The organism is Streptomyces sp. NPDC058812 (genome assembly GCF_042744565.1).
Taxonomy (GTDB): domain Bacteria; phylum Actinomycetota; class Actinomycetes; order Streptomycetales; family Streptomycetaceae; genus Streptomyces; species Streptomyces thinghirensis.
Genome location: NZ_JBHYOB010000023.1, coordinates 54,913 through 111,658 on the forward strand (window position 1 = coordinate 54,913; position 56,746 = coordinate 111,658).

The following is a 56,746-nucleotide window of genomic DNA, read 5'->3' on the forward strand; positions in this document are numbered from 1 at the left end:
TGAGTTGGCGGCGGCCCACAGGTACGGATGGGCCTTCGTGCTGCGCTTGCAGTCGCCGCTGGAGGCGATGTAGCTGCCCGCTCCGACCCCGGAGGAGTAGGAGTCACCGAGCGCCACATAGCCCCCGGCAGCGGCGTGTTGGGCCGCCTGAGCGGTCGCGGCCCCGGTGAGGGCGGCGCCGGCGGCGAGGAGGAGTGAACTCAGGAAGCCGACAAGTCGGGAACGTCTCATGGAACCTCCTTTAGCAGGATCTCCGCTACAACCGTGGTAACGGCTACGCGCGTCGACAGGAAGTGTCCATGCCAAGAAATGGCTGACAGTCATTCAATATCGGACGAAAGTCAGCGCGAACACCAGTGCGCCCTTGACGCTCCCCTGCGGGCCGGGTCACATTGAGGCCCGGCATCTTGGGCTTCGGGGGGCAAAGCGGAACGATCCGGGGGACCGGCGCCGCGTGAAAACGCCCCGCAAGAAGAACGGATGACGGCAAACCAACAAAAACGTGATACCTGGTTCCAGGTCTTGCCATATGGGTTCAATCGTCAATACCGTCATACATCTCCCGCATCGGTACGTCGGCAAGCGGCTCAGGGGAGGGCTCGAGGCCGCGGCGGACCGGGGCGGGACGCGCGGTAGGGGGGTGCCGTGCTCGGTGACCGCATCGGTGACCGGGCCGTGCCGCGCAGTCGGCTGCCGTTTCTTTCCGGCGTCGACAGGCTTTGCCAGCTCACCTGGCACGCACGGAGATCCATGCCGTCGCGCCGTGGGTGATAACCCCCCTTTCGAACCGGATACAGAGCCGGACCGCCCCTGGGGCGGGCGGTCCGCCGGACGAGAGGGAACAGACTCATGAGCTCAGTCCTGCAGCCGGCGTCGACGGGCAACGATCCGTCTTCCGATCCGACATCCGATCCGTCACCGGCCGAGAAGTACCGGCCCGTCTCCTCGCATCTGGCGATAGCTCCGCCGGTGAGCGTGGTGATACCCGCCATGAACGAGGCGGAGAACCTTCCCTACGTCTTCAAGACACTGCCCGACTGGGTCCACGAGGTCGTCCTCGTGGACGGCAACTCCACCGACGACACCATCGAGGTCGCCCGGGAGCTGTGGCCGGACGTCAAGGTCGTCGAGCAGCGCGGCAAGGGCAAGGGGGACGCGCTGATCACCGGCTTCAAGGCGTGCACCGGCGACATCATCGTGATGGTCGACGCCGACGGTTCGGCCGACGGCCAGGAGATCGTGTCCTACGTCTCCGCCCTCGTCTCCGGCGCCGACTTCGCCAAGGGTTCCCGCTTCGCCAACGGCGGCGGCACCGACGACATGACCTTCATCCGCAAGCTCGGCAACCGCGCCCTGTGCGCGGTGGTCAACCGGAAGTTCGGCGCCCGCTACACCGACCTCTGCTACGGCTACAACGCCTTCTGGCGGCACTGCCTGGACAAGATCGACCTCGACTGCACCGGCTTCGAGGTCGAGACCCTGATGAACATCCGGGTCGTCAAGGCCGGCCTGAAGGTCCAGGAGATACCCAGCCACGAGTACCTGCGCATCCACGGCGTCAGCAACCTGCGCGCCGTGCGGGACGGGCTGCGGGTGCTCAGAGTCATCCTCGACGAGCGCTCCAACCGGCGCGCGCTGCACAGCCGTACCCACTCGCCGACGCTCGGCCCGGCCGGCCCGGTCACTCCGGCCCGGCCGGTCACTCCGATCGTCCCGGTCCGGAGGAAGGCGTCTTGAGCGGTTCCGACGCCTCGCCCACGGTCTCCGTCGTGATCTGCGTCTACACCGAGGACCGCTGGGAGGACATCCTCGCGGCGGTCTCCTCGGTGCGGGCGCAGTCCCACCCGGCCCGGGAGACACTGCTGGTCGTCGACCACAACGAGGCGCTCCGGGACCGGCTGCTGAAGGAGTACAAGGAGGCACGGGACGTGCGGGTGCTCGCCAACGCGGGCCCCCGCGGCCTGTCCGCCGGACGCAACACCGGCATCGCCGCCTCGCGCGGGGAGGTGATCGCCTTCCTCGACGACGACGCCGTGGCCGAGCGCGACTGGCTGCGGCACTTCGCCGAGGGGTACGCCGACCCGGCGGTCGTCGCCGTCGGCGGGCGCACGGTGCCCGTCTGGGCGTCGGGGCGCCGGCCCGACTGGTTCCCGGCGGAGTTCGACTGGGTGGTGGGCTGCACGTACCGGGGTCTGCCGCCCGGCCGGGTCCGGGTGCGCAACGTGCTGGGCGGCAACGCCTCCTTCCGGCGCGAGGCGTTCGACGCGGCGGGCGGCTTCGCCACCGGCATCGGACGCGACGGCGACAAGCGCCCGCTGGGCTGCGAGGAGACCGAACTGTGCATCCGGCTCACCCGCGCCCGGCCCGACGCGGTGCTGCTGATCGACGACCGGGCGGTGATCCACCACCGGGTGCCCGAGGTGCGCGAGCACTTCGGCTACTTCCGCACCCGCACCTACGCCGAGGGTCTGTCCAAGGCCCTGGTGGCGCGCAGCGTCGGCGCCGCCAAGGGCCTGGAGTCCGAACGCCGGTACGCCACCCGGGTCCTGCCGGCCGGTGTGGTGCGCGGACTGCGCGACGCCGTGCTGGCCCGGCCGGGCGGCGCGGGACGGGCGGGCGCGATCGTCGCCGGGGTGCTCACCGCGGCGGGCGGCTACGTGGTGGGGAGCGTACGGGCGCGGCGTGGCGGGGCGACGTTCTCCGTGGCACCGGTCGAGGGGGGCGCGCATGGCTGAGGAGGCCGAGGAGTACGACGCGCGGGTGCCGATCCTCATGTACCACGCGGTCGCGGCCGACCCGAGCGACGCGACCCGCGTGCTGTCGGTGACCCCGGAGGCGTTCGCCGAGCAGATGGCGGCGATCGCCGACCGGGGCATCACCCCGATCGGCACCGCGGAGCTGGCCGCCGCATGGCGCTCCGGCCGGCCGCTGCCGAAGCGGCCCGTCCTCATCACCTTCGACGACGGCTACGAGGGGGTGCACCGGCACGCCCTGCCCGTCCTCGCCAAGCTCGGCTTCCCGGCCACCCTGTTCGTCACGACCGGCTGGCTGCGCGGCCCGTACGTCACCGGGGGCGCCCTGGACACCATGCTCGACTGGGACCAGGTCCGTGAACTGGCCGCCGCCGGCGTGGAGATCGGCGGGCACAGCCACACCCACCCGCAGCTCGACCAACTCGGCGAACAGCGGTTGCGGTTCGAGCTGATCCACTGCAAGGAGATCGTCGCCGACCAACTGGGCTCCGTACCGGCCTCGTTCGCCTACCCCTACGGGTACTCCGACCGCCGGGTGCGGCGGGCGGTGCGCGAGACGGGGTACGCGCAGGCGCTCGCCGTCGGCAACGACCTGGCGCGCCGCGCCCAGGGGCCGTACGCCCTGCGGCGGGTCACCGTGCGCAGGAGCACGGGGCCCGACGAGTTCGCCCGGCTGGTCGAGGGCCGCGCGATCGCCCGTACCTTCGCCCGGGACCGGGCCCTCACCAAGGGGTACGCCGTACTCCGCGGGACACGGCGGGCGCAAAGGCGGGCGTCGGGGGCCGGTGCCTGAACCGCCGGCCGCCCGACCGCCGACCGCCGCGTGCCGTCCTTGCCGCGTGTGCCCGGGAAACCGGGTGCACGCGGCGGCCGTGTGCCGGATCATGGCGGCATGTCCGTGAACCCGCACGAGGCCCTGCCGATCCGGCTCAACGTCGACGACAGCGACTCCCCGTCAGATGTCATCGACGCGCTGTTCCTCGGCCGTTTCGCCACGGGCGAGCAGCCGTACTCGCACGCGGCGAACATCGACCGCGTACGGTCCGGTGCGACGCTGCTGCCGCCCGGCGCGCGCGTGCTGCGGAACGCCCGCGACGACGACCGCAGCGCGACGCTGGCGGAGGGCGACGGCTGGACGCTGCTGATCTCGCGCTGGAACCGGGGCGCCGACGTCACGGTGACGGCGACCAGCGCCGACCTGGCCGAGAAGGTGCTCGCGGACGCGACGGACGGCGCGGCGGACGAGCCCGAGCCGCAGCCGGAGAACGTGACGATGGGCTTCTGGTACGTCTCCCCGCGGCGCGGCCCGCACCGCACCACCCGGCAGATCTCCGCGGGCACCTGGGACGAGGTCCGGGCCAACTACACGGCGCCGGTCGCGGACGCGATGGACGGTCTGATGAAGACGACCCCCGAGGACATCGCGGGCCGGCTGCTGCTCCTGCACGGGCCGCCCGGCACCGGCAAGACGTCGGCGCTGCGCACGCTCGCCCGGTCCTGGCGGGACTGGTGCCAGGTGGACTGCGTCCTCGACCCCGAGCGCCTCTTCTCCGACGTGGGCTACCTGATGGACATCGCCATCGGCGAGGAGGACGCGGCGGGCAAGGGCCGCTGGCGGCTGCTGTTGCTGGAGGACTGCGACGAGCTGATCCGCGGCGAGGCCAAGCACACCGCCGGCCAGGCGCTCTCCCGGCTGCTGAACCTGACCGACGGCCTGCTCGGCCAGGGCCGCAACGTCCTGGTCGGCGTCACGACCAACGAGGATCTGGAGCGCCTCCACCCCGCCGTCGTCCGCCCCGGCCGCTGCCTGGCCCGCATCGAGGTCGGCCCGCTGACCCGCCGGGAGGCGGTGGACTGGCTCGGCACCGAGGAGGGGGTGGGCCGCGAGGGCGCGACGCTGGCGGAGCTGTACGCGCTGCGCCGGGGCACCTCGCCCACCGCGCTGCCGGAGCCGCGGGACGGCGCGGAGGCCGGACTGTACCTGTAGTGGGGGCGGTCGGGTGTTTTGATGGGGGTATGACCCTGTTCGTCGGCACGTCGGGCTGGCAGTACCGGGACTGGCGGGACGTCCTGTACCCGCCCGGCCTGCCCGTACGGCTGTGGCTGGAGCGGTACGCGGCCGGCTTCGCGACGGTCGAGATCAACAACGCGTTCTACCGGCTGCCCACCCGGGAGACGTTCGAGGCGTGGCGCGATCGGGTACCGGCGGACTTCGTGGTCGCGGTCAAGGCGAGTCGCTACCTGACCCACATCAAACGGCTGCGGGACCCCGAGGAACCGGTCGACCGCCTGATGACCCACACGGCGGGCCTGGGCGACCGCCTCGGTCCCGTCCTGCTGCAACTCCCGCCGACGCTACGGAGCGACCCGCCCCTCCTGGACGCCTGCCTCGCCTGCTTCCCGCCCGGGACTCGGGTCGCGGTCGAGCCCCGGCACGAGTCCTGGTGGACACCCGAGGTGCGCGGAGTCCTGGAGTCGCGGGGCGCGGCCCTGTGCTGGGCCGACGTCCGGGCCCGCCCGGCCACCCCGCTGTGGCGCACCACCGACTGGGGCTACGTCCGCTTCCACCAGGGGCGTGCCGCGCCGTGGCCGCACTACGGACGCCGGTCGCTCATGACATGGGTCGACCGCATCACGACGACGTGGCCGGAAGGTTGCGACGTGTACGCGTACTTCAACAACGACCCGACGGGGGCGGCGGTCCGGGACGCGACGGCGTTCGCCAGGCTGGCGCAGGCAGCGCGGCTGACGGTCACCCGCACGCCCCCCAGGGGCGCGGGGCTGAGACATTGTGCGGCTCCGCCGCGCGGGCGCGACCAGCCACCACGCACCCGCGGATAGAAGAGCGCCTCAGTCCCCGTAGGCCGCCCGCAGGGCGTCCCGCGCCGCGCCCAGCGCGTCCGCCTCCCCGAGCCCCAGCCGCCGTGCCCGCGCGGCGTACTCCTGCGCGGCGGACGCCAACTCCCGCTCGGCGGCAGAGCCCGCGGCAGCGACAAACGTTCCGTTGCGCCCCCGCGTCTCGATCACCCCGTCCCCCTCCAGCGCCCGGTACGCCTTGGCGACCGTGTTCGCGGCGAGCCCCAGGGACTCCGCCAGTCCGCGCACGGTCGGCAGCCGGTACCCGACCGGCAGCGCCCCCGACCGCGCCTGTTCGGAGATCTGCGCGCGCACCTGCTCGTAGGGCGGGGCGCCGTCGTCGATGTGGATCTTCAAGGTCACGGGGCGATTGTCCCGCATCCCCGGGAAAATGAGAGGCATCCGACCGCCCGTCCGCCGTAGCGTGCGCCGACATGACCGTTCTTGTGCGGGACCTGCGTCCCGACGATCCGGCCGACGTCGCGGCCTTCGCCCATGTCCGCCATGTCGCCCTGCCGTTCATCCTGTGGACGCCCGAGGCCGTCGTCCATCACCTCCTCCACACCCACCCGGACGCCCGGAGCCGGTCCCTGGTCGCGGAGGAGGGCGGGGAGATGATCGGGACGGCCCAGGTGGGGCTGGTGCACGACAGCCCGGAGCCCGGTCAGGCGTACCTCAACATCTACGTCCACCCGGACAGGGTCGGGCGCGGTGCCGGCGGGCTGCTGGTGCGTACGGCCGAGGAGTACCTGGCCACCGAGGGGGCGACGAGGCTGTTCGCCTGGGTGCTGGACGAGCCCGCCAGCCTGGCCTTCGCCGAGCGGCACGGCTACGAGCGGCGGCGCTCCGCCCACTTCCTCCGCTTCGACCTGGCGAACGGCACGCTGCCGCCCCTGCCGTCCCCTCCCCCGGGTGTCGAACTGCGCACCGCCGCCGACTTCGCCGACGATCCCCGCCCGATGTTCGAGCTGGACGCGGAGACGCTGGAGGACGAACCGAGCGATGTCGACATCGAGTTCACGGACTACGAGGCCTGGCTCGCGGAGACCTGGCGGCATCCGCTGCTGAACCGTGAACTGACCACGGTCGCGGTCGTCGACGGCCGTCCCGTCGCCTTCAGCGTCGCCTACACCGACGGCGGCACCCGCTATTCGACCGCGATGACCGGCACGGTCCGTGCCCACCGCGGCCGGGGTCTCGCCAAACTCGCCAAGACCGACTCCCTGTACCGGGCCCGTGCCGCCGGATACACGGAGGCGTTCACGGGCAACGACACCGACAACGGCCCGATGCTCGCCATCAACAAGTGGCTCGGGTACGAGGTCTGCGGGACGGAGGTGCGTCATGTCCGCGAACTCGGCTGAGCCGCCGGCCGGGGTGGATGTCGTCCTGGTCAAGGCGGGCCGCACGAAGATCCGGTACGCGGGCGAGTTGCTGCACGACGACGGCACCCGCGTGGCGGTCCGCGCCCCCTGGGCCGGTGCCGGCGTCCGCGACTTCGGCTTCGTGCGCTTCGAGGCAGGCGACGTCTTCACCGAGTACTACTGGCGCGACCGGTGGTACTCGGTGAAAGAGGTCCGGACGGCGGCCGGCCTGCTCAAGGGCTGGTACTGCGACATCACCCGTCCCGCCGTACTGACCGGCACGGAACTGGTCGTGGAGGACCTCGACCTGGACCTGTGGCGCTCCGCGGACGGCACGGAGGTACTGCGGCTGGACGAGGACGAGTTCGCCGAGAGCGGTCTGGCGGAGCGGGATCCCGCGGCCGCTGCCGCCGCCGTGGCCGCGCTGGACGAACTGGAGCGGCTGGCCCGCGGGGGCGGATTCACGAACTTGTTGGTCTAGGGCCTGTCTGACAATTCGCGTCGTCGCCCGAAGGGCGGCCTCGCGGCGTCAGGTGCGTGCTCTGGGGGTCCCCCCGGCCGAAGGCTGGGGGAGTGCCGGGCGTAGAGCCTCGTACTGGATGTACTTGGCTCTGCGCCCGGTGCGGCGAGAGTGCGTGCATGGCGCCGCGAGGCAGGCGGGAACTGTCAGACAGGCCCTAGGGGGACCAGGAGGACCAGGGCCTGGCTCACTCGGGCATCGCGACCACCGCGTACCGCTCGTCCGCCACCTGTCTCCCCCACAGCGACGGGTCGTCCGACAGCCGCTCCACGCGCACCTCGCCGGCGAGCGGGGCGAGGAGGGAGGTGAGCCGGTGGGCAGCCATGCCGACCGGGGCGACGGACCCCCACACGCCCTCGACCAGGACCAGCCGCCCGCCGGGACGCAGCAACTCCCGCCAGTGCCGCAGGACCCGGCCGGGGTCGGGCAGCGTCCACAGCACGTGCCGGACCAGCACGGTGTCGAAGCGCTGCTCGCCCACCGGCGGTGCCACCGCGTCACCGGTGAGAAACACCGCGTCACGGCCGGCGAGTTTGGCTCTGGCCAGCGCCACCATCGCCGGGGACAGGTCGACGCCGGTGACGCGGTGTCCCTGTTCGGCCGCGAGGAGCGACAGGCTGCCGGTGCCGCACCCCAGGTCGAGGACGTCGCCGGGGAGCGCGGGCAGCCATGACGCCAGCCGGGCCGCCCAGGCCCGGCGCACGTCCGCGTCGCGCAGACCGTGGTCCGGCTCGTCGTCGAAGGCGGCGGCCTCCGCGTCCCAGTCGATACTCGGCGCGGTCGTCCCGTCACTGTTGTTCGCCATGCCGCCAAGAGTGACACCCGCCACTGACAACGGGATCGGGACGCCGGATCGTGACAACCGCCACTGACAGTCATGCATCGATGAGTAAGTCTCGGGGAAAGGGTCTACCTCCGTGAGAACGCGGAACCCGGTGGATCCGTAAGGAGGCAGCCATGCGCCGTCTGACCGTGCAGAAGCCCCTGAAGAAGACCGACGCCCGCCGAGTCCGTGAGGAGGCCGACGAGCGCCCCTCGGGACGCCCGGAGGTCCGCAAGGACATCGCGCGCACGTGGTGGCCGGACAACTGACCGGGCCGGTCACGTCATGAGACGCGTCAGAGCAGCCGCTTACGGTAGTGGACGCGGTCGTAGGGCCCGTCCACACGGCGTTCCACGACCTCGTACCCGTACTTCGGGTAGATCTCCTGGTTCTCCCACATCAACGCGTTCGTGTAGAGCCTGACCTCGGGCAGGCCCAACGCACGCGCGCGTGCGTCCACGAACCGCAGCAGCCGCCGCCCCACGCCCCTGCCGTGCGCGTCGGGGTGGACGGCGACGCTGTCGAGGAAGAGGTGGTCGGGGAACACGTCCAGGACCACGACGCCCACGACTCCCGCGAGGCCCGCCGCGGGCTCGCCCGAGGCTTCCGTGACGAACACCTTCCCCGCGGCCACGTTCGCCGCGTGATCGGCCTCCATCGGCTGCGGCACCACCCCGATGCGCTCGATGTAGGGGCGGTAGGCGGCGTCGGTGACGGCCTTCACCGCCGGTAGGTCGGCGGGGGCCGCCGGCCGGATCTGCTCTTCTGTCATGGCTCGAACGGTAGCTACCTCAGCGCAGCCTGAGCACTCCCTTAACGCGACCATAAGGATCTCCATCACCCGTCGCCAGCAGGCGATTCCACGGTTTCTTGGGGCTAGTTTGCTGATCACCCCCACGGGTCCACGGCCCAAGGCCCACGCCCCCAGCGACCGTTCAAGGAGTTCCCCATGCCCGCATCGTCCGCGTCCCGCAAGGTCGCCGCCGTCGCCGGCCTCGCCCCGCTCGCCCTGACCACACTGGCCGCCGCACCCGCGGCCGCGCACGGTTCGATGGGCGACCCGGTCAGCCGGGTGTCGCAGTGTCACGCCGAGGGCCCGGAGAGCCCGAAGTCGGACGCCTGCAAGGCGGCGGTCGCGGCGGGCGGCACGCAGGCGCTCTACGACTGGAACGGCATCCGCATCGGCAACGCCGCCGGGAAGCACCAGGAGCTGATCCCGGACGGCAAGCTGTGCAGCGCCAACGACCCGGCCTTCAAGGGGATGGACCTGGCCCGCGCGGACTGGCCCGCGACCAGCGTGAGCAGCGGCTCGTACACCTTCAAGTACCGCGTGACAGCCCCGCACAAGGGCACCTTCAAGGTGTACATCACCAAGCCCGGTTACGACCCGGCGGGGCCGCTGGGCTGGGGCGACCTGGACCTGTCCGCCCCGGTAGCCACGGTCACCGACCCGGCCGCCTCCGGCGGTTTCTACACCTTCTCCGGGACCCTCCCCGAGCGTTCCGGCAAGCACCTGCTGTACGCGGTGTGGCAGCGCTCGGACAGCCCGGAGGCGTTCTACTCCTGCTCCGACATCTCCTTCGGCGGCGGCGACAACGGCGGCGCCGAGAGCGGCGACTCCGCGAGCGGTGCCGCCCCGGCCCCGGCCGCCTCCGCTCCGTCCGAGGAGCAGATCGCGGCCGCGGCCGACAAGTCGACGATCGAGCACAACGGCCACGGCGACCAGGACGCCGGGACGACGGCGGACCCGACGGACCCGGCCGCCCCGGACAAGGCGTCGGCCGAGGCGTCCGGCGGGACACCGGAGGACGCCGCGACGCCGACCGCCGGTGGCGAGCCCAACCAGGTCAAGGCCGCCGGCGCGGGCACCGAGAACCTCGCCGAGACCGGCGGGGACAGCACCACGCCCTACATCGCCGTCGGTGGCGCCGCCGCCCTGGCGGTCGGCGCGGCCGTGCTGTTCGCGTCGGTCCGCCGGCGGGCCACGACCGGGGGCCGGCACAGCGGCTGACCCGGGACACGGGGGAACGCGGGGCCTGTCCGGCGGCTCAGACCGGACAGGCCCCGCTCGGCGCGCCGTGCGCCTCGTCAGTCGAAGTCAGTCGAAGTCAGTGAAGACCGCGGGTGGTGGGGGCTCACCAGGCGGGCCGCACAGGCCCGTCGGGCGCTACTCGCAGCAGACGGTCGCGCAGCGCCTGGACCTCGCCCTCGCCCAGCACGTCGACCCATGCGCGCACGGCCTCCGCCGCCGCCTCCTCCGCGGCCCGCGTGCAGGCCCACCCCGACTCGGTCAGCACGACCAGCCGGGCCCGCGCGTCGGCGGGGTGCGGCCGACGTTCGGCGTACCCCTTGCGGACCAGCTCGTCGACGAGCTGACTGGCGGCCTGCTTGGTCATCCCGAGATGCGCGGCGAGGTCGGTGACCGTCGCGCCGTCCGGGGCCAGCCGGGCGAAGGCGAAGCCGTGCGCGGGCCGCAGCCCTTCGAAGCCACGGGCGACGACACCCTCGTGGATGCGCTGCGTGAGCCCACCCGCGGCGGCGAGCACGGCGGCGGACAGGGCCATGGCGTCAAAGTTCTGCACGTGGGCATTGAAACACCCTTGACGCATTGGTCAAGCAGCTTGACCATGGAGCCCGACAAGGTAGTCAAGCACCTTGACCAACAGGCCCCTCGCCGACAGGAGTCCGCCATGCCCGTCGTCCGCTCGTCCGAAGCCGTGACCCACGAGATCCACGGCGCCCGTTTCGTCTCGTACGCCACCCCGCGCAGCGGCAGCAAGGAGCTGTGCGCCTGGCGGGGCGAGATCCCGGCGGGCACGAAGGCGCCCGCGCACACCGTCAGCCGGGAGGAGATCTTCCACCTGCTCACCGGCGAACTGCTGATCACCCTCGACGGCCGCACCGAGCGCGTCACCGCGGGCGACACGGTGATCATCAACCCGGGGGCGACCCTCGCCGTCGAGAACCCCACCGAGCGGACCGCGACGTCCTGGGTCACCACCTCCGTCGGCCTGGAGGCCGAACTGGCCGACGGCACCCGGATCACTCCCCCGTGGGCCAATTGACCCACGGGGGCCTCACGCCGCCAGCGACCCCGGCATCACCGCCTTCGGCCCGAACTTCGCCCGCGCGCGGTCCGCGACCTCCTCGATCCGGCGGACCTTCTCGTCCACGGGGTCGAAGGTGAGCTGGTGGGAAGCCTGCTCGGCGGGGGCGAGGCCCTCGGCGCGCAGGGCGATCGAGCGGACCCGGGCGCGCTGGAGGCCGAGCGCCTCGTACATGTCGTACGCGGCCCGCGTCAGCGCCGCCGAGTGCGCGGTCGGCTCCTTCAGGGTGCGGCTGCGGGTCGTGGCGGAGCGGTCGGCGTAGCGCACGGTGAGGGTGAGGGAGCGGCACACCTTGTCCACGGCGCGCAGCCGGGCACCCAGTTCCTCGGCGGCCGAGAGCAGGGCACGGCGGTGCCGGTCGGGGTCCAGTTCGTCGCGGTCGAAGGGGCGGTCGGCGGCCAGTGAGCGGGAGACGCCGTTGGGGACGACCCGGCCGCGGTCGACGCCGTTCGCCTTCTCGTGCAGCTCGCGGCCGGTCCTCGCGCCGACCAGGCGCTGGAGCGTGGACAGGGGCGCGGCGGCGACCCGGCCGAGGGTGTCGAGGCCGTACTCGCACAGCGTGCGGGCGGTCGCGGTGCCGACGCCGGGCAGCGCGGCGACGGGCTTCCCGGCGAGGAACTCCGCCACGGCGCCCTCCGGTACCGCGCGGGTCAGCCCTGGCCGGGCGTCCCGCAGCGCCATGCGGGCCGGCATCGGGCTCGGTCCGGCGCCGATCACGCAGTCGACGCCGTACAGCGCGAGGGCGCGGACGCGGATCACCGAGGCCAGTTCCACGGCGTCGCGCCCGAAGTACCGCTCGGCGCCCCGCAGATCGGCCAGCGCCCCGTCCGGCGGCAGCGCCTCGACGACCGGCGTGAACTCCTCCAGCAGCCCCAGCAGCTGGGGCAGGGCCGCCTCGTACATCGGCGGCAGCTGGAAACGTACGCAGAGAATGGTCATCCCGCACTCCCCGGACTCTGGTGCCACAACTTCCTTCCCACCGCGGGCCCTTCGCCCGCGGGGCGCAGATCGGCCCATGGATGCATCTCATACCCCGTGGGCATGCGGATGCGCCGTTGTTCCATCGGGTCCTGGGCCGCGGAACCCGTCGGCGCCGGCTGCCCGTCCGAACCGGCGAGGCGTCTGCGCGCCGGGCCGCCCTCGGGATCGTCGCCCTGACTTCCGCCCGTACCGGCCAGCCGGGCCGCGACGCCCTCCAGCCCCTCCTCCCGGCGCACCTCCAGCAGGTCGGCGAGGTTCCAGGCGGCGGAGCCCACGACGCTGAGGCTGCGCGGGCCGCGCCGCTGCACCACCCCGCGCACCAGCAGCAGCCAGGAGTGGAAGACGGTGTGCGCGCAGGCGTCGTGCGAGTCGTCGAAGAAGGCGAGGTCGACCAGGCCTGTGCCGTCGTCGAGGGTGGAGAAGATGACCCGGCGGCCGGAGCGGATCGGCGGCGTCTGGGTGGCCGCCTTGGCGCCCGCGACCAGCACCGTCTCCCCGTGCCGGGCCTCGCGCAGCCGCTTGGCCGACATGACGCCCAGCTCGTTCAGGAAGGTGCGGTGGTCGTCCATCAGGTTGCGCGAGGCGTCCATGGAGAGCACGCCCAGCTCGGCGCTGAGCTTCTCCGCCGAGGTGAGGTCGGGCAGTCCGGCGGAGGCCGTCTTCCGGCCGCCGGACAGGGGGAGCTGGTCGCCGCGTCCGCCCCGGGCGCCGCGGTGCAGCTCGGTCAAATGCAGTTGCAGGTCGCGTCGGTTGGCGCCGAACGCGTCCAGCGCGCCGACCTGGGCGAGCCGTCCGGCCAGCGGCCTGCTGGGGCGGGCCCGTTCCCAGAAGTCGAGCAGGGAGGCGTACGGCTGCCCCTCGGCGATCCGCTCCGCCTCGGCCTCGCTGATGCCGTGCACGTCCAGGAGGGCGAGACGGAGGCCCCACACCTTCGGCCGACGCGGGGATTCAGACACCAGTTCGATCCTGTGTGCGACCCCCGACTTGTTCACGTCCAACGGCAGGATCGGCACCCCGCGCCGCCGCGCGTCCGCCAGCAGCAGCCGCTTGGGATACATGCCGGGGTCGTGCGTGAGCAGACCGGCGTAGAAGGCGGCCGGGTGATGGGCCTTCAGCCACGCCGACTGATAGGTGGGGACGGCGAAGGCGACCGCGTGCGCCTTGCAGAAGCCGTAACTGCCGAAGGCCTCGACGATCTCCCAGGTCCGCTGAATCGTTTCCGCGTCATACCCGTTCGCCGTCGCGTGCTGCGCGAACCACACCTTGATCCGCCCCTGCGACTCGGGGTCGGACAGCCCGCGCCGCACGCGGTCCGCCTCGCCGCGTCCGCAGCCGGTCATGATGTCCACGATGTCGATGATCTGCTCGTGGAAGACGACGACCCCGTACGTGCCTTTCAGGGGCTCCGACAGGTCCTCGTGCGGGTAGCGCACCGGCGCCCGCCCGTGCCGGGCCTCGATGAACGGCCGCACCATGTCGGCGGCGACCGGACCGGGCCGGAAGAGCGAGATGTCGACGACGAGATCGTGGAAGGTGGCCGGCTGGAGCCTCCCGACCAGGTCCCGCTGCCCCGGCGACTCGATCTGGAAGCAGCCCAGCGTCTCGGCGGAGCGGATCATCCGGTACGTCGCCGGATCGCCCTCCGGCACCGCGTCCAGGTCGACCTCGGTGCCCGTCGCCCGCTTCACCTCGGCGACCGCGTGCGCCATCGCCGACTGCATCCGCACGCCGAGCACGTCCAGCTTGAGCAGCCCGAGGTCCTCGACGTCGTCCTTGTCGAACTGCGCCATGGGAAAGCCCTCGCCGCTGGTCGGCATGACCGGCGTACGGGAGAGCAGGGAGGCGTCGGAGAGGAGCACTCCGCAGGGGTGCATGGCGACGCCGCGCGGGAGGGCGTCGAGGCCCTCCACCAGCTCCCACAGCCTGCCGTACCGTTCCTTCTCCCCCGCCAGTTCCTTGAGTTCGGGCAGTTCCTCCAGCGCCGCGCGGGCGTCGCGGGCACGGATGTGCGGGAAGGACTTGGCGACGCGGTCGATCTCGGCCGGGTCCATGGACAGGGCGGCACCGACGTCGCGGATGGCGTGGCGCACCCGGTACGTCTCCGGCATGGCGACCGTGGCGACCCGCTCGGTGCCGAAGCGGCCGATGATCGCCCGGTAGACCTCCAGGCGGCGGGCGGACTCCACGTCGATGTCGATGTCGGGCAGCACGACCCGCTCCCTGGACAGGAAGCGCTCCATCAGCAGCCCGTGCTCGACCGGGTCGGCGTGCGCGATGCCGAGGAGGTGGTTGACGAGCGAGCCCGCGCCGGAGCCGCGCGCCGCGACCCGGATGCCCATGTCCCGTACGTCGTCCACGACCTGGGCGACGGTGAGGAAGTACGAGGCGAAGCCGTGGTGGGCGATGATGTCCAGCTCGTGGTGCATCCGCTCCCAGTAGTGCCGCGCGCCGGAGGAGCGGTCGTAGCCGCGCAGCACCATGCCCGCCGCCGCCCGGGAGGCGAGCGCGCGCTGGGCGGTGCGGCGGCCGGCGCCCACGAGGTGCGGTTCGGGGAAGTGGACGGCGCCCATGCCGAGGTCGTCCTCCGGGTCGACCAGGCATTCCGCGGCCGTCGCCCGCGTCTGCTCCAGCAGGCGGTGGGCCGTGTCGCGCCGGAAGCCCGCGGCCTCCACGACGCGCTCGGCGGCGTGCCGCATGGCGCCCGGGTCCTTGAGCCAGGCCTCGCCGGAGTCCAGTTCCTTGGTGGCGTCGATGGGGACCAGGCGGCGGGCGGCGTCCAGGACGTCGGCGACCGGACCCTGGCCGGGGTCCGCGTAGCGGACGGCGTTGGCGAGCACCGGCCGGACGCCCTGCTCGGCGGCGAAGCCGACGGTGCGGGCGGCCAGGCGCAGGGAACCGGGGCCGGTCCCTTCACGACCGTGCCAGACGGCCTCCAGACGCAGGGCGTCGCCGTAGACCTCCCGCCAGGGGGCGAGGAGCCGCGCCGCACGGTCGGGGCGGCCGGCGGCGAGGGCGCGGCCGACGTCGGAGTCGGGGCCGAGCAGGACGGTCAGGCCGTCGGCGTGGTTGTCGGCCCAGGAGAGCAGGGGCGTGTCCGGCGCGGTGTGGGCGGCGGACACCAGTCGGCACAGGTCGGCCCAACCGCGTGCGCCGTCCCGGGCGAGGAAGGTCACCCGCGGGGCCGACTCGTCGACGAAGGCGCCTCCGCGCACGGGGGCGCGGCGACGGTCCCGGCGTACGGAGGTCTCCGCGCGGTCCGCTTCGGGCTGGGGGGCGGCCACCGCCAGGTCCGCGCCGAACAGCGGACGGACGCCCGCCTTCGCGCAGGCCTTGGCGAAGCGGACCGTGCCCGCGAGGGTGTCGCGGTCGGTGAGGGCGAGGGCGTCCATGCCCCGCTCGACAGCACGCTCGGCCAGCCGCTCCGGGTGGGAGGCGCCGTAGCGGGCGGAGAACCCGGAGACGGTGTGCAGATGCGTGAAACCCGGCACACGCACCTCCCGATCTCATGAACCCGACGCGCTTATCGAACGTCTGTTCCCAACTACCTCACCCCCACCATAGACCAATTTTCGAATGCGTGTGCGACACCCGTTCGGCCCTGCCCCACCTGCGCAAACGCCCGCCGACCCGGACCGTGGGGACATGTCGCACACCCCGGTCACCGACCGTCGCAGCGGCTCCTTCCTCGGTGAGGTGAAGGACGCCGTCACCCCGCGGGCCACCCTGCTCGTGCTCGGCGTGATCGCGCTCCAGCTGCTGTTCATCGCCTCCTACGTGGGGGCGCTGCACGACCCGAAACCGAAGGACGTGCCCTTCGGGGTGGTCGCGCCCCCGGCGGCCGCCGAGCAGACGGTGGGCAGGCTGGAGCGGCTGCCCGGGTCGCCGCTGGATCCGCGCACGGTGGCCGACGCGGCGAGCGCCCGGAAGCAGATCATGAACCGGGAGATCGACGGCGCCCTGGTCGTCGACCCCTCCAGCCGCACCGACACCCTGCTGGTCGCCTCCGGCGGCGGGACCGTTCTCGCCACCACCCTGGAGGGCCTGGTCGCCAAGGTGGAGAAGGCCGAGGGCCGCACGGTGCGGACCGTCGACGTGGCCCCGGCCTCACCCCAGGACTTCGACGGGCTGTCGTCCTTCTACCTGGTCGTGGGCTGGTGCGTCGGCGGCTATCTGTGCGCCTCGATCCTGGCGATCAGCACCGGCGCCCGGCCCGCCAATCCGCGTCGCGCGGCGATCCGGCTGATCGTGATGGCCCTGGTGTCGATCGTCGGCGGACTCGGCGGCGCGGTGATCATCGGGCCCATCCTGGGCGCGCTGCCCGGCAGCGTGGTGGACCTGTGGGGGCTCGGCGCGCTGATCACCTTCGCGGTGGGCGCCGCCACGCTCGCCCTCCAGGGCGTCTTCGGGATCGTCGGCATCGGGCTGGCGATCCTGCTGGTGGTGATCGCGGGCAACCCGAGCGCGGGCGGCGCCTTCCCGCTGCCGATGCTGCCGCCGTTCTGGAAGGAGATCGGCCCGTGGCTACCACCGGGCGCGGGCACCTGGGCGGCCCGCTCGATCGCCTACTTCAAGGGCAACGACACGACCGTCTCCCTGCTGGTGCTGTGGGCGTGGGCGGTCGCGGGGACGGTGATCACGGTGCTGGCGTCCGTGCTGCGCGTCAGGCGGCAGGAGGCGGAGCTGCCGACGCAGGCCGGCTGACCCGCGGGCCGGCCGAACCGTTGTCCGCGCGCGAGCACACGGAAGTCCCGCCCCTCGCGCGCGGGACGGGACTTCAGCGGTACCTCAGAGGCACTCCACAGGTGCGGGTGCTGCTCAGCCGATCCGCGTACCGGTGGCCGACAGGGCCTCCGTCACCGGCTGGAAGAAGGTCTCGCCGCCCGAGGTGCAGTCACCGCTGCCGCCGGAGGTGAGACCGACGGCCTTGTCGCCCGAGAAGAGCGAGCCGCCGCTGTCGCCGGGCTCGGCGCAGACGTCGGTCTGGATCAGGCCGTTGACGATGTCGCCGTTGCCGTAGTTCACGGTGGCGTCCAGGCCGGTGACCGCGCCCGAGTGCACCTGGGTGGTGGAGCCGCTGCGGGTCACCTCCATGCCGACGGTGGCGTCGGCGGCACCCGAGATGGCCTGGGCGGAGCCGTCGTAGAGGTTCACCTCGCTCGGGTGGTCCACCTCGGCGGTGTACTTGACCAGGCCGTAGTCGTTGTCCGGGAAGCTGGACGCCTCGTTCTCGCCGATCACGTTCCCGGAGGAGTCCGACCAGCTCGTGATGGACTCGGTGCAGTGGCCGGCGGTGAGGAAGTACGGCACCCCGCCCTTGGTCACGTTGAAGCCCAGGGAACAGCGCCCGCCGTTGCCGGTGATGGCGTCGCCGCCCGAGCCGAAGGGCCGGTACTCGCCCTTGGTCCGCTTGAGCTCGGCCTTGGCGCCGAGCCCGTCGACCACCTTGGTCAGCTTGGCCCACTCGGCCTTGGAGACCGTGCGGTCGGCGGTGACGACGACCTTGTTGGTGGTCGGGTCGGTCGCCCAGGAGGTGCCCGGGATGGTGGCGTCCTCGGTGAGGGTGGTGCGCGCGCTCTTCAGCTCGGCGAGCGAGTTCTCGACGACTCTCGCCTCGGCGCCGGCCTCCTCGACGATCTGCGCGGCGGCTTCGTCGAGCACGTTGACGACGAGGCTCTTCGCCTGCGCGTCGTAGTACGTGCCCACCGCGTCGGTGCCGAGGTCGCCGAGCAGCGTGGAGGCGAGCTTTCCGGCCGCCGTGACCGACAGGGTCTCGGGGGCGGAGGCCTGCGGGGCCTCACTGGCGTTCGCACTCTGGAAGGTGACTCCCGCGGCGACCAGTGCGGTGATACCCGCGCCTATGACTGCGGCACGCCGCCTGGGTATGCGTCGGTGCTTCAACTCACGTCCTCCTGTGGGGGGTCGACCCGGGAGGTTGTGGGGACCTCACGGGCCGGAAGGCTGGTTGACGAGCGCTAACTCTTCCAACCGCACAGGGGGCACACAAGGTCGACTTCAGGACGTGCGCACGACAACTTCAGCGCGCGCACACGCCCTTCACCATTCATGCCCCTTCCAGCAGGATTCGCGCGGCGAACACTCCAGCAAACACTACGAGCGAGTAACCGGGAGCCGGCGACAAGGTCTGGCCATGTCTCGAATTCACCCCTTGCGCCGCCGCCTCCGAGTGTGCGTCTACACGCGATGGCGGCACCGGTCCCGGCAAAGAGGAAGGGCGAAGGGGACGGGCAAAGGAGAGCCCCCGCACACCGGTTGGTGTGCGGGGGCTCGTCGTGCTGCTGGCTGCGTTTCGGTGTACGGACCGATACGGACTGATACAGACGGATACGGACCGATACGGACCGACGGACTAGTAGACGCTGACGCCGTAGGCGCTCAGGGCCTCCGTGACCGGCTGGAAGAACGTCGTACCGCCGGAACGGCAGTTGCCGCTGCCGCCGGAGGTGAGACCGTACGCGGTGCCGTTGCTGCCGTAGAGCGGGCCACCCGAGTCGCCGGGCTCGGCGCAGACCGTGGTCTGGATCAGCCCGCCGACGACGTCGCCGCCGCCGTAGTTGACGGTGGCGTTCAGGGCGGTGACCCGGCCGCTGTGGGTGCCGGTGGTGGAACCGTCACGGATGACGGTGGTGCCCACGCTCGGGGTGGCCGCACGGGTGATGTCCACGCCGTTCGCGGTGCCGGGCCGGCTGACCGACCCCGAGTACCGCACGATGCCGTAGTCGTTGCCCGGGAAGCTGGAGCCGGCCGTGGAGCCGATGACCGAGGTGCGCCCGGAGTTGGAGTACCAGGTGCCCGCGCCGTCGGTGCAGTGACCGGCGGTCAGGAAGTACTCGGTGCCGTTGCTGCTGCGGACGTTGAAGCCCAGGGAGCAGCGCCAGCTGCTCGCGTAGATGGCGTCGCCGCCCTGGATGAGCTTGTTGAACGTGCCGGGGGTGCGCTTGATCGTGAACGCGCCGGCCTTGTCGCCGGCCTGCTCCTTGATCTTCGCGATCTCGGCCTGGGAGACCGTGCTGTCGACCGTGAGAAGCACCCGGCCGGTCTTGCTGTCGACGGCCCAGGCGGTGCCCGGGACATCGGCCTTGAGCACCGCGCCACTTGCGCTGTTCAGCTCGGCGGCGCTGAAGGTGGCCGGGGTGGGTGCGGCGTTCGCGCTGGGGATCGCGATCGCGGCCGCGGCCACGAGGCCGGTGGATACGGCGATCAGCCGGGTCCGTCTCGTGATGCCGCTGCGGGGGGTGGTGCGCTTGATCCTCACTTTTCGTTCCTCCACAAAGGAAGTCGGGGGCCCTCTTGTGGGGTTGGGGCCCGTGAGGCGCAGCCAGGGCTGGACATCCGGGTTCCGGATGCGTCGTGACCCTGACAAGCGCTGAGGTTGGAGTATTCGGCCGAACGACCGGTCGGCGCAAGAGTGCCTTTCGGCCGTCAATCTTTGAACCACCTTTGGAAGACCTTTCAACGGCCTTCACCAACCCCGGCGGACCTCAGCGCAGTTCGCGCTCCCCCGCCTCGACGCGGACGTCCAGGGTGTTCCCCGGCGGCGGGAGAGGACAGACGAAGTGGTCCGCGAACGCGCACGGCGGCAGCAGCGCGCGGTTGAGGTCGACCACCGTACGGCCCTCTGCGTCCGGCGCGGCCGGACGCAGAAACCGGAAGCGGTAACTGGTGCTCCCACTGGTGGCGTCGGCGAAGACGGCCCACAGCGAGCCGTCCGCCTCGACGCTCACCTGGAGCGTGAGGTGCTGCCCGCCCAGGGTGAAGGCCAGCTCACCGCCGAGACCGAGCCCGCGCTCCCGCCCGTCCGCGTTCGGCACCCGCACGCTGCGCCGCCCGGTGCCGTACGGCGTGAAGCGCCCCGGCACCGACCAGCGCGGGTCGTAGGGCGTGGCCGCGATGCCCCGGAACGCCCGGCGCGCCCCGGCGGCCGGATCGAAGTCGCGCACGCCCCAGGCGCCCTCGCGCAGCAGGACGACGATCCGCCGCTCGCCGCAGGCCACCCGGGCCGCGCTCGCCGGTCCCGGGTCGGCCGCGAGCCGCACCTCGCCGTCGAGGGGCCGCCCGTCCACGGTGAGCCCGTCCGCCCCGGTGGCCGTCAGCAGTACCGCGTCGCCGCCCGCCACCCAGTTCCCGGGGATGTCCGGAAGTTGCCCTTCCGGATAGTCCTCCAGCCAGTACGTGCCGGTCAGCGCGAGGGGCCCGTAGGGCGCCGACACCGCCGCGATGCGCTGCTCGTGCCACCGCTTCCACTCGTCGGATGCGTCCGTCGTCATGGAGGCAACCCTCGCACAACGGACCGCCTCAGCAGCTGCAGCCGCAGTCGCAGCCGTCGCAGCCACACCCGTCGTCACCGCAGCAGTTGCCGCAGCACTCGCAGCAACTGCAGCAGTCACCGCACCCGCCGCAGTCGCAGTTGGCGCACGATCCTTCCTTGGGCTCCCCGCTCCAGGGGTCGTGGTACGTGCCGCAGCACAGCTGGCACGTGCAGGCCAGCCCCAGCCACACGGCGCACCCCGCGAGCAGCCCGCGCCGGTCGCGGCGGGGCGGCTCCGGGGGCGTCGGCCCACCCGGGGCGCCCGGCGGGGCGTACGGGTGACCGCCGTGGGCGCAGGAGACGGTGCCGAAGGCGCGGTCGACGGAGTTGCCCAGCTCGTGCACGAGCAGCCGGTGCACCAGCCGGCCGTCACCGAACTCGGCCTCGCGCAGTGCGAGCCGTACCCCGCGCACGGCGTCGTCCGCCAGCCGCCGGGCCTCCGTGAGCGGGGTCCCGGTGGCGGTGAGGGGGTTCCAGGCGCCCGACGCGGCGTCAGCTTCCTTGTCCTCCACGGCGTCGAGGAGATGGGCGAGCCGGCCGAAGAGACGTCCGGCCTCGGCGAGCGGCTCCGCGTTGTGCGGCCGTCCGGCGAGGTGGGCGGTGTGTGCGAACGCGGCGGCGGTCGCGGTCTCGGTCGGCTCGGTGACGGTGAGCAGGGGCGTGCCGGGCCCGGCGAGCGCCTCGATGCCGCCCTGCCGGTCCACGGCGTCGACCAGGACGGCGGTGTCGAACCCGACGGCACCGCCGCCGCGGGCGCCGGCCGCGTCCCAGCCCGTGGCGACCCGGCGGGCGGCGAGGGTCACCGGCCGGCGGGCCAGCAGCCCGTCCCCGTCTGCGACGTGGTCACGCACCTTGGCCGAGGCCAGCACCAGGGAGACGGCCGCCGCGAGCCGGGCACCCTCACCGTGCGCGACGGACGCGGTGCGCATCCCGCGCAGCGGACACGGCCCGGCCTTGCGCCGCCCGGCACCCCTGCCGGTCCCGGCCCCGTCGTGGGCCTGAGCCTCCGTCAAAACCGATATGAGCAGCCCGTCATAGTTCGTCACGATCCGCGCGAACTGTCCGTGGTCCTTGCGCAGCGCGAGGCACAACCCGCACAAATGCGCCATCCACTGGCTCGTGAGACTTTCGCCGAGCCGGTGCCTGCAAGGCCTGACGATTCCGAACACGACATTCCCCCGTGGTGCGTACGACGTTGAGCTGCGGCATCGTATCGATCGCCGCGTTCACCCGTACGCACCCCGCCTCACCCGTGTGCCGGGAAGAATCATATTTCACTCACAGTCAGCATCCGTTTGGGAAAGGACCCTTGGGACACAAGGACTCTCGACGGATTCGCTGTGCACCAGTACCGTCACAAACCCCCCGGGCGGCGTCTATCCACTTGGCGCGACGTCCGCATCATGGATGACCATAGGGATGCGGAAGCACGAAAGACCGCTGTGAGAGGAGGCGTCCATGGGATCGGTACGCAAGGCGAGTGCGTGGCTCGGCCTCGTCGACGACAACGATGACGAGCGTTACTACGACGACGACTACACCGAGGGCTCCGAGTCCGGGGACGCCTGGGTCACGGACCCGCGGGTGAAGGTGGCCTCGGACGTGGCCGAGGAGAAGGGCCGCCGCATCGCAACCGTCACCCCGGACAGCTTCCGGGACGCACGGTCCATCGGCGAGCTGTTCCGGGACGGGGTCCCGGTCATCATGAACCTGACGGCCATGGAGGCCACCGACGCCAAGCGCGTGGTCGACTTCGCGGCCGGACTGATCTTCGGTCTGCGCGGTTCGATCGAGCGGGTGTCCACCCGGGTGTTCCTGCTGAGCCCGGCCGACACCCAGGTCATCAGCGGCGAGCCGGCCGCGCACCGTTCCGACGGCTTCTTCAACCAGAGCTGAGGCGGGGCCGCACACCACGGCCCCGCCCCGCCGGACTCCTTCGCGCTCCCTCGGGCTCCTACCGGAAGGCGTCGAGTCCGGTGAGCGCCTTGCCCAGCACCAGCTGGTGCATCTCGACGGTGCCCTCGTAGGTGAGCACCGATTCCAGGTTCGTCGCGTGCCGCATCACGGGGTACTCGAGGGAGATCCCGTTGGCGCCGAGGATCGTGCGGGCCGTACGGCAGATGTCGATGGCCTCGCGGACGTTGTTGAGCTTGCCGAAGCTGACCTGCTCGGGACGCAGGCGGCCGGCGTCCATGCGCCGCCCGAGGTGGTGGGCGAGCAGAATCCCCTTGTGCAGTTCGACCGCCATGTCGGCGAGCTTGGCCTGGGTGAGCTGGAAGCCGCCGATGGGCCGCCCGAACTGCTCCCGCGACTTCGCGTACTCCACGGCCGCCTCGAAGGAGCTGCGGGCCGCGCCCATCGCGCCCCAGACGATGCCGTAGCGGGCGTGGGAGAGGCAGCTGAGCGGTCCGCGCAGGCCGGTCACCTCCGGCAGTACGGCGTCGGCGGGCAGCCGTACGTCGTCCAGGACCAGCTCGCTGGTGACACTGGCCCGCAGCGACCACTTGTGCTTGATCTCGGGCGCGGAGAAGCCGGCGCTGTCGGTCGGCACGACGAAGCCGCGGATCCCGTCCTCGGTCTGCGCCCAGACGACGGCGACACCGGCCACCGACCCGTTGGTGATCCACATCTTGCGCCCGTTGAGCACCCAGTCCCCACCGCCCTCGCGCTTGGCGTGGGTGCGCATGTTGGCGGGGTCGGAGCCGTGGTCCGGCTCGGTCAGCCCGAAGCAGCCGATGACCTCGCCGGCGGCCATGCGCGGCAGCCAGGTCTGCTTCTGCTCCTCGCTGCCGAAGCGGTGGATGGCGTACATGGCGAGGGAGCCCTGCACGGATACCAGGGAGCGGATGCCGGAGTCGGCCGCCTCCAGCTCCAGGCAGGCGAGCCCGTACTGCACGGCACTCGCGCCGGCACAGCCGTAGCCGTCGAGCGACATGCCTAGGGCGCCGAGGGAGCCGAGTTCGCGAGCGAGGTCCCGGATGCCGGGCAGCTCACCGTCCTCGTACCACTCCGCGATGTGCGGCAGCACGCGGTCCGTGGCCCAGGTGCGAACGGTGTCCCGGATCGCCAGGTCCTCCGGTTCGAGGAGGTCGTCGACGCCGAGGGGGTCGGCGGGGTCGAACGCGGGCAGCTTGGGGGACGAGGCCATGGGACACCCTCCGGGACTGTGAAAACTAGCGCTGCTAGTTACGGTTCTCGTGCCGACGTTACGATGCGACGCCCCGCACGTCCACCATGCGGCTCCCACCCCCGCACCACCCGTTCACCGCCCACCGGGAGGTGGACGTGGCCCGTGGGTGGCTGAGGAGCGTCGGCGCCTGCGGGCAGCGCTCCCACAGCGGCTGCGGCCGCGCTCGCGCCCACCACCCACCCACCGCAAGCCGCCGCACTCCCACGGTCGACGTCCACCCCGCTCCCGACGGTGAACGGGTGGTGCGCGGGTGGGAGACCAAGCCGCTCACACCGAGACGCGGGACTCCACCGCGTCCCTAGGCGCAGGCACGGTCACCGCCTCACACTGCATGACCCGCGGCAACCGCAACGCCATCACCGCCCCCAGCAGCAACAACCCCGCACTCACCACCAACGTCACATGCAACCCATGCACGAACGCATCGGCAGCCGCCCGCCGCAGAGCCTCCCCCGCAGGCCCCCCGAGCTGCGCGGCGACCTCATACGCCTCCCCCAGCGAATGCCCCGCCGCCACCGACGCCGGCCCCGGCACCCCGGGCACACCCCCCGCCAGCCCGGGCGCGTACGCCGCGTTCATCACGCTGCCCAGCAGCGCGATCCCGATCCCGGCGCCCAGCTGGTACGACGTCTCCCCGATCGCCGCCGCCCCGCCGGCCTGCTCCTGCGGCGCCTCGCTCAGCATCGACTCGTACGCCCCGAACAGCGTGGTCTCCAGCCCGAAGCCGAGCAGCACGAACCCGGACAGCATCAGCGCGCAGTTGTCGGCCCGGCCCATCGCCGTCAGCAGCACCACCGCGAAGGCGGTCAGGCAGAACCCTGCGCACACCGTCCGGCGCGGCCCGAACCGCCGCAGCATCCGCGCGCCCGCCAGCCCCGCCGCCATCGCCGCGAAGGTCAGCGGCACCAGCCGCAGCCCGGTCTCCAGCGGGGACAGCCCGAGCACCAGCTGCAGGTACTGGGCCGCGATCAGCTCCAGACCCACCAGCGCCAGCATCGCCAGCACGATGCACCCCACCGACGTGCTGAACGCCGGCCGCCGGAACATCTCCAGGTCCACCAGCGGGTGCGTACGCCGCCGTTGCCGTCGTACGAAGGCGACCAGCAGGGCCGCGCCCACCACCAGCGGCAGCACGGTGAGCGCGCTCGCCACCGGCTCGCCGCCGCCCAGCCGCTTCACGCCCAGGACGACGCCGAACAGGCCGCCCGCCGCCATCAGCGCGCCGACGACGTCCCAGGGCCCGCGGCCGTCGCCCTTCGACTCGGGCAGCAGCAGCCGCCCCACCGGGAGGCTGACCAGCATCAGCGGGATGTTGACGAGGAAGACCGAGCCCCACCAGAAGTGCTCCAGCAGGAAGCCGCCGAGCAGCGGGCCGACCGCCGCGCCGACCGCGGCCACGGCGCTCCAGATGCCGATGGCCATCGCCCGTTCCCGCCGCTCGGGAAAGACCTGGCGCAGGATCGACAGCGTCGCCGGCATGATCATCGCGCCGCCGACGCCGAGCAGCGCACGGGCCACGATCAGCAGCTGGGCGTTGTCGGCGAGGGCCGCGAGCGCGGAGGCGACGCCGAAGAGCGCGTAGCCGAGCAGGAGGACCCGTCTGCGGCCCACCCGGTCACCCAGCGTGCCGAACAGGATCAGCAGCGAGGCGCAGACGAGCGGGTAGACGTCGACGATCCAGAGCAGTTCGATCGCGCCGGGCCGCAGGTCCTCGGTGACGGCGGGGACCGCCACGTGCAGCACGGTCGCGTCGACGGCGACGAGCAGCAGGCTGACGCAGAGGACGACCAGAACCACCCAGCGGTTGGCACCGGCCCCGGCCGCCCGACGGCGCAGCGCGGCGGCAGCCGTGGTCGTCCCGGACATGTACGTACCTCCAAGATGTTCCCTCGCGTCCGGCGGGCTGCGCGGGGTGGGGACTCCCCTGCGGCTCGGCCGGAGAGGAGCGGGGGCTCCGGGCCGTGCGACGGAACGCGAGTGACTCGCCAGAGTACGCGAGAGAGCGCACCGCACACGTGGCGGGCCTCACACATACCGCGCCGTCCGTGTGGCATGCGCCACCGCGTCCCGGGCCCCGCCCGCCCCGGCCGGCCGACCACTCCCGACCCCGGCAGATAATCGAGCCCGTGACCGATCTTGAAACGCGCGCGGCGGGCCGCCCCGGAGCCCTGCGCCGGGCCGCCCCGGCGCTCCTCGGCTACGCGGCCGTACGCGCCCTGGGCCTGCTCGCCCTGGCCCTGTGGAGCGCCGCGCGCGACAAGAGCGCGTACACGCTGCTGACCGCCCGCTGGGACTCCCTCTGGTACACCAGGGTCGCCGACCTGGGCTACGGCTACGAGGTGCGCCTGCCCAATGGCGACGTCCATTCCAACCTGGCCTTCTTCCCGCTGCTGCCCTGGCTGGAGCGGCTCGGCGCGGCGGTGACGCCGTTGTCGCACGCGGACGCCGGGTTCGTCGTCTCGCTGCTCGCCTCGCTCGCCGCGGCCTGGGGGATCTTCGCGGTGGCGGACCATGTGTACGGCCGCCGGGCCGGGGTGTGCGCGGTGCTGCTGTGGGCCGTGCTGCCGGTCGGGATCGTGCAGTCCATGGCGTACAGCGAGTCCCTGTTCACGGCGCTGGCCGCCTGGTCGCTGTACGCGGTGCTGACCGGGCGCTGGGTGGCGGCGGGGGCGCTGGCCGCGCTGGCCGGGCTGACCCGTCCGGTCGGGCTCGCGGTGGCGGCGGCGGTGTGGGCGGCCGCGGTCGTGGCATTCGTGCGAAGCCGGAGCGACGCCGTCCCGGACGGCGCCCACGGACCGGAGCGCGCCCCCGGTGACGGCGCGCGGCGTGTGCTCGGCATGCTCCTCGCGCCCCTGGGCACCGCCGGGTACGTGCTCTGGGTCGGGCACCGCACCGGCAAGGGCCCGCTCGGCTACCTCGACGTCCAGGCCGGCTGGCGCAACGGCTTCGACGGAGGTGTGGCCTTCGCCCGTTTCGTCGCCGGGAGACTCACGTCGTTCCCGTCGGCCCTGGCGGGCGTCGGACTGATCGTCGGGGTCGCGCTGCTGGTCTGGCTGTACGTCGTGTGCGTACGGCAGCGCCAGCCGCTCGCACTGCTGGTGTACACGGGGATCGTCACCGCCCTCGCCCTGTGCGCGTCGAGCTACTTCGGCTCGAAACCCCGGCTGCTGATGCCCGCCTTCCCGCTGCTGCTGCCACTCGCCGTCGCTCTCGCCCGGCTGCGAACCTCCAGGTCGGCGCTGGTCGTGGGCGGTGTCGCGGTGGCTTCGGCGGTGTACGGGGCGTTCTGGCTGAACGGCTCCGGCCCGCCCTGACCGGCCCGGGCCGCCCGATGGCCGCCGGGAGAATTCCGCACCAGCATTCGGTTAACGAATTCATAAGCACGATAAAACCGCTGACCGGGCAGATCAAAGGAAATGAAGTCCGCGGTCGGCCCGGATTGCGGATTCCTCGGAAATAAACCTCCGCCTGAGAGGAATCCCACATCACATCGTCATCACAAAGCCGTTGATTCGGCCGGGATCACTCCTCACTCGCTGTAACGTCGATTGGGTGCGTACCGAACGGAACCTCACCCGTCTGGACCGGGTGTTCGCGAGACTCGACCGGGAGCCGGAACGACCGGCCCACCTGGATGTGCCGGTGATGAGCCGGCACAGGATTGCGCTGTTCGCCGGGACCCTCGCGTTCTATATCGCGATCGTGTGGGCCGTGGTCATCACCTCGTGGCTCGTCCGGCTCGACTGGCAGGTCATGTTCTTCCGGCCCTACCAGCAGTGGCCGGAGATCCACGCGTTCGTCGACTACTACGTGGTGCTCGGCCAGCGCGGACCCACCGCGGTGATGGTCGCGGCGTGGCTCGGCTGGCGCTCCTGGCGGCAGCACACGCTGCGTCCCCTGCTCGCGCTCGGTGTCTCCCTGCTCCTGCTGAACGTCACGGTGGGCGCCGCCAAGATCGGCATGGGCCGGCTCGGGCCGCACTACGCGACCACGGTCGGCGCGAACGAGATGTGGCTCGGCGGCGATATATTTCCGAGCGGTCACACCGCGAACGCCGTCGTGACCTGGGGCATCCTGGCCTACCTGGCCTCGACGCCGAGGGCGCGGCGCTGGCTGTCGGCCCTGTCGGCGGTCGTTTCACTCGGGGTGGGCATGTCCACCGTCTACCTCGGTACGCACTGGCTCAGCGACGTGCTCCTCGGCTGGGCGGCGGGGCTGCTGATCCTGCTGGCGCTGCCGTGGTTCGAGCCGCTGATCACCCGGGCCGAGGCCTGGATCCTCGGCCTGCGCGACCGCTGGTTCGCCCGCCTCGGCCGCAAGGCGGCGACGAAGCTGCCGGTCAGCCCGCCCGCGGTCCTCACGCCCCCCGCCTCCGCCCCGGAGAAGACCCCGCTCCGCGAGCCGGTCGCCGCACCTCGCACCCGGGCCCCGGCATACCTCGCGCCGGGCCCGCACACGGCCCGTTCGGACCGTACGCCGGTGACCCCGGCCGGCAGCCGCAGGCCGCCGCACGCCGACCGCCACCCGCGAGGCGCGGCCCCGGCCGCACGCCCCCTGTCGGGCGGCTGACCCGGCGCGGGGGCCGGTACGCACAGCCCCTCCCCCGCGCGTCAGCCCTTCCAGGCCCGGGCCACGCGGCCGTCCTTCACCTCGAAGTTGAGGCGGCCCACGCGGTACTCCATGGTGATGACCGTGCCCGGCGCCAGTGACCGCACCGTCGACCAGCCCCGCTCCCGCGCGAGCCGTTCGGCCGCGCCGGATTCGAGGCCGACGTATGCGTCCGGACTGTCCTGGGGTTCGGCCGGTGGTGTCGGAATCGGTGCCATGCCGCCACGCTATGTCCTGCTCCGCGACCGGGGAAGCCCAGGCCGGCAACACGGGCCACAGATGCACCTACGGTCACATTTCTGTCACAGGATCACGGCCCCCGTTTTGGTCGAACTCCGTCACACGGACGGGCGGTTTTGTACGCCTTCCGCGAGCACGGCAGGCGAATTGCCACGGGTCGCATCGCCCCATCGAATAGGCGAACGGAAAAGGCCTGCAAAGCGTCCCGAACGCTCCCCCGCATTTCGCGTCCGAACGGACTTGCGGATGACTTGCGGAGATCGGACATCGACACAGGAAACACATCGCCCGCCCACAGGTTCCCGTCGCCGGTCGCGGGCCGCTCGGGCCGGGGCAGGGCGCGGGTCAGCCGGTCGCGTCCGGTCCGGCTCGCCTCCGTCGGCCCGGCCGGCTCCAGCACCTCGAAGTGGTCGCGGACAGGCACTGTCCGCGGTCGTCAGGACCCCAGCGGGGTGACGGACAGCGACAGGTCGTTGTCCCGGGTGTAGTACGGCCCGGCCTCTACGGGGCCGTGCGGCGTCCGCACGCGCGCGCGTGGATACGTGAAGACGGGGTGCTTGTCGGCGACGTCGTCCAGCAGCCGCGCGAGGCGTACGACCGGACCGGGCTCACCGGCGGGCCTCAGCCAAAGGTCCCACTCGCCCGGCGCGAGGGTGTCATAGGGCACGGTGAAGCCGAACTCCGCCCGGTCGGCCGCGACGTCCAGCCGGCGTACGGTGCCGGCGCCGGCGCCGGACCGGGCCCGCACCTCGGCGTGGGCGCCGGGGGCGAGCTGCGTGCCGTACACCCGCCCGCGTACGGTCAGCCCGCCGTCGGCGAAGCCGAGCTCACCCGTCTCCGCGTGCGGGGCCCGCAGCCAGCTGCGGACGGTGAGGTTGCCCTGCCGGGTGGCGTACGGGATGCGGACGGCGACGTGGCCGAGCAGACCGCCCGGGGTGCGGTCGGCGAGGGAGCGCAGGTCGGTGACGCCGGGCACCAGGCGCCGCGGTTCACCGGCGGACACGCGCGCGTAGGCGTCCCAGCGGCCCTCGGGCAGGGCCACGCTGCTGGGCAGCGCGGCGCGCAGCCGGCCCTCGGCGGCCGGGGCCAGCGGCAGGCTGACCGTGTCGGCGGCGGAGTCGGTGTCGGCGGCGGAGTCGGCGGCGCGGCGGCGCAGTATGAGGAGGGCCGCCTCGGTCTCCCCGTGCGCGGCGACGTCGAAGGTCAGACCGCCCGCGGAGTCGCCGATGCAGTCGGCGCGCAGCGGGGCGGCCGGTGGGGCCGGCGGCGTCATGCGGTGCGGTTCCTCCCTGGGCTTCTCGTCGTCCGGTTAGACCCGGAACCCCGCCTTCTGGTTGTCCGTGTCCGATTGCGATGTGGTCACGAACGGAAGCGGGTCCGCGGCCGCGACGCCGTCGTAGGCTTCCTGACCGGCCCGTCACTCCAGGCCAGTCCACCATTACCTCGGGTATCAGCCATTTCCGGACACCCACTTCATTCGCTGATTTCCTGATTTGTCGACCAACCGGCATGGCGATCCCTGATCCACCCCCCAGGGTCAACGCCCTTACGTTTCACCCCAGTTGACGGCAAGTGAGCGATGCCGCCCGGCGGATGACCGTACGCGCCGGATGGTTCGATTCCGTTGGCCATGGGGCGTGACTCCCGCCACAGATCGCCCGTTGTCATCTGCATGAGCCGGGGATCCGCCCGGACCACGGCCCGGGAGCCACCCGGTCCGGTCACGCACCGCATCCCGAGGGAGCCACCCGTGCCGCGCATGCTCGACGTCAGCGACGACGTACGCGCCGAGATCGGCGACGAAGAAGCCGACCGCCTGCTCGCCGGGGAGTCCGCCCCGGGCAGCTACGACTGCACGTCCTGCCGCACCCCGGGCGACTGCGAGCAGGAGCGCACCAGCACCGTTCTCTTCATCGGGGACGAGACCGCCGTCCTCGCCTTCGCCCACGCCGGCTGTCTTCCCTCGCAGGTCGTGAAGGTCACCGAGGAGCAGCTCCAGGGAGCCGTGAAGTCCATCCACGCCGACAACGCCCGCCCCGAGCCCGAGCAGGCCGCACCCGAGAAGGTCGCATCCGAACAGGCCGTGCTCGGCGTCACCAGCGGACTGATCCTGATCGCCGGGGAGCTGCACCCGGCCCTCGTGGTGGAGCCGACCGCCCCCATCGCGCGGCCCGGCACGGCCGGCGCCGGCGACGACTTCCTGCCGCTGCTCATCGAACAGGGCTTCATGCCGGTCACCGAGCTGTCCACCACGCCCGCCGTGCTGCACGGCTGGTCGGTACTGCTCGCGATGGGCCAGCTGCACGCGGTGCTCCAGCCGGGGACGAACGGCGGCCGGCCGGTGGCCTGGTGGCAGGCACACCAGCCCCTCCAGGTCACCGAGGGCTGGCGCACGGCGGCCAACAAGCACCAGCAGGTGCTGATGTTCGCGGCGCCCGTCGGGTCGATCGGACGGCAGCCGCGCGAGGACCTGCTGCGGGACGCACTGGACAAGGCGGCGGCGAACGGGCAGCTGGTCGCGGCGGCGCTGCCGCTGGCGGGAACCTGAGCGCCCTCCGTGCGGGCGCCGGACGCCCACGGCCTGGCCCGCATCTCTTCCAGTGCAAGGTCGTTTGGACATACGTGTACGCATACGACGCCTTCCACCGCCAGGGCGGCCCCTCGGCCACGCCGATCTACGACGCGCTCTACGCCGAGTACGTCAGGTCCTTCCGATCACTGCCGGGGGATCGCAGCGGCGAGGAGGAGCTGGGGTTCACGTCCTTCCGGAGCATCCCACGCAGCAGGGGCACGTACAGCGCCTACAGCGCGGGTGCCCACAGCGCCCGCGTCGGCCAGCAGTCGATGTGGCAGCGCGTCGGCACGCACCACGTCCCGGCCGCGCTGCCACCGGCTCCGCGCAGAGGTGCCTGACAGCCACCTGAGCCATGACGGCGACGAGAGAGGGCGACCCCGGCCGGGGTCGCCCTCTCTCGTCGTTGCCGGTGCTGCTACTTCTTCTTCGCGCCGCGCTTCTCGCGCACCCGCACCGAGATGTGGATCGGCGTCCCCTCGAAGCCGAACTCCTCGCGCAGCCGGCGCTCGATGAAGCGCCGGTAGCCCGCCTCGATGAAGCCGGAGGCGAAGAGCACGAACCGCGGGGGCTTGGTGCCCGCCTGCGTACCGAACAGGATGCGGGGCTGCTTGCCGCCCCGCACCGGGTGCGGGTGGGCGGCGACCAGCTCACCCAGGAAGGCGTTCAGCCGGCCCGTCGGGACCCGGGTCTCCCAGCCGGCCAGCGCGGTCTCGATCGCCGGGACCAGCTTCTCCATGTGCCGCCCGGTCTGCGCCGAGACGTTGACCCGCGGCGCCCACGCCACCTGGCCCAGCTCGGTCTCGATCTCCCGCTCCAGGTAGTAGCGGCGCTCCTCGTCGAGGGTGTCCCACTTGTTGAAGGCGACGACGATCGCGCGTCCCGCCTCGACGGCCATGGTGACGATCCGCTGGTCCTGGACCGAGATCGACTCGGAGGCGTCGATGAGGATGACGGCGACCTCCGCCTTCTCGACGGCGGCGGCGGTGCGCAGCGAGGCGTAGTAGTCGGCGCCCTGCTGGAGGTGGACGCGCTTGCGGATGCCCGCCGTGTCGACGAACTTCCAGGTGACGCCGCCCAGCTCGATCAGCTCGTCGACCGGGTCGCGGGTGGTGCCGGCCATCTCGTTGACGACGACCCGGTCCTCGCCCGCCACCTTGTTCAGCAGCGAGGACTTGCCGACGTTGGGCCGGCCGATCAGGGCGATGCGGCGCGGGCCGCCGACGGCGGTGCCGAAGGTCTGGGCCGGGGCCTCGGGCAGGGCCTCCAGGACCTTGTCCAGCATGTCGCCGGTGCCGCGGCCGTGCAGCGCGGAGACCGGCTGGGGCTCCCCCAGCCCCAGCGACCACAGGTAGGAGGCGTCGGCCTCGCCGCTCGGGCCGTCGACCTTGTTGGCGCACAGCACGACGGGCTTGCCCGCCTTGCGCAGCAGCCGTACGACCGCCTCGTCGGTGTCGGTGGCGCCGACCTTGGCGTCCACGACGAAGACGACCGCGTCGGCGGCCTCGATCGCGTACTCGGCCTGCGCGGCCACGGAGGCGTCGATACCGAGGACGTCCTGCTCCCAGCCGCCGGTGTCGACGACCTTGAAGCGGCGGCCGGCCCATTCGGCCTCGTAGGTGACGCGGTCGCGGGTGACGCCGGGCTTGTCCTCGACGACGGCCTCGCGGCGGCCGATGATCCGGTTCACCAGGGTCGACTTGCCGACGTTGGGGCGGCCGACGACGGCGAGGACGGGCAGCGGGCCGTGCCCGGCCGCCTCGATCGCGCCCTCGACCTCCTCGATGTCGAAGCCCTCTTCGGTGGCCAGCTCCATGAACTGCGCGTACTCGGCGTCGCCAAGCGCCCCGTGGTCGTGCTCCTCGCCCGAGCCCTCGGAGTGGATGTGGTCGTTCATGAAGTCCGTACCTCGTTCATCGTGGTGATCGTGGCGCACCCTGTCTCGCCGGGCGGGCCACTACTCAGTGTCGCCTAGCGCCCGGTGAGGCGCCTGGCGTTTTCCAGGTGCGCGGTGAGCTGCTTCTGGATGCGTTCGGTCGCCTCGTCCAGCGCCTTGCGGGTCCGCCGTCCGCTGCCGCCCGCCCGTCGCCCACCGCCACCCGTGCCGGAGCTTGGCACCCCTTCGATTGCGTCGAAGGGGTCGCCGAAGACGACGTCGATGCGCGAGCGCAGCGGAGGCAGCGCCTTTATCAACCGTCCGGGCCGGCCGGAACTTCCCAGCACCGCGACCGGGACGATCGGGGCGCCGCTGCGGACCGCGAAGTACGCGAGCCCGGCGCGCAGCGCGGCGAAGTCGCCCTCGCCCCGGGTGCCCTCCGGGAAGATGCCCAGCACGCCGCCGTTCTCCAGGACGCCCAGCGCCTGGGTGATGGCGGTGCGGTCGGCGGTCGAGCGGTCCACCTTCAGCTGGCCGATGCCGAGCAGGAAGGGGTCCAGCGGACCGATGAACGCCTCCTTCTTGATCAGGAAGTGCGTCGGCCGGGGCGCCACGCCCATGACCATCGGGCCGTCGACGTTGTGCGAGTGGTTGACGGCGTAGATCACCGGGCCGGTCGCGGGCACCCGCCAGGCGCCGAGCACGCGCGGCCGGAACAGCCCGTACATCAGGCCGACGCCGATACGCCGCCCGATCTCGGCACCCTTCTCGGAGGGGACGGGCGGGGTGGAGGGTGCGGTCACTTCCCCGCCCGCTTCTCCTCGACGAGGGTGACGACGCACTCGATGACCTGCGCGAGGGTGAGCTCGGTGGTGTCCACCTCGACCGCGTCGCCGGCCTTGGCCAGCGGCGACGTCTTGCGGCTGGAGTCGGCCGCGTCCCGCTTGATCAGGGCCTCGCGGGTGACGTTGACGTCGGCGCCCTTCAGCTCGCCGCTGCGGCGGGCGGCGCGGGCCTCCGCCGAGGCGGTGAGGAAGATCTTCAGGTCGGCGTCCGGCAGCACGGTCGTCCCGATGTCCCGGCCCTCGACCACGATGCCGAGCGGGGCGGAGACGGCGATCGTGCGCTGCAGCTCGGTGATCCGGGTCCGCACCTCGGGGACGGCGCTGACCGCGCTGACCTTGGAGGTGACCTCCTGGGTGCGGATCGGGCCGGCCACGTCCACGCCGTCCACCGTGATGGTGGGCGCCGCCGGGTCGGTGCCGGAGAGGATCTCGGGCTTTCCGGCCGCGGCGGCGATGGCGTGCGGGTCGTCGGTGTCGATGCCGTTGTTGACCATCCACCACGTGATCGCCCGGTACTGGGCGCCGGTGTCCAGGTAGCTCAGGCCGAGCTGTGCGGCGACGGCCTTCGACGTGCTCGACTTGCCCGTGCCGGAGGGGCCGTCGATGGCGACAATCACGGCCGGAACGGTCGGGGCGGCGCCGTTTTCCACGAGGGGACACCTTCCTGGTGCGGTGCGGTGGGTGGTGTGCGGGACGCGAACGCGCCCCGCACAAGGTTACTGGCTCTCCGGGACCCCTCCGACAGCCGTATCCCCGGGGATCACTGCCGGATCGCCCAGCCCCTTTCCTTGAGGGCCGCCGTCAGCACCGGAGCGGCCTTCGGCTCGACCATGAGCTGCATCAGGCCGGCCTGCTGACCGGTCGCGTGCTCGATCCGTACGTCCTCGATGTTGACCCCGGCCCGTCCCGCGTCCGCGAAGATGCGGGCCAGCTGGCCGGGCTGGTCGTCGATGAGGACCGCCACGGTCTCGTAGACGCGGGGTGCGCTGCCGTGCTTGCCCGGCACCCGCACCTGCCCGGCGTTGCCCCGCCGCAGCACCTCCGCGATGCCGGTGCCGCCCTCGCGGCGCTTGTCCTCGTCGGAGGACTGCAGGGCGCGCAGGGCCCGCACCGTCTCCTCCAGGTCGGCGGCGACGTCGGTGAGCAGGTCGGCGACCGGCCCGGGATTGGCGGCGAGGATGTCGATCCACATCCGAGGGTCGGAGGCGGCGATCCGGGTCACGTCGCGGATGCCCTGCCCGCACAGCCGTACGGCGGCCTCCTCGGCGTGCTCCAGACGGGCGGCGACCATGCTGGAGACCAGGTGGGGCATGTGGGAGACGAGGGCCACGGCACGGTCGTGGGCGTCCGCGTCCATCACCACGGGCACCGCGCGGCAGTGCGAGACCAGCTCCAGGGCGAGGTTCAGCACCTCGGTGTCGGTGTCCCGGGTCGGGGTCAGCACCCACGGGCGGCCTTCGAAGAGGTCGCCGGTGGCGGCCAGCGGCCCGGACTTCTCGCGGCCGGACATGGGGTGCGTGCCGATGTACGCCGCGAGGTCGATCCCCCGCGCCTCCAGCTCGCGCCGGGGGCCGCCCTTGACGCTGGCCACGTCGATGTACCCGCGGGCGGCGCCGCGCCCCATGACGTCGGCGAGCACGTCGGCCACCAGGGCCGGCGGAGCGGCGACGACCGCGAGGTCGACCGGCCCGTCCGGGGCCTCGTCGGTGCCGGCGCCCAGCGCGGCGGCGGTACGGACCTGCTCGGGGTCGCGGTCGGCCAGGTGGACGGTGACGCCCCGCTGGGTCAGGGCGAGGGCGGCGGAGGTGCCGATGAGACCGGTGCCGATGACGAGTGCGGTTCTCACTGGGCGATGTCCTTGCGCAGGGCCGCGGCGGCGCCGAGGTAGACGTGGGCGATCTCGGCACGGGGCCGGTCGGACTCGATGTGGGCGAGGACCCGGACGACGCGGGGCATGGCGCCCTCGATGTCCAGTTCCTGGGCGCAGATCAGCGGAACGTCGGTGATGCCGAGCTTGCGGGCGGCGGCGGCCGGGAAGTCGCTGTGCAGGTCGGGCGTCGCCGTGAACCAGATGCTGATCAGGTCGTCGCCGGTCAGGTCGTTGCGCTCCAGGACGGCGGTCAGCAGTGCCGCGACCTGCTCGTCCATGTGCCCGGCCTCGTCCCGCTCCAGTTGGACGGCGCCCCGGACCGCTCGTACCGCCACGGCGATGCTCCTTGCTGACGTGCGTATCGGTTGTTGGTCCGTCCAGCCTAGTCAGCCCGCCGCGTACGGGCCCGGGGCGCCCGTCTCCTGAGACGCTGGCCCGGCCGGAACCTCCCCTCCCCCGGAGCTGCGACATGACCCACACCCCGACCCGCCGTACGGTCCTCCTCTGCACGGGCGCCGCCGCGCTCTCCGTGGGCTGCGGCGGCGAAGGCGGGGACGGCGACGCCTCTGCCGCCTCGCCGGGACAGGAGCTGGCGCCGACGAGCGACATCCCGGTCGGCGGCGGCAAGATCTTCGCGGACCAGAAGATCGTGGTGACCCAGCCGGAACAGGGCGAGTTCAAGGCGTTCTCGGCGGTCTGCACCCACCAGAACTGCGTCGTGTCGGACGTGCGGGACGGCTCCATCGACTGCGCCTGCCACGGCAGCCGGTTCAGCATCACCGACGGCGCGGTGGAGCAGGGGCCAGCGACCAGGCCGCTGCCCGAGGAGCGGATCGCGGTGGACGGAAATTCGGTCCGGCTGGCGTGATCCCCCCGCGTACGCTCCGGGCATGGAACCCGAGACCCTGGTACGCGACCACAGCATTTACGCCTGTGTCACGGGTTCGCGCGCCTTCGGTCTGGCGACTGAGGACAGCGACACCGACCGCCGGGGCGTGTTCCTGGCCCCCACTCCCCTGTTCTGGCGCTTCGAGAAGCCACCGACGCACGTGGAGGGCCCGGCCGAGGAGCAGTTCAGCTGGGAGCTGGAGCGCTTCTGCGAGCTGGCCCTGCGCGCGAACCCGAACATCCTGGAGTGCCTGCACTCCCCGCTCGTGGAGTACGCCGACGCCACGGGCCGCGAACTGCTCGCCCTGCGCGACGCGTTCCTCTCCCGCCGGGCCTACGGGACGTTCACCGGCTACGCGCACGGGCAACGCCGCAAGCTGGACGCCGACGTGCGCACGCACGGCGCCCCGCGCTGGAAGCACGCGATGCACCTGCTGCGGCTGCTGATGTCCGCCCGCGACCTGCTGCGCACGGGCACGCTCACCACCGACGTCGGCGACCGGCGCGAGTCGCTGCTCGCCGTGAAGCGCGGCGAGGTGCCCTGGCCGGAGGTCGAGTCCCGGATGACCCGGCTGGCCGAGGAGGGCGAGGAGGCCGCCCGGCACAGTCCGCTGCCCGAGGAGCCGGACCGGCGCCGCGTCGAGGACTTCCTCGTCCGCACGCGCCACGCCTCAGCCCTCCGGGCGGTCCAGACGGACCCGTACGACGAAGTCGTGCAGGGCGTCGTACGCGGTGGGGGCGTCGGGCAGCGCTGACGCCGCCTGCGCCTCGTCCAGTACGCCGTGCAGCCGCTCTACGTCGGCGCGCACGCGCGCGTGGTCGACACCGGCGTCCCCGTGCTCGCGCTCCGCCTTGGCGGCGATCAGCTCGGGCAGGTAGTCCGGGGCGGCGTCGACCTCGCCGAGGAGCGTGGGCAGATGGGGCTGAAGCTCGGCGACGCGCATCAGGTGGATGCCGGTGAGCAGCACCCGGAAGGTGTACAGGAGCGGCTTCAGCTCGCCGGTCCTCTCGAACAGCCGCCACTGGGTGTTCGCGAACCCCCGGTAGTGGTGGGCGTGGTGGCTGGTGAGGACGCCCGGTGCGAGGGCGGCGAGCTCTCGGTGCGCGTCGGTGGTGTGCACGACCAGCGGTGACAGCAGTTGCTCCAGCACGTAGCCGTTGCGCCGCAGCATCAGCCGTACGAACTTGCGCAGGTCGTGCGTGACCAGGTCCATCTCGACGCCGTCCCGGTCCCACATCCGCGACCTGGTCTCCTCCGGCTCGCGCAGCCCGACCAGGTCGGCGGCGGGCAGCAGGTGCACGCCGCGCAGGTCGACGTCCGAGTCGCGGGAGGGGAAGCCGTAGAGGTGGGCGCCGGAGACGGTGGCGAACAGCACGGGGAAGGGCTGTTCGGCCACCACCGGGGCCAGGTCGATGTCCAGGGCGTCGATCATGCGCTCAAGCGTCCCAGAGCGCTCCGAGGGCCAGCAGGTCGCCCCGGTACTCGATGCGGTCGGCCCACTCGGCGGGCCAGGCGTCGGCGCCCAGGTGAGCGCCCGCGAAGGCACCCGCGAGGCAGGCGATGGAGTCGGAGTCGCCGGCGGTGCAGGCGGCGCGGCGCAGGGCGGTCAGCGGCTCGTCGACGAAGAGCAGGAAGCAGAGCAGCCCGGCCGCCATCGCTTCTTCGGCGATCCAGCCCTCGCCGACCACCAGGCAGGGATCGGTCTCCGGCGAGACGGTGCGCACCGCCTGCTGGAGGCGGTCGAGTATCGCCAGGCACTCGTCCCAGCCGCGGGCGATGAAGTGCTCGGGCGTCGGGTCCTGGGCGCGGGTCCACAGGTCGCCGAGCCAGCGCTCGTGGTAGCGGGTGCGGTTGTCGTAGGCGTACGACCGCAGCAGCCCGACCAGTCCGGTCGGCTCGGCTCCCTCGGCGAGCAACCGTACGGCGTGCGCGGTGAGGTCGGATGCGGCGAGGGCGGTGGGGTGCCCGTGGGTCAGCGCGGACTGCAACTGGGCGGCGCCCGCGCGCTGTTCGTCACTCAGACCCGGGACGAGCCCGACCGGCGCGACGCGCATGTTGGCGCCACAGCCCTTGGAGTGGATCTGGCTGGCGTCCTGCCAGGGGCGGTCCGGCCGCTCCAGGAGGTCGCAGGCGGTGAGGCAGGTGTTGCCCGGGGCCCGATTGTTCTCCGGCGACCGGTTCCAGGCGATGAACTCCCGCCGCACGGGCTCGGCCATCCCCTCGGGCGTCAGGACTCCGCGGTCCATGGCCGCCCGCAGCCCCTTCCCCAGCGCCAGCGTCATCTGGGTGTCGTCGGTGACGATCGCGGGCCGGGGCAGTGCCATCTCCCGCCAGGGCCCGCACTTGGCGAGGATCGCCGGGACGTCGTTGAACTCGGTCGGGAAGCCGAGCGCGTCCCCGAGGGCGAGGCCGGTGAGGGCCCCGGTGGCGGCGCGCTTGGTGACGGTGGTCGTGGTCATGCGGGGCGTCCTTCCCGAGGGGTGCGGAGCAGCGGCGGGTGCAGGGTGGTGGCCGGGCCGGCGCGGTGGAGCGCGGCCGGTTTGCCTCGGCCGCCGGTGAGGCGGGCGGCGCCCGGGACGGGTTCGACGAAGCCCGGGGTGGCGAGGACCTTCCGGCGGAAGTTGGGCCGGTCCAGGGCCGTGCCCCACACCGTCTCGTAGACCTGCTGCAACTCGCCGAGCGTGAACTCGGCCGGGCAGAAGGCGGTGGCCAGGCAGGTGTACTCCAGCTTGGCACCGACGCGTTCCCGGGCGTCGGCCAGGATCCGGTCGTGGTCGAAGGCGAGGTCGCGGGCCTTGTCGTACGGCACCCAGCGGGCCTCGGCCGCGTCACCGCCGCCGCGCGGTTCGGGAGGGTCGGGCAGCAGGGCGGCGAACGCGACCGACACGACCCGCATCCGGGGGTCGCGGCCGGGCTCGCTGTAGGTGCGCAGCTGCTCCAGGTGCAGCGCGCTCACGTCGGCCAGGCCGGTCTCCTCGGCCAGTTCCCGGCGGGCCGCCGTCTCCGCCGACTCGTCCGGCAGCAGAAAGCCGCCGGGCAGTGCCCAGCGGCCGGCGTACGGTTCCTGCCCCCGCTCGACGAGCAGCACGTGCAGCGCGTCCGCGCGGAGCGTGAGGACGGCGAGGTCGACGGTGACAGCGAAGGGCTCGAAGGCGTACTTGTCGTAGCCGTGCACAGGCGACCACCCCCTTTATAGTCACTCGGACTATAAAGGGGGTGGCCGACCCGTCACAACCCTCGCAGGGGGATCGACGGCTCAGAGCTCGACCTCCTGCATCAGCATCCCGACCTCCGTGTTGGACAGCCGGCGCAGCCAGCCCGACTTCTGGTCGCCCAGGGTGATCGGGCCGAAGGCGGTGCGCACCAGCTTGTCGACGGGGAAGCCCGCCTCCGCGAGCATCCGGCGGACGATGTGCTTGCGGCCCTCGTGGAGGGTGACCTCGACCAGGTAGTTCTTGCCGGTCTGCTCGACGACCCGGAAGTGGTCCGCGCGCGCGTACCCGTCCTCCAGCTGGATGCCGTCCTTGAGGCGCTTGCCGAGGTCGCGCGGGATCGGGCCCACGATGTGCGCGAGGTAGGTCTTCTTCACGCCGTACCGGGGGTGGGTCAGGCGGTGCGCCAGCTCGCCGTGGTTGGTGAGCAGGATCACGCCCTCGGTCTCGGTGTCGAGCCGGCCTACGTGGAAGAGGCGGGTCTCTCGGTTGGTGACGTAGTCCCCGAGGCACTGCCGGCCGTCCGGGTCCTCCATGGTGGAGACGACGCCGGCGGGCTTGTTGAGCGAGAAGAACTGGTACGACTGCGTCGCGACGGTCAGGCCGTCGACCTTGACCTCGTCCTTCTCCGGATCGACCCGCCTGCCCTGCTCGAGGACGATCTCGCCGTTGACCTCGACCCGGGCCTGCTCGATCAGCTCCTCGCAGGAACGCCGGGAGCCGTAGCCCGCGCGCGCGAGGACCTTCTGCAGCCGCTCGCCCTCCTGCTCGGCGCCGGGGAAGGTCTTGGGGGGCTTGACGTCCTTCTTGCCCGCGTACCGCTCGCGGTTGCGCTCCTCGGCCCGTGCCTCGTACTCGCGGGACGTGGCCGGGACCGAGCGCCCCCGCTGCAGGGGCTTCTTCGGCCCCCCCTTGGCGCCGCCGCGGGCCGCCGGGCCGCGGCCCGACTTCGGGCCCTCGTGCGTGGCGCCGGGCCCCACGTCGTAGCGCCGCTCCTCGGGGCGCGGGTTCTTCGGACGGCCGCCCTGCTTGTTGTCGCGGTTGCCACCGGCGCCGCGGGGGTTACCGCGGCCACCGCTGCTCCCGCCGCGGCCGCCGCTGTTGCCACCACGGCTCCCGCCGTTGTTTCCGCTGCTGTTCCTGCCGCTGCTGCTTCGCATCAAAGTTCCGTCTTGTCGTCTGCGTCCTCGGAATCCGGGGCGTCCGGATCGAACGACGGGACCCCTTCCAGTGTCTCGGCCTCGATCGCCGCCGCCTCCGGGAGGAAGGGCGCGAGCTCCGGGAGCTCGTCCAGGCCGCGCAGGCCCATCCGCTCCAGGAAGTAGTTCGTCGTCACGTACAGGATCGCACCTGTTTCGGGTTCCGTGCCCGCCTCCTCGACCAGACCCCGTTGCAGGAGGGTGCGCATCACGCCGTCGCAGTTCACGCCGCGCACCGCGGAGACGCGGCCGCGGCTGACCGGTTGGCGGTAGGCGACCACGGCGAGGGTCTCCAGCGCGGCCTGGGTGAGGCGGGCGTGCTGGCCGTCCAGGACGAAGCCCTCGACGGCCGCGGCGTACTCGGGGCGGCTGTAGAAGCGCCAGCCGCCCGCGATCAGGCGCAGCTCGAAGCCCCGGCCCTGCACGGTGTACTCGTCGGCCAGCTCACGCAGCGCGTCGGTGATCCGCCGCCGGGGCCGCTGGAGTATCCGGGCGAGGTGCTCCTCGGTCGCGGGCTCGTCGACGACCATGAGGACGGCTTCGAGGGCGGGCTTGAGTTCGAGGTCGGCGACGGCCTCCGGCCCGCCCGCGGCCTCCGTGGTCTCCTCAGTCACGCCTTCCGCTCCTCCTCGGTCTTCTCCGGCGGCCGGTCGAACTCGTCGGTCACCACCGGCTCGGTGTCCGCGTCCCCGCCCGTCCAGCGCACCAGCAGGTCACCGAGCGCGGTCTCCTGGTCCAGCTCGACGGCCTTCTCCCGGTACAGCTCCAGCAGGGCGAGGAAGCGGGCGACGACGGTCAGCGTGTCCTCGGTGTCCTCGACCAGGAGGCGGAAGCTGGCCTCTCCCAGCTCCTTCAGCCGGGCGACGACGATCCCGGCCTGCTCCTGCACGCTGACCAGGGGCGCGTGGATGTGCTCGACGTAGACCTGCGGTTTGGGCTTGGGCTGCATCGCCTTGACGGCGAGCTTGGCGAAGCCCTCCGGTCCGATGCTGATGACGACCTCGGGCAGCAGCTCGGCGTGGTGCGGCTCCAGCCCGACGGTACGGGGGTAGCGGCGGGCCTCGGCTTCGAGCCGCTCGTTGAAGATCTCCGCGATCTGTTTGTACGCGCGGTACTGCAGCAGCCGCGCGAAGAGCAGGTCGCGGGCCTCCAGCAGCGCCAGGTCGGCCTCGTCCTCGACCTCGGCGGCGGGCAGCAGCCGGGCCGCCTTCAGGTCGAGCAGCGTGGCCGCCACCACCAGGAACTCGGTCGTCTCGTCGAGGTCCCAGTCCGGCCCCATCGCCCTGATGTGCGCCATGAACTCGTCGGTCACCTTGGAGAGCGCGACCTCGGTGACGTCCATCTTGTGCCTGGAGATCAACTGGAGGAGCAGATCGAACGGCCCCTCGAAGTTGGCGAGCCGGACCTTGAAGACACCGTCGCCACCGTCGTCGGGCGCGCCCTCGGAAAGCGTGTGAGGCGTCTCTCCGGCCTCTGGCGGGCGCTCTGCCCCGCCTCCCGCCGGAGCCACCGGCGCCACGGCCGCGGAACCCGCCCCCGCCGCCTCCCCGCCGTCCGCCGCCCCGCCGGGCTCTGAGACCCCCTGCGCCACGCTCTCGCGGTCTGCGGGGCCGTACGCCGCCCCGGGGGCCTCCGGAGCGGCTGCGGGCGGCCGCACCGCGGCGTCGGGCCGAGGGCTCGCCGGCGCTTCCGGCTCGCCACGCGGCCCGGTGTCCAGGAGGGCACGCTCCGCCTCCGGCCCGGTTGCCGCGCGGGACATCTCCGGAGAGGTCGCGTCAGTCGGCGGGGCGGCCGGCGAAGCCGTGGTTTCCGATCGCTCCTCGGACGGCGCCGCCTGCGTGACCGCGGGCTCGGGGGGCTCGATGCCGGACGGCACCGCCTCGGGCGCCTCGGGGAGCGGCGGAACCGGCGGAGCCACCCGCCCTCCCGGACCTCGCCCCAGCGCACGCCGACGGCCGGCGCGGGCGCCGGGGCGGGGGGCGTCGTTCGAGGTCATGGCCCCCGCAGGCTACCGCTACCGTCCGCGCAGCCGTCGTACGAGGATGCTGGCGTCCCCGCGGGTCTCCAGATCGGCGAGGACCACGGCGACCGCCTCGCGGACGATGCGGCCGCGGTCGACGGCCAGTCCGTGCTCGCCCCGGAGCACCAGGCGGGCGTGCTCCAGGTCCATCAGCTCCTCGGCGGAGACGTACACGGTGATCTTCTCGTCGTGGCGCTCACGGCCGCTGGGTCGGCGCGAGGGGGACCGGCCACGCTTGCGCGGCTGGGCGGCGGCAGAACCTTCCTGCGCGCCCACGCCCGGCACGGAACCCCGCGCGGAGCGCTCCGCGCCCCGGCTGCGCGACTCGCCCGCCGAGCCCGGTTCCGCGTCCGCCGCGGCGTGCTCCGCGCCCTCGCCGTCACCGCCCTGCGCGGGCACCGACTGCGGTGCGTCCTCGGCGGCGGCCTGGTCGCTCTCCCCCGCCGGCGCCGGCACCCGGCCCTCGCCGCCCGCCGGTCGCCGCGGGGAGGAGGCCTGGAGCCCCATCCCCCCTGTCGTACGGAAGAGTTCGTCGGCCCCCGGCAGACTCACTCGGCGTGACACCGGGCGAGCACCTCCCTGGCGAGCTGGCGGTAGGCGGCGGCACCGACGGAGTTGGAGGCGTACGTGGTGATCGGCTCACCGGCGACCGTGGTCTCCGGGAAGCGGACCGTACGCCCGATGACCGTGTGGTAGACGTGATCGTCGAACGCCTCGACGACACGCGCGAGCACCTCACGGCTGTGGACCGTGCGCGAGTCGTACATCGTGGCGAGGATGCCGTCGAGCTCCAGGTCGGGGTTGAGCCGCTCCTGGACCTTCTCGATCGTCTCGGTCAGCAGCGCCACACCGCGCAGCGCGAAGAACTCGCACTCCAACGGCACGATCACCTTGTGCGCGGCCGTCAGCGCGTTGACCGTGAGCAGACCGAGCGAGGGCTGGCAGTCGATCACGATGTAGTCGTAGTCGTCCATCAGCGGCTTCAGCGCCCGCTGCAGCGTGGACTCGCGCGCGACCTCGCTCACCAGCTGCACCTCGGCCGCCGACAAGTCGATGTTGCTGGGCAGCAGGTCCATGTTGGGGACCGCGGTCTTCAGCAGCACCTCGTCGGCCGCCATGCCCCGCTCCATGAGCAGGTTGTAGACGGTGAGGTCGAGCTCCATCGGGTTGACGCCGAGACCGACCGAGAGCGCGCCCTGCGGGTCGAAGTCGACGAGCAGCACCCGGCGCCCGTACTCGGCGAGCGCGGCACCCAGGTTGATGGTCGACGTGGTCTTGCCGACGCCGCCCTTCTGGTTGCACATCGCGATGATCTTCGCGGGGCCGTGCTCGGTCAGCGGGCCCGGAATCGGGAAGTAGGGCAGCGGGCGTCCGGTCGGTCCGATGCGCTCACGGCGCTGGCGGGCCGCGTCGGGCGCGAGCGTGGCGGCGTACTCGGGATCGGGCTCGTACTCCGCGTCCGGGTCGTAGAAGTGCCCCTCGGGCAGTTCGTCGTAGTCGGCGAAGTGGTTGCGGGACGCGCCACTTCCGTTGCCGGCCATGGCGTTCACGTGTTGGCCATCCATACTCATGTGTGCTGTCTGAGTTGCCTGCGGACTCTGGTGGGCTGCGAAGGTGCGTACAGCGACGGAGCCGACAGCCTCGAGACGCCCGGGGCCGTGGGCCCGTGCAGGCGTTCCTGGTTGACCACCCCCGGGAGTAAATGTCGACTCATTCACAAGTCGTCTTACCTCCTTGGGGACCAGGAAACTTCTAGACAGGTCAGCGTGGCACCATGCCGACGTTCGGTGACTCTATGGCGTGTCGGGCGTCCGCAGCAACACAATCCGCCGGACCCGGCCCGATGTGTCGGCAATGAAACATCCCTCTGTCAAGGGCGTACGGCCGTCGCACAGCAGGTTTCACCGGTGCGCGAATCGGTTGAAGCGTTACGTTCGAGGCGAGTTGGCCGAGAATCGCAAAGTGACCATACACACACCCGGCCGGACCTTGTCGGGCAAGGTCCGGCCGGGTGTGTGGGGTTGACGGCGACTGTTGACGTATCGCCTTTTCCGGTTGGTGACTTAGCCGAGCAGGGTGACCGGGTCGACATACTCCAGACCGTGCGCCTCGGCGACCTCGCGGTAGACGACCTTGCCGTCATGCGTGTTGAGACCCTTGGCCAGCGCGGGGTCGCGGCGCAGCGCCTCGACCCAGCCGCGGTTCGCCAGCTCCACGATGTACGGCAGCGTGGCGTTGGTGAGGGCGTTGGTGGAGGTGTTCGGCACCGCGCCCGGCATGTTGGCGACGCAGTAGAAGACCGAGTTGTGGACCGGGAAGGTCGGCTCGGCGTGCGTGGTGGGACGCGAGTCCTCGAAGCAGCCGCCCTGGTCGATCGCGATGTCGACAAGAACACTTCCGGGCTTCATCCGGGAGACCAGCTCGTTGGTGACGAGCTTCGGGGCCTTGGCACCCGGGATGAGCACCGCGCCGATGACCAGGTCGGCGTCGATGACGGCCTTCTCCAGCTCGAAGGAGTTGGACATGACGGCCTTGACCTTGGTGCCGAAGATCTTGTCGGCCTCGCGCAGCTTGTTGATGTCGCGGTCGAGCAGGGTCACGTCGAAGCCCATGCCGACGGCGATCTGAGTGGCGTTCCAGCCGGAGACGCCACCGCCGATGACGACGGCCTTGGCCGGGATCACGCCGGGGACGCCACCGGGCAGCACACCGCGGCCGCCGTTGGCGGCCATCAGGTGGTAGGCGCCGACCTGGGGGGCCAGCCGGCCGGCGACCTCGGACATCGGGGCCAGCAGCGGCAGCGCGCGGCTGGGCAGCTCGACGGTCTCGTAGGCGATCGCGGTGGTGCCGGACTCGATGAGCGCGTCCGTGCACTCCTTGGAGGCGGCCAGGTGCAGGTAGGTGAAGAGCGTCTGGTCCTTGCGGAGGCGGTGGTACTCCTCCGCGATGGGCTCCTTGACCTTCAGCACCAGGTCGGCGGCGGCCCAGACCTCGTCGGCGGTGTCGAGTATCCGCGCGCCGGCGGCGACGTACTCGGCGTCCGGGATCGAGGAGCCGACGCCGGCCTCGCGCTCGATGACGACCTGGTGACCGTGGCGCACCAGCTCGTGCACGCCGGCGGGGGTGATGGCCACCCGGAACTCGTTGTTCTTGACCTCGCGGGGGATACCGACCTTCACGTCGATCACGGTCCTTGGCTCAGAGGGTTGGGCTATTTCTACACGTACCCGTATGCACGTGGGCACAACGGGAGAGACCGCAAGAACGTGCGGCAGAGCCAGTCTAATGAAGGTGTTCCCGCTGTCCAGCCTTTCAAAGCATCAATCTTCAGACGATGCGCTGCGGATTTCGCAGGCCTCGACGGGATCTTCCCTCAGCATGCGATCCGCTGCGCTCCGCTGCAGCCCGGCAGCGGTGGGATCGCCGAGGTGGTCGAGCGTGTCGGCCAGCCGCAGGTGCAGGGCGGCCTGGAGCCGGACGTCCTCGGCCCGGCGTGCCCACTCGACGGCCTCCTGGCAGGTGCGCAGCGACTCCTCGGGGCGTCCGGCGTACTCCTGCACACGGGCCAGCTCGCTCAACGCCCGCGCGTGCGCGGCCACGTCGCCCGCCTTGCGGTACCCGGCGACCGCGGCGCGCCAGCCCCGCTGCGCCTCGCCGTAGCGGCCGGCGTAGGTGTGGGCGGTGGCGAGCCGGCCGTAGACGCGGGCGGCGTCGGCCCGCTCGTCCCGGGCGAGCCGCTGGGCGAGGGCCCGGCCGAACCAGTCGGCGGCCCGGTCGTAGTCCCCGAGCTCCAGATGGGCGCCGCCTACGGATTCCATCGCGCGGCCGGTCGCGTACGGGTCGTTCGCCTCGCGTCCGGCGTCCAGCGCCGCCCGGTAGCGGACGAGTGCCTCGGCGGTGCGGCCGGTACGGGCGTCCAGGTCGGCCAGGTTCAGCAGGGCCGCCGCCTTCTCCCGGGGCAGCTCGCGGCGCTCGGCCACGTCGAGGACGAGGCGGTGGATGCCGTACAGGTCGGGAGCCGCCGCCTGGGTGCCGAAGTGGGCCACCATGGTCCGCACCAGCTGGGACATCAGTCTGCGGGCGAGGGTGTCCAGCTCCCCGTCGGCGACCGCGAGCCGCGCCGCGGCCAGCAGGGCGGGCCGGCGGACCCGCAGCCAGTCGGCGGCGGCCCTCGGATGGGGGAAGCGCAGGGCGCGCGGCATCCCGAGGAGCTTCTCGCGGGCCTGCGGGCTGTCGGTCTCGGTGACCGCCCGGCAGGACTGGAGCAGCCGCACCGTCCGCTCCAGCATGCGGGCGCGGGCGAGCTGCAGCTCGGCGGGCCGGTCATGGGTCTCGGCGAGGGCCCTCAGCCGGTCGTGCAGGCACCCGGGGACCTCGTACTCGGGCAGCGGCGAGTCGACCGCCCGCAGCACGCCGAGGGCGACGAAGTCGTCCAGGGTGGTGCGGGCGCCGCCCACCGAGCAGCCGGCGAGCGCGGAGGCGGTGTGCGGGTCGACCAGGCCGGCCGGGGCGAGGGAGAGCAGGCGCAGTATCCGGGCGGCGGGGCTGGGCAGGGACGCGTAGGCGAGGCGGAAGACGCGGCTGAGGGCGGTGCCCTCGTCGCCCTCCGCGTGCACGTGCTTGGCGAGGTCGGCGACGGCCGCCTGGGGACGGGCGGCGAGCCAGCCGCCGGCCAGGGTCAGCGCGGCGGGCTGGGCCTGGCAGACCTCGACCAGCTGCTCGGCGGCCCGGGGGTCGACGGTGATGCGGACCGAGCCGGTGTGCCGGGACAGCAGCTCCACGGCCGACTTGGTGTCCAGGCCGCCCAGTGTGCAGGGGCGGACGTCGGCGATGCCGGTCAGCGGGCCCTCGGCGACGACGACGGCCAGGCAGTCCGGGGTGTCCGGCAGCAGGGCGTCGACCTGCTCGGCGTCGGCCGCGTCGTCGAGCAGGAGCAGGACCTCGCGGTCGGCGAGGGCGGTGCGGAGCGCGTCGGTGAGGTCGTCCTCGCCGGCCCCGGGCGGGGTGGGCCGGTCCAGCTCGCTCAGCAGTTCCCGGGCGAGCCGCTCGACGGGCACACGGGTGCCGTCCGGTTCGCTCAGCCGGGCGCGCAGCACGCCGTCGCGGTAACCGTCCGCAACCTGGGCCACCAGCTCCTCGGCGAGCGCGGTGCGGCCGGAACCGGGCCGGCCGGCGATGAGCAGCACGCGCGCGCGGGGTGCCTTGCGGCCGGAGAGGGTGTCCAGGCCCGCGCGCTCGATGTCGGCGCGCAGCTCCTTCAACTCCCGGGTGCGGCCCAGGAACCGACTCTCCTCAGCAGGGTCCTCCGACAGCCGTACGCCGTCCGTGTCCACCGCCTGATCCGTCACGGGCCACACTCCCGATCCCACCGCACGCCGGCGCCCGCCGGAACCCCGGTTCGGGCGTTTCCAGAGCCTAGTTCACGCTCTGCTACGTTCCCTGCGGAGCGCGGCGGGCACATCCCTCGATCGGATCAACCGATGGTCACACCACGGCGGGCGAGAGTGTTTCTCAGGCCTCGAACGGACGAGCCGGCCACGGCGCCTGAGCCGGACGGAGCGCGTCGAGCCCGTCGCCCTGCTCCGCCGCCACCAGCGAGAGCACACCCACGACCAGGCAGTTGTTGTGCAGCTCGCCCGCGAGCACCCCCCGCACCAGATCCGCCACGGGCACCCGGGCCAGCTCCATGTCGGCCTCTTCGTCCTCGACCTCGAAGCGCTCGCCCTCGGCGTCCGACAGGTCCCGGGCGAGGAAGATCCGTACGGCCTCGTCGCAGCCGCCGGGGGTGGTGTAGACGTCGGTCAGCACCCGCCAGTCCTCGGCCTTGACGTGCGCCTCCTCGTACAGCTCGCGCTGGGCCGCGTGCAGCGGGTTCTCGCCGGGGACGTCGAGCAGGCCGGCCGGGATCTCCCACAGCTTCTCGCGCACGGGGTGCCGGTACTGCCGGATGACCAGGACGCGCCCCTGGTCGTCCAGGGCGAGGACGGCCACGGAGCCCGGGTGGACCTGGTAGTCACGGGTCACCACGGAGCCGTCGGGCATGACCACGTCGTCCGTGCGGACGGAGGTCTTCTTCCCCCGGAAGGGCGTCTCGGTGCCCCGGATCTCCCACTCCTCGGGGATGTCCTTGATCGTGCTGCCCGTCATGCCTGACCTGCCCTTCCAGACGTACGCGAAAAGCCGGGGCCCGCGCGGGTGAATGCGCGCGCCCCGGCCACCGTACAACTGGTGTGTTACTTCGACGTCTTCCGCTCGACCGCGGCCTTGACCAGCCCGGCGAAGAGCGGGTGCGGGCGGGTCGGGCGCGAGCGCAGCTCCGGGTGCGCCTGCGTGGCGACCAGGTAGGGGTGCACGTCGCGCGGGTACTCGACGTACTCGACGAGCTTGCCGTCCGGGGAGGTGCCCGAGAAGAGGATGCCCGCCTTCTTCTCCAGCTCCGCGCGGTAGGTGTTGTTCACCTCGTAGCGGTGGCGGTGCCGCTCCTCGACGTACTCCTTGCCGTCGTAGACCTCGCGCACGATGGAGCCCTCGGCCAGCTTGGCCGGGTACATGCCGAGCCGCATCGTGCCGCCCATGTCGCCCTCGCCGGCCACGATGTCCAGCTGCTCGGCCATCGTGGAGATGACCGGGTGACCGGTGGCCGGGTCGAACTCGGTGGAGTTGGCGTCCGTGATGCCGGCCAGGTTGCGCGCGGCCTCGACCACGATGCACTGCAGGCCCAGGCAGAGACCGAGCAGCGGGATCTTGTTCTCTCGGGCGAAGCGGATCGCGCCGACCTTGCCGAGCACGCCCCGGTCACCGAAGCCGCCCGGGATGCAGATGGCGTCGACGTCACCGAGCTGCGCCTTGGCGCCGGCCGCCGTCTTGCAGTCGTCGGACGTGACCCACTTGATCTTCACGCGGGCCTTGTTGGCGAAGCCGCCCGCACGCAGCGCCTCGGTCACCGACAGGTAGGCGTCGGGCAGGTCGATGTACTTGCCGACCAGGGCCATCGTGATCTCGTGGTCGGGGTTGTGGACGCGGTCGAGCAGATCGTCCCAGGTCGTCCAGTCCACGTCGCGGAACGGCAGGTCCATCTTTCGGACGACGTAGGCGTCCAGGCCCTCGGTGTGGATGACCTTGGGGATGTCGTAGATCGACCGGGCGTCGGGGCAGGCCACCACGGCGGCCTCGTCGACGTCGCACATCAGGGAGATCTTGCGCTTGATCGCGGTCGGCACCTCGCGGTCGCAGCGCAGCACGATCGCGTCCGGCTGGATACCGATGTTGCGCAGCGCCGCGACCGAGTGCTGGGTCGGCTTCGTCTTCAGCTCACCGGAGGGGCCGATGTACGGCAGGAGCGAGATGTGGACGACGAAGACGTTGTCGCGGCCGACCTCGTGCCGCACCTGGCGGACGGTCTCCAGGAACGGCAGCGACTCGATGTCGCCGACCGTGCCGCCGACCTCGGTGATCACGACGTCCACCTCGTCCGTCGCCATGCGGCGGATGCGGTGCTTGATCTCGTTGGTGATGTGCGGGATGACCTGGACCGTGTCGCCCAGGTACTCGCCGCGCCGTTCCTTGGCGATCACCGTGGAGTACACCTGGCCGGTGGTGACATTGGCGGAGCCGTCGAGGTCGCGGTCGAGGAAGCGCTCGTAGTGGCCGATGTCCAGGTCGGTCTCGGCGCCGTCGTTGGTGACGAACACCTCACCGTGCTGGAAGGGGTTCATCGTGCCAGGGTCGACATTGAGGTACGGGTCGAGCTTCTGCATCACGACGCGCAGACCCCGTGCCTTGAGCAGCATGCCGAGGCTGGAGGCGGTCAGCCCCTTGCCGAGCGAGGAGGCGACACCCCCGGTGACGAAGATGTGCTTGGTCGTCGAGGATTTGGGCGGCATGGCCAAAGGGGGGCTCCCGTGGTCGCGGTCTGGGGTGCGGTGCGTTCGTCGTCCGACCCGGTCGTACCGGGTTGTCGTCGGCGGCGCCGTCGCTGCGGTTCCGGGGTTTTTCTCCCACCGGTCCACGGGCTACCAGCGTATCAGCGCCTCGGGGCGGCGGCTTCCGGCCACCCTCCGCGCACGCCCGGACACTCAGGCGAGCGGCTCACCGTTTCCTCACCCGGTGGTCACTCGTTCGGCGGACCCGGGTTGCCCGGAGCGGCACACAGATCATCTACGTGCGTCGTATCCTGCTCGGACGTTCGCTGCCGAGCCCACCCGGCGACATGGCACCACCCCTCGCCCGTCAGTACCGGAACAACGAGAGCTCGTCAGTTCGTTGAGCAACAATTGTCGTTTGCGGCACAGCGTTTGGCTTCACGGCCGGACGGCTGCTTTGCTTCATGGCTCAACGACGCATGACCCACACCCCTCGACCCACCCCCTTGACCGCACTAGCGACCGCCCCCACGCGGGGTGACGTGGCCGTTCGACTGGAGTTGCACGTGGCCGGGCGCATCGAAGACTACGCACTCATCGGAGACATGCAGACCGCCGCCCTGGTCTGCCGGAACGGCACAGTCGACTGGCTGTGCCTGCCCCGCTTCGACTCGCATGCCATCTTCGCCGGTCTGCTGGGCACCGGGGAACACGGCTTCTGGCGGCTCGGGCCCGCCTACGCCCCCGGCGCCGAACCGCCCACAGCGGACCGGCGGACCTACCGCGGCGACTCGCTGATCCTGGAGTCCGAGTGGGACACCCCGCGCGGCACGGTCCGGGTGACCGATTTCATGCCGCCGCGCGACGGCGCGCCGCAGCTGATCCGGATCGTGGAGGGTGTCTCCGGCCGGGTGCCGATGCGCTCGGAGCTGCGGATGCGGTTCAGCTACGGCCGTGTGGTCCCTTGGGTGCACAAGCACGAGGGCCGCACGGTGGCCGTCGCGGGCCCCGACTCCGTGTGGTTCGACACAGAGGCCGAGACCTACGGCAAGGCGCTCACCACGTACGCGGACTTCACGGTCTCGCCGGGCGAGCGGATCGCCTTCACCATCTCCTGGGAGCCCTCGCACAAGGAGCCGCCGGCGCTGCCGGAGCCCGAGCAGTCGCTGGAGGCCACCGAGGACTTCTGGCGCGACTGGGTCGAGCACTGCACGTACCACGGCCCCTACCGGGAGGCCGTGGTCCGCTCCCTGATCACGCTGAAGGCCCTCACCTACGCCCCCACCGGCGGCATCGTCGCCGCCCCCACCACCTCCCTGCCGGAGGACATCGGCGGCGTCCGCAACTGGGACTACCGCTACACCTGGCTGCGCGACGCGGCGATCACCCTGTCCTCGCTGCTGCGCACGGGCTACCGCGAGGAGGCCCGCGCCTGGCGCGAGTGGCTGCTGCGCGCGGTCGCGGGCGACCCGGAGAACCTGCAGATCATGTACGGCATCGCCGGTGAGCGCGAGCTGGGCGAGGCGGAACTGGACTGGCTGCCCGGCTACGAGGACTCCACCCCGGTCCGGGTCGGCAACGGCGCGGCCCACCAGCTCCAGCTGGACGTCTACGGCGAGGTCACCGAGGCCCTGCACCTGGCCCACATGACGGGCCTGTCCCGCAACGACTACGCCTCGCTGCTCCAGCTCAAGCTGATCCGCTACCTGGAGGACCACTGGCAGGAGCCGGACGAGGGCATCTGGGAGGTGCGCGGCCCGCGCCGCCACTTCGTGCACTCCAAGGTGATGGCCTGGGTCGCCGTCGACCGCACCATCAAGCTGATCGAGTCCGGCGACGCCGACGGCCCGCTGGAGCGCTGGAAGCAGCTGCGCGACGACATCCACCGGGACGTGTGCGAGAAGGGCTACGACAAGGAACGCAACACCTTCACGCAGTCCTACGGCTCCCAGGAGCTGGACGCCTCACTGCTGCTGATCCCGCAGATGGGCTTCCTGCCGCCGGACGACAAGCGCGTCATCGGCACCATCGAGGCCATCCAGCGTGAGCTGTCCACGTCGGACGGCTTCATCCTGCGCTACCCGACGGAGGGCGGCAGCGAGGGCGTCGACGGCCTGCCCGGCGACGAGGGCGCCTTCCTCGCCTGCTCGTTCTGGATGGCCGACGACCTGGCGATGATCGGCCGGGTGGACGAGGCCCGCAAGCTCTTCGAGAAGCTCCTCTCCCTCCGCAACGACCTGGGCCTCCTGGCCGAGGAATGGGACCCCCGCCTCCAGCGCCAGGTCGGCAACTTCCCCCAGGCCTTCAGCCACGTCCCCCTGATCGACACGGCGCTGCGGCTGACGGCGAGCGGGGCTTACGGGGGCTGACGAGCCGGTCTGCCACTGCCCGCAGCGGCGCGGCCCGCCGCCGCTGCGGGCAGTCGTGCGCCGCCGCCTCCCCCTGCGGGCAGTCGTGCCTCCCCCAGTGCCTGAACGGCCTGGGAGGTACCCCCAGGGGCAGCACGGGTGGGCGGTGGGGGCACCTCCCGCTCGAGCGAAGCCGAGAGTGGGGGAGGCACCCGGCCGGCGCCGGTTCGCGTCACCCGCCCCCGGCCCACTCCCACGCCGGGCACGCAGCTCACACAGCTCACGCCACAGGCACAAGACACCCGGCACCGAAGATGTGCCCGCCCGACACCCCCAGGTACCGTCCGCCCCATGAACACCCCCAGCGCACCCCCACCCTCGGGGATCACCGTGCAGCGCGCCCTGGAACTCCCCGGCCTCCGCAGCGGCCTCCCGGAGATCCTCGCCGGCGCCGACCGTCTGCACCGCACCGTGCGCTGGGTCCACGCCGGCGAGGTCCCCAACATCGCCTCCCTCCTCAAGGGCGGCGAACTCCTCCTCACCACCGGCTACGGCCTCGGCACTCGCCCCGCCGAGCAGCGCGCCTTCGTCCGCACCCTCGCCGAGCGCGGCATCGCGGCCCTCGTCGTGGAACTCGGCCCGCGCTTCGCCCGCCTGCCCGCCGCCCTCGTGGACACCGCCCGCGCGGCGGGCCTCCCGCTCGTCCAGCTGCACCGCGAGGTGCCGTTCGTGACGGTCACCGAGGAGATCCACACCGAGATCGTCAACGGCCACTACGCACTCCTCCAGCGGGCCGAAGAAGTGCACCGCCGTTGCACGGAGGCCCTCCTCGGCGGCGGCGGGGTGCCCCAGGTACTCGGCATCCTGGCCGACTTCGGCGACAACCCGGTCTTCCTGGAGACCACCGACGGCCGCCTGCTGTACGCCGCCGGCTCCGGCCCCGAGGGCGCCGACCCGCTCCAGGTGTGGGAGGGGCTGCGCGGCCCGCACAAGGAAGCCCCGCCGCCGGCGGGCTCGGTCCTGGTGGACGTGCCCGGCGGTGGCCCCGGCACCGGGTCGGTACGCGCCCGGCTCGTTCTCCTGCCCGTACGGTCCCCGCTGGCGCCGGTGCACCGGATGGCGGCCGAGCGGGCGGCCGGCATCCTCGCCGTGGTTTTGATGCAGGCCCGCCAGGAGGAGGAACTGGCGGCGCGCGGGCGCGGCGACTTCCTCACCGACCTCGCCGAGGGCCGGATCACCCCGGAGGACGCCCCGGCGCAGGCGCGCGTCCTGGGCTTCAAGCCGGGCGCCGGCCCGCTGCTCCCGGTGGTGATGCGGCTCGGCGACACCCTGTCCCCCGCCGGCGGCGGCTGGGCGGTGCTGGCGCGCGCGGTCGCCGAGGAGCTGGCCTCGGTCGGGGTGCCGGTCCTGCTGGGCGTACGGCCGGTGGAGGGCCGGGTCCCGCTCCTGCTGGGCCTGCGCGCGGAGACGGAGCGGGCGGCGGTCGCCGACCGGGTCGCGGTGGCGCTGCGGGCGGGCGTGGAGCGGGCCGGGATGCAGCCGCCGGGGGCGCAGCCGCCCGTCGTGGTCGTCGGAGTGGCCGGCGGCTGGGCGGCGGCGTCCGCGAGTCTCAGGCACGCGGCGGAGACGGCGACCGCTGCCCAGGGCCTCACCGACCGGCCCTGGTACGACGCCCGACGCCTCGACATCGACCTGTTGCTGTGGCGGCTGCGCGAGCATCCGGACCTCGCGGCCTTCGTGGACCGGGCGATCGGCCCCCTGCGCGACCACGACAACCGCTCCAAGCCGCCCCTGCTGCCCACCCTCCAGACGTACCTGGCGCACGCGGGACGCAAGGCGGAGACGGCGCGCGAGCTCCACCTCAACCGGCAGACGCTCTACAACCGCCTGGCGCGGATCGGGGAGCTGCTGGGCACCGACCTCGACGACCCGCAGACCGTCCTCGCGTTGAGCCTGGCCCTGCGCGCCCGCCGCCACGTGCCGTGACGCGGCGCGTCTAGAGCAACGGCGTCGGCTGCGTCAACTCGTCGTAGACGCTGAGGACCTGGGCGACGGTCTCGTCCTCGGTCGGCCAGGTGGCCGCCTGCCGTACGCCGCGGTCCTTGAGCTGCTCGCACCGCCCCGGGTCGGCGAGCAGCCGGACGACGGCGTCCGCGAGGGCCTCCGCGTCCCCGTCCGGGACGAGTTCGGCGGCGTCGCCGACGAGTTCGGGGATGCCGCCCACGTCGCTCGCGACGAGCGGCACGCGCGCGTGGAGCGCCTCCTGGGCGAGGACGGAGCGCGCCTCCCGGCGGCTCGGCAACAGGGCGAGATCGGCCGCCGCCAGAAGGTCGGTGACGTCGTCGCGGCTGCCGATGAGCACCACCGGCAGTCCCTCGTCCTCGATCCGCCGCTGCAACTCCGCGCGCAGAGGGCCCTCCCCGGCGACGACGACCAGCGGTACCGGGTCGAGCCGGCGCCACACGCGCGCCGCGTCGAGCAGGACGTCGTAGCCCCGGTGCCCTTCCAGGGAGCCGACCGCGATCAGCAACGGGCGGCCGATGGAGCCGAGTTCGGCCCGGACCTTCGGACGCCGCCGGTCGGGGTCGTCGGCTTCGGCCGGCCGGCACGGGCGGACGGGGAGCGCGACGGGGCCGAGCCGGGCGTCCCGCGCGCCCGTTCGCCGTGCCCGGTCGACCAGCTCCGAGGTGGCGCCGAGCACTACGGTGGCGGCCTTCACCACCCGTCTTTCCAGGACGCGCAGCAGTTGGGCGCGCGCTCCTTCGGCATGGACCCGGTCGTGCCAGGTGACGACGAGCGGAGTGCGGACCCGGCGTCCGCCGAGGGCCAGCGCGGCGCGGAAGGAGGCGTGCAGCCCGTGCGCGTGCACCAGGTCGGCGTCGGCGCACACCGCCCGCAGCGCGGCAACGGACACGGGGTCGCTGCTGCGCGGCACGTGCACGTGGTCGGCTCCGGCGCCCGTGAAGTCGTAGGTGCGTTCCGCATCGGCGGGGGCGCACACCGTCACTTTCACGCCCCGTGCGACGAGCCCCGCGGCCAGGGAGCGCACGTGCGTGCTACTGCCGGCGTTGCCGCCGCCCAGCACCTGCACGGTGCGCAGCGGCGACTGGCCGTGCGGTGAGTGGCTGCTCACGGGGGTCACGTGGCCGGGAACTCCTGGTTCGGCGGGGGACGGTCACGAAGAACGTACAGAAGGACGGTGCGGAGAGGGCGCGCCGCGCGGCTTCCAGCGCGTTACTCCGTCAAGGATGCCAGGCCGTACGGGTGTTCCGGGAACGACGACCG

General features: G+C 72.4%; 53 protein-coding genes (1 of these 53 cut by a window edge). 20 read left to right on the forward strand and 33 right to left on the reverse strand.

The annotated features are described in order from the left end of the window. Positions 1–231, reverse strand: the 5' end (the start) of a protein-coding gene (locus tag ACFW48_RS33555; RefSeq protein ID WP_386321639.1) for an SGNH/GDSL hydrolase family protein. The gene continues 576 nt to the left of window position 1, outside the view; 231 of the gene's 807 nt are visible here — the first part of the coding sequence; its start codon is at positions 229–231; its stop codon lies off the left edge, out of view. Between the two features lie 618 nt (positions 232–849). Here ACFW48_RS33555 and ACFW48_RS33560 point away from each other — a divergent pair. The 5 genes from ACFW48_RS33560 (at position 850) to ACFW48_RS33580 (ending at position 5,594) form a co-directional block, all read left to right on the forward strand. Then, positions 850–1,737: a glycosyltransferase family 2 protein gene (locus ACFW48_RS33560; RefSeq protein ID WP_386321641.1), complete on the forward strand. Its 888-nt coding sequence runs from the start codon at positions 850–852 to the stop codon at positions 1,735–1,737. Further along, positions 1,734–2,735 (forward strand): glycosyltransferase, encoded by a 1,002-nt coding sequence (locus ACFW48_RS33565; protein WP_386321643.1) that lies wholly within the window; start codon positions 1,734–1,736, stop codon positions 2,733–2,735. The genes ACFW48_RS33560 and ACFW48_RS33565 overlap by 4 nt, the downstream gene beginning before the upstream one ends. Beyond that, positions 2,728–3,546, forward strand: a complete 819-nt coding sequence (locus ACFW48_RS33570; protein ID WP_386321645.1) for a polysaccharide deacetylase family protein — start codon at positions 2,728–2,730, stop codon at positions 3,544–3,546. The genes ACFW48_RS33565 and ACFW48_RS33570 overlap by 8 nt, the downstream gene beginning before the upstream one ends. A gap of 99 nt (positions 3,547–3,645) precedes the next feature. Next, complete coding sequence (locus ACFW48_RS33575) at positions 3,646–4,740, forward strand: DUF5925 domain-containing protein (protein WP_386321647.1); 1,095 nt, start codon at positions 3,646–3,648, stop codon at positions 4,738–4,740. A gap of 29 nt (positions 4,741–4,769) precedes the next feature. After that, positions 4,770–5,594: a DUF72 domain-containing protein gene (locus tag ACFW48_RS33580; RefSeq protein WP_386321649.1), complete on the forward strand. Its 825-nt coding sequence runs from the start codon at positions 4,770–4,772 to the stop codon at positions 5,592–5,594. A 9-nt stretch (positions 5,595–5,603) separates the two neighbouring features. Here ACFW48_RS33580 and ACFW48_RS33585 read toward each other — a convergent pair whose 3' ends face one another. After that, complete coding sequence (locus ACFW48_RS33585) at positions 5,604–5,972, reverse strand: GntR family transcriptional regulator (RefSeq protein WP_386321651.1); 369 nt, start codon at positions 5,970–5,972, stop codon at positions 5,604–5,606. A gap of 71 nt (positions 5,973–6,043) precedes the next feature. On the opposite strand from ACFW48_RS33585, the gene ACFW48_RS33590 reads away from it, so the two are divergent. Further along, positions 6,044–6,973, forward strand: a complete 930-nt coding sequence (locus ACFW48_RS33590) for a GNAT family N-acetyltransferase (protein ID WP_386321653.1) — start codon at positions 6,044–6,046, stop codon at positions 6,971–6,973. Continuing rightward, positions 6,954–7,454 (forward strand): DUF402 domain-containing protein, encoded by a 501-nt coding sequence (locus tag ACFW48_RS33595; RefSeq protein WP_386321655.1) that lies wholly within the window; start codon positions 6,954–6,956, stop codon positions 7,452–7,454. The genes ACFW48_RS33590 and ACFW48_RS33595 overlap by 20 nt, the downstream gene beginning before the upstream one ends. Positions 7,455–7,680: 226 nt before the next feature. Here ACFW48_RS33595 and ACFW48_RS33600 read toward each other — a convergent pair whose 3' ends face one another. Continuing rightward, positions 7,681–8,298, reverse strand: coding sequence for a class I SAM-dependent methyltransferase (locus ACFW48_RS33600; protein ID WP_386321657.1), 618 nt, complete (start codon positions 8,296–8,298; stop codon positions 7,681–7,683). A gap of 152 nt (positions 8,299–8,450) precedes the next feature. Between ACFW48_RS33600 and ACFW48_RS33605 the strand changes: the two genes are divergently transcribed. Then, positions 8,451–8,585, forward strand: a complete 135-nt coding sequence (locus ACFW48_RS33605; RefSeq protein WP_121746099.1) for a hypothetical protein — start codon at positions 8,451–8,453, stop codon at positions 8,583–8,585. Between the two features lie 26 nt (positions 8,586–8,611). Here the strand turns inward: ACFW48_RS33605 and ACFW48_RS33610 are convergent, their stop codons facing one another. Beyond that, positions 8,612–9,088, reverse strand: a complete 477-nt coding sequence (locus tag ACFW48_RS33610; RefSeq protein ID WP_386321659.1) for a GNAT family N-acetyltransferase — start codon at positions 9,086–9,088, stop codon at positions 8,612–8,614. A gap of 177 nt (positions 9,089–9,265) precedes the next feature. On the opposite strand from ACFW48_RS33610, the gene ACFW48_RS33615 reads away from it, so the two are divergent. Then, entirely contained in the window at positions 9,266–10,327 is a 1,062-nt protein-coding gene (locus ACFW48_RS33615) for a lytic polysaccharide monooxygenase (RefSeq protein ID WP_386321661.1), read from the forward strand. 124 nt (positions 10,328–10,451) lie between these two features. Here ACFW48_RS33615 and ACFW48_RS33620 read toward each other — a convergent pair whose 3' ends face one another. Beyond that, positions 10,452–10,898 (reverse strand): MarR family winged helix-turn-helix transcriptional regulator, encoded by a 447-nt coding sequence (locus ACFW48_RS33620; protein WP_386321663.1) that lies wholly within the window; start codon positions 10,896–10,898, stop codon positions 10,452–10,454. A 108-nt stretch (positions 10,899–11,006) separates the two neighbouring features. On the opposite strand from ACFW48_RS33620, the gene ACFW48_RS33625 reads away from it, so the two are divergent. Then, positions 11,007–11,381 carry a cupin domain-containing protein gene (locus tag ACFW48_RS33625; protein ID WP_386321665.1) on the forward strand — a complete coding sequence of 125 codons (375 nt, stop codon included), beginning with the start codon at positions 11,007–11,009 and terminating at the stop codon, positions 11,379–11,381. A 12-nt stretch (positions 11,382–11,393) separates the two neighbouring features. Here the strand turns inward: ACFW48_RS33625 and ACFW48_RS33630 are convergent, their stop codons facing one another. Beyond that, positions 11,394–12,362, reverse strand: a complete 969-nt coding sequence (locus ACFW48_RS33630; RefSeq protein WP_386321667.1) for a hypothetical protein — start codon at positions 12,360–12,362, stop codon at positions 11,394–11,396. Further along, the gene (locus tag ACFW48_RS33635) at positions 12,359–15,892 is read right to left on the reverse strand and encodes a DNA polymerase III subunit alpha (protein WP_386321669.1); all 3,534 of its coding nucleotides are present in this window, start codon (positions 15,890–15,892) and stop codon (positions 12,359–12,361) included. Before ACFW48_RS33635 ends, ACFW48_RS33630 begins: the two co-directional genes overlap by 4 nt. Positions 15,893–16,046: 154 nt before the next feature. Between ACFW48_RS33635 and ACFW48_RS33640 the strand changes: the two genes are divergently transcribed. Further along, positions 16,047–17,105 carry a DUF3533 domain-containing protein gene (locus ACFW48_RS33640; RefSeq protein ID WP_386321671.1) on the forward strand — a complete coding sequence of 353 codons (1,059 nt, stop codon included), beginning with the start codon at positions 16,047–16,049 and terminating at the stop codon, positions 17,103–17,105. A gap of 114 nt (positions 17,106–17,219) precedes the next feature. Here ACFW48_RS33640 and ACFW48_RS33645 read toward each other — a convergent pair whose 3' ends face one another. The 4 genes from ACFW48_RS33645 to ACFW48_RS33660 form a co-directional block, all read right to left on the reverse strand. Beyond that, entirely contained in the window at positions 17,220–18,302 is a 1,083-nt protein-coding gene (locus ACFW48_RS33645) for a S1 family peptidase (protein ID WP_386321673.1), read from the reverse strand. A 469-nt stretch (positions 18,303–18,771) separates the two neighbouring features. Next, the gene (locus tag ACFW48_RS33650; protein ID WP_386321675.1) at positions 18,772–19,677 is read right to left on the reverse strand and encodes a S1 family peptidase; all 906 of its coding nucleotides are present in this window, start codon (positions 19,675–19,677) and stop codon (positions 18,772–18,774) included. A gap of 226 nt (positions 19,678–19,903) precedes the next feature. Next, a complete protein-coding gene (locus ACFW48_RS33655; protein WP_386321677.1) occupies positions 19,904–20,689 on the reverse strand; it encodes a DUF1684 domain-containing protein in 786 nt (261 codons plus the stop codon). Between the two features lie 28 nt (positions 20,690–20,717). Then, positions 20,718–21,899, reverse strand: coding sequence for a DUF5685 family protein (locus ACFW48_RS33660; RefSeq protein WP_386321679.1), 1,182 nt, complete (start codon positions 21,897–21,899; stop codon positions 20,718–20,720). Positions 21,900–22,188: 289 nt separating this feature from the next. Here ACFW48_RS33660 and ACFW48_RS33665 point away from each other — a divergent pair, with 289 nt between their 5' ends. Then, on the forward strand, positions 22,189–22,626 hold the full coding sequence (locus ACFW48_RS33665) for a cell division protein SepF (protein ID WP_386321680.1): 438 nt from the start codon (positions 22,189–22,191) through the stop codon (positions 22,624–22,626). Between the two features lie 58 nt (positions 22,627–22,684). On the opposite strand, the gene ACFW48_RS33670 is transcribed toward ACFW48_RS33665, so the two are convergent. Together ACFW48_RS33670 and ACFW48_RS33675 are read right to left on the reverse strand one after the other, a co-directional pair. Then, positions 22,685–23,878, reverse strand: a complete 1,194-nt coding sequence (locus ACFW48_RS33670) for an acyl-CoA dehydrogenase family protein (protein WP_386321682.1) — start codon at positions 23,876–23,878, stop codon at positions 22,685–22,687. A 309-nt stretch (positions 23,879–24,187) separates the two neighbouring features. Next, positions 24,188–25,786: an MFS transporter gene (locus tag ACFW48_RS33675; RefSeq protein WP_386321684.1), complete on the reverse strand. Its 1,599-nt coding sequence runs from the start codon at positions 25,784–25,786 to the stop codon at positions 24,188–24,190. Positions 25,787–26,046: 260 nt separating this feature from the next. On the opposite strand from ACFW48_RS33675, the gene ACFW48_RS33680 reads away from it, so the two are divergent. Both ACFW48_RS33680 and ACFW48_RS33685 read left to right on the forward strand, forming a co-directional pair. After that, positions 26,047–27,234, forward strand: a complete 1,188-nt coding sequence (locus ACFW48_RS33680) for a glycosyltransferase family 39 protein (RefSeq protein ID WP_386321686.1) — start codon at positions 26,047–26,049, stop codon at positions 27,232–27,234. 238 nt (positions 27,235–27,472) lie between these two features. After that, a complete protein-coding gene (locus tag ACFW48_RS33685; RefSeq protein WP_386321688.1) occupies positions 27,473–28,489 on the forward strand; it encodes a phosphatase PAP2 family protein in 1,017 nt (338 codons plus the stop codon). A gap of 41 nt (positions 28,490–28,530) precedes the next feature. On the opposite strand, the gene ACFW48_RS33690 is transcribed toward ACFW48_RS33685, so the two are convergent. Beyond that, positions 28,531–28,746, reverse strand: coding sequence for an I78 family peptidase inhibitor (locus ACFW48_RS33690; protein ID WP_121746112.1), 216 nt, complete (start codon positions 28,744–28,746; stop codon positions 28,531–28,533). Positions 28,747–29,204: 458 nt separating this feature from the next. Next, positions 29,205–30,041 carry a hypothetical protein gene (locus ACFW48_RS33695; RefSeq protein ID WP_386321690.1) on the reverse strand — a complete coding sequence of 279 codons (837 nt, stop codon included), beginning with the start codon at positions 30,039–30,041 and terminating at the stop codon, positions 29,205–29,207. Between the two features lie 477 nt (positions 30,042–30,518). Here ACFW48_RS33695 and ACFW48_RS33700 point away from each other — a divergent pair, with 477 nt between their 5' ends. Further along, a complete protein-coding gene (locus tag ACFW48_RS33700; RefSeq protein ID WP_386321692.1) occupies positions 30,519–31,316 on the forward strand; it encodes a hypothetical protein in 798 nt (265 codons plus the stop codon). Between the two features lie 74 nt (positions 31,317–31,390). Continuing rightward, positions 31,391–31,681 (forward strand): hypothetical protein, encoded by a 291-nt coding sequence (locus ACFW48_RS33705; protein WP_310874099.1) that lies wholly within the window; start codon positions 31,391–31,393, stop codon positions 31,679–31,681. A gap of 77 nt (positions 31,682–31,758) precedes the next feature. Here the strand turns inward: ACFW48_RS33705 and der are convergent, their stop codons facing one another. From der to aroH, 5 genes are all read right to left on the reverse strand, one after another. Further along, entirely contained in the window at positions 31,759–33,237 is a 1,479-nt protein-coding gene (der, locus tag ACFW48_RS33710; protein WP_386321694.1) for a ribosome biogenesis GTPase Der, read from the reverse strand. Positions 33,238–33,311: 74 nt separating this feature from the next. After that, positions 33,312–34,019: a lysophospholipid acyltransferase family protein gene (locus ACFW48_RS33715; RefSeq protein ID WP_386321696.1), complete on the reverse strand. Its 708-nt coding sequence runs from the start codon at positions 34,017–34,019 to the stop codon at positions 33,312–33,314. After that, complete coding sequence (gene cmk / locus ACFW48_RS33720) at positions 34,016–34,711, reverse strand: (d)CMP kinase (RefSeq protein ID WP_386321698.1); 696 nt, start codon at positions 34,709–34,711, stop codon at positions 34,016–34,018. Before cmk ends, ACFW48_RS33715 begins: the two co-directional genes overlap by 4 nt. A 110-nt stretch (positions 34,712–34,821) precedes the next feature. After that, a complete protein-coding gene (locus ACFW48_RS33725) occupies positions 34,822–35,907 on the reverse strand; it encodes a prephenate dehydrogenase (RefSeq protein ID WP_386321700.1) in 1,086 nt (361 codons plus the stop codon). Next, positions 35,904–36,266: a chorismate mutase gene (aroH, locus tag ACFW48_RS33730; protein WP_121746120.1), complete on the reverse strand. Its 363-nt coding sequence runs from the start codon at positions 36,264–36,266 to the stop codon at positions 35,904–35,906. The genes ACFW48_RS33725 and aroH overlap by 4 nt, the downstream gene beginning before the upstream one ends. A 134-nt stretch (positions 36,267–36,400) precedes the next feature. On the opposite strand from aroH, the gene ACFW48_RS33735 reads away from it, so the two are divergent. Together ACFW48_RS33735 and ACFW48_RS33740 are read left to right on the forward strand one after the other, a co-directional pair. Next, a complete protein-coding gene (locus ACFW48_RS33735; RefSeq protein WP_386321702.1) occupies positions 36,401–36,799 on the forward strand; it encodes a Rieske (2Fe-2S) protein in 399 nt (132 codons plus the stop codon). Positions 36,800–36,821: 22 nt separating this feature from the next. Next, entirely contained in the window at positions 36,822–37,574 is a 753-nt protein-coding gene (locus ACFW48_RS33740; RefSeq protein ID WP_386321704.1) for a DNA polymerase beta superfamily protein, read from the forward strand. Here ACFW48_RS33740 and ACFW48_RS33745 read toward each other — a convergent pair. From ACFW48_RS33745 to ACFW48_RS33800, 12 genes are all read right to left on the reverse strand, one after another. Next, entirely contained in the window at positions 37,491–38,252 is a 762-nt protein-coding gene (locus ACFW48_RS33745) for a DNA polymerase beta superfamily protein (RefSeq protein ID WP_386321706.1), read from the reverse strand. The genes ACFW48_RS33740 and ACFW48_RS33745 overlap by 84 nt on opposite strands. Positions 38,253–38,256: 4 nt before the next feature. Then, positions 38,257–39,279: an ADP-ribosylglycohydrolase family protein gene (locus tag ACFW48_RS33750; protein WP_386321708.1), complete on the reverse strand. Its 1,023-nt coding sequence runs from the start codon at positions 39,277–39,279 to the stop codon at positions 38,257–38,259. Next, entirely contained in the window at positions 39,276–39,995 is a 720-nt protein-coding gene (locus ACFW48_RS33755) for an NUDIX domain-containing protein (RefSeq protein ID WP_386321710.1), read from the reverse strand. Before ACFW48_RS33755 ends, ACFW48_RS33750 begins: the two co-directional genes overlap by 4 nt. Before the next feature lie 81 nt (positions 39,996–40,076). Then, the gene (locus ACFW48_RS33760; RefSeq protein ID WP_386321712.1) at positions 40,077–41,192 is read right to left on the reverse strand and encodes a pseudouridine synthase; all 1,116 of its coding nucleotides are present in this window, start codon (positions 41,190–41,192) and stop codon (positions 40,077–40,079) included. Beyond that, positions 41,192–41,845 (reverse strand): SMC-Scp complex subunit ScpB, encoded by a 654-nt coding sequence (gene scpB, locus ACFW48_RS33765; RefSeq protein ID WP_386321714.1) that lies wholly within the window; start codon positions 41,843–41,845, stop codon positions 41,192–41,194. Before scpB ends, ACFW48_RS33760 begins: the two co-directional genes overlap by 1 nt. After that, positions 41,842–43,227, reverse strand: a complete 1,386-nt coding sequence (locus ACFW48_RS33770) for a segregation and condensation protein A (protein ID WP_386321716.1) — start codon at positions 43,225–43,227, stop codon at positions 41,842–41,844. The genes scpB and ACFW48_RS33770 overlap by 4 nt, the downstream gene beginning before the upstream one ends. Before the next feature lie 18 nt (positions 43,228–43,245). Continuing rightward, positions 43,246–43,758, reverse strand: a complete 513-nt coding sequence (locus ACFW48_RS33775; RefSeq protein ID WP_386321718.1) for a hypothetical protein — start codon at positions 43,756–43,758, stop codon at positions 43,246–43,248. A gap of 41 nt (positions 43,759–43,799) precedes the next feature. Beyond that, positions 43,800–44,822 (reverse strand): ParA family protein, encoded by a 1,023-nt coding sequence (locus ACFW48_RS33780; RefSeq protein WP_079160517.1) that lies wholly within the window; start codon positions 44,820–44,822, stop codon positions 43,800–43,802. A 492-nt stretch (positions 44,823–45,314) separates the two neighbouring features. Continuing rightward, positions 45,315–46,439, reverse strand: coding sequence for an alanine dehydrogenase (gene ald / locus ACFW48_RS33785; protein ID WP_386321720.1), 1,125 nt, complete (start codon positions 46,437–46,439; stop codon positions 45,315–45,317). A gap of 132 nt (positions 46,440–46,571) precedes the next feature. Then, the gene (locus ACFW48_RS33790; RefSeq protein WP_386321722.1) at positions 46,572–48,599 is read right to left on the reverse strand and encodes a tetratricopeptide repeat protein; all 2,028 of its coding nucleotides are present in this window, start codon (positions 48,597–48,599) and stop codon (positions 46,572–46,574) included. Positions 48,600–48,762: 163 nt separating this feature from the next. Further along, the gene (locus ACFW48_RS33795) at positions 48,763–49,398 is read right to left on the reverse strand and encodes an NUDIX domain-containing protein (protein ID WP_386321724.1); all 636 of its coding nucleotides are present in this window, start codon (positions 49,396–49,398) and stop codon (positions 48,763–48,765) included. A gap of 86 nt (positions 49,399–49,484) precedes the next feature. Further along, the gene (locus tag ACFW48_RS33800) at positions 49,485–51,134 is read right to left on the reverse strand and encodes a CTP synthase (protein WP_386321726.1); all 1,650 of its coding nucleotides are present in this window, start codon (positions 51,132–51,134) and stop codon (positions 49,485–49,487) included. 545 nt (positions 51,135–51,679) lie between these two features. Here ACFW48_RS33800 and ACFW48_RS33805 point away from each other — a divergent pair. Together ACFW48_RS33805 and ACFW48_RS33810 are read left to right on the forward strand one after the other, a co-directional pair. Further along, positions 51,680–53,482, forward strand: coding sequence for a glycoside hydrolase family 15 protein (locus tag ACFW48_RS33805; RefSeq protein WP_386321751.1), 1,803 nt, complete (start codon positions 51,680–51,682; stop codon positions 53,480–53,482). 330 nt (positions 53,483–53,812) lie between these two features. Beyond that, a complete protein-coding gene (locus ACFW48_RS33810) occupies positions 53,813–55,447 on the forward strand; it encodes a PucR family transcriptional regulator (protein WP_386321728.1) in 1,635 nt (544 codons plus the stop codon). Positions 55,448–55,457: 10 nt separating this feature from the next. Here ACFW48_RS33810 and ACFW48_RS33815 read toward each other — a convergent pair whose 3' ends face one another. Then, positions 55,458–56,603, reverse strand: a complete 1,146-nt coding sequence (locus ACFW48_RS33815) for a glycosyltransferase family 4 protein (protein WP_386321730.1) — start codon at positions 56,601–56,603, stop codon at positions 55,458–55,460. Positions 56,604–56,746: the final 143 nt, after the last annotated feature.

Bases quoted from the DNA above. Each gene is read 5' to 3' on its own strand.
- ACFW48_RS33560 (WP_386321641.1), top strand. From the start codon at position 850: ATGAGCTCAGTCCTGCAGCCGGCGTCGACGGGCAACGATCCGTCTTCC.
- ACFW48_RS33570 (WP_386321645.1), top strand. From the start codon at position 2,728: ATGGCTGAGGAGGCCGAGGAGTACGACGCGCGGGTGCCGATCCTCATG.
- ACFW48_RS33575 (WP_386321647.1), top strand. From the start codon at position 3,646: ATGTCCGTGAACCCGCACGAGGCCCTGCCGATCCGGCTCAACGTCGAC.
- ACFW48_RS33580 (WP_386321649.1), top strand. From the start codon at position 4,770: ATGACCCTGTTCGTCGGCACGTCGGGCTGGCAGTACCGGGACTGGCGG.
- ACFW48_RS33590 (WP_386321653.1), top strand. From the start codon at position 6,044: ATGACCGTTCTTGTGCGGGACCTGCGTCCCGACGATCCGGCCGACGTC.
- ACFW48_RS33595 (WP_386321655.1), top strand. From the start codon at position 6,954: ATGTCCGCGAACTCGGCTGAGCCGCCGGCCGGGGTGGATGTCGTCCTG.
- ACFW48_RS33600 (WP_386321657.1), bottom strand. From the start codon at position 8,298: ATGGCGAACAACAGTGACGGGACGACCGCGCCGAGTATCGACTGGGAC.
- ACFW48_RS33605 (WP_121746099.1), top strand. From the start codon at position 8,451: ATGCGCCGTCTGACCGTGCAGAAGCCCCTGAAGAAGACCGACGCCCGC.
- ACFW48_RS33610 (WP_386321659.1), bottom strand. From the start codon at position 9,088: ATGACAGAAGAGCAGATCCGGCCGGCGGCCCCCGCCGACCTACCGGCG.
- ACFW48_RS33615 (WP_386321661.1), top strand. From the start codon at position 9,266: ATGCCCGCATCGTCCGCGTCCCGCAAGGTCGCCGCCGTCGCCGGCCTC.
- ACFW48_RS33625 (WP_386321665.1), top strand. From the start codon at position 11,007: ATGCCCGTCGTCCGCTCGTCCGAAGCCGTGACCCACGAGATCCACGGC.
- ACFW48_RS33630 (WP_386321667.1), bottom strand. From the start codon at position 12,362: ATGACCATTCTCTGCGTACGTTTCCAGCTGCCGCCGATGTACGAGGCG.
- ACFW48_RS33640 (WP_386321671.1), top strand. From the start codon at position 16,047: ATGTCGCACACCCCGGTCACCGACCGTCGCAGCGGCTCCTTCCTCGGT.
- ACFW48_RS33655 (WP_386321677.1), bottom strand. From the start codon at position 20,689: ATGACGACGGACGCATCCGACGAGTGGAAGCGGTGGCACGAGCAGCGC.
- ACFW48_RS33665 (WP_386321680.1), top strand. From the start codon at position 22,189: ATGGGATCGGTACGCAAGGCGAGTGCGTGGCTCGGCCTCGTCGACGAC.
- ACFW48_RS33670 (WP_386321682.1), bottom strand. From the start codon at position 23,878: ATGGCCTCGTCCCCCAAGCTGCCCGCGTTCGACCCCGCCGACCCCCTC.
- ACFW48_RS33675 (WP_386321684.1), bottom strand. From the start codon at position 25,786: ATGTCCGGGACGACCACGGCTGCCGCCGCGCTGCGCCGTCGGGCGGCC.
- ACFW48_RS33690 (WP_121746112.1), bottom strand. From the start codon at position 28,746: ATGGCACCGATTCCGACACCACCGGCCGAACCCCAGGACAGTCCGGAC.
- ACFW48_RS33695 (WP_386321690.1), bottom strand. From the start codon at position 30,041: ATGACGCCGCCGGCCCCACCGGCCGCCCCGCTGCGCGCCGACTGCATC.
- der (WP_386321694.1), bottom strand. From the start codon at position 33,237: ATGAACGACCACATCCACTCCGAGGGCTCGGGCGAGGAGCACGACCAC.
- ACFW48_RS33735 (WP_386321702.1), top strand. From the start codon at position 36,401: ATGACCCACACCCCGACCCGCCGTACGGTCCTCCTCTGCACGGGCGCC.
- ACFW48_RS33740 (WP_386321704.1), top strand. From the start codon at position 36,822: ATGGAACCCGAGACCCTGGTACGCGACCACAGCATTTACGCCTGTGTC.
- ACFW48_RS33745 (WP_386321706.1), bottom strand. From the start codon at position 38,252: ATGATCGACGCCCTGGACATCGACCTGGCCCCGGTGGTGGCCGAACAG.
- ACFW48_RS33750 (WP_386321708.1), bottom strand. From the start codon at position 39,279: ATGACCACGACCACCGTCACCAAGCGCGCCGCCACCGGGGCCCTCACC.
- ACFW48_RS33760 (WP_386321712.1), bottom strand. From the start codon at position 41,192: ATGCGAAGCAGCAGCGGCAGGAACAGCAGCGGAAACAACGGCGGGAGC.
- ACFW48_RS33770 (WP_386321716.1), bottom strand. From the start codon at position 43,227: ATGACCTCGAACGACGCCCCCCGCCCCGGCGCCCGCGCCGGCCGTCGG.
- ACFW48_RS33775 (WP_386321718.1), bottom strand. From the start codon at position 43,758: ATGGGGCTCCAGGCCTCCTCCCCGCGGCGACCGGCGGGCGGCGAGGGC.
- ACFW48_RS33780 (WP_079160517.1), bottom strand. From the start codon at position 44,822: ATGAGTATGGATGGCCAACACGTGAACGCCATGGCCGGCAACGGAAGT.
- ACFW48_RS33795 (WP_386321724.1), bottom strand. From the start codon at position 49,398: ATGACGGGCAGCACGATCAAGGACATCCCCGAGGAGTGGGAGATCCGG.
- ACFW48_RS33800 (WP_386321726.1), bottom strand. From the start codon at position 51,134: ATGCCGCCCAAATCCTCGACGACCAAGCACATCTTCGTCACCGGGGGT.
- ACFW48_RS33810 (WP_386321728.1), top strand. From the start codon at position 53,813: ATGAACACCCCCAGCGCACCCCCACCCTCGGGGATCACCGTGCAGCGC.